This is a genomic window from Elioraea sp. (assembly GCF_022842375.1).
Classification (GTDB): domain Bacteria; phylum Pseudomonadota; class Alphaproteobacteria; order Acetobacterales; family Acetobacteraceae; genus Elioraea_A.
Genome location: NZ_JALHPR010000016.1, coordinates 55,159 through 102,651 on the forward strand (window position 1 = coordinate 55,159; position 47,493 = coordinate 102,651).

The window sequence follows — 47,493 nt, forward strand, 5'->3', positions numbered from 1 at the left end:
TCCGCATTGGCGGCGTAGGCGGTCATGCGCCGCCGCCCGCGCTGCCTTCAAGGCTGTAGCGGAAATCGCAATGCGGCGCCCCGCCCATGATCGTCTGCGTGCGGGTGAGCTTCAGCCGCGGATCGTAGCCTTCGCAGAACGTTCCGTCGCGGTTGCATGAGAGTGCCGCGCCGAGATGGCCGATACCCATCGCCTTGTACGTCTCGGCATACCGGCAGCGGGTGACGTTGAAGGCGAACTCCGTCTCGGTCTGCTTCAGCACCTCGATGCGCAGCGCATCATCCTTCGTCCAGGCCGGAAGCGTGTCGACGAAGCTCTGGATGGACGTCTGCCCGCCCGGCGCCTTCTCGGCCCAGGCGGCACCGGCGGCGCGCGCCATGCGGATGACCGCGCGGGCGAGGATCTCGGTTGCCTTCCGTTCGCCGAGTTCGGCCGACATCTCGGCGTGCAGCTCCTTGGCGAAGGCCGCCTCGATGGCGCGTTGCCGCAGGATGCCGATGTCGTCGGCCCCGGTTGTCACACTGCTGGTTGTCGTGTCGCTCATGGGGTGCCTGCTTCTGTTCCGTCGCTCGTCGGGGCAGAGTAGCGCGGAACGAAGGAGGTCGCGATGCACCGCTTCGGCGCATGGATGCTGCCGCTTGCCGTGATCGCGAGCCCTGCCGCGGCCGCCGTCGCGCAGGCCGCGTAGGCTTGCTGTTCCTCTCCCGCGGCGCGACAGTGCCCGAAACGCGGAGGAAATGACCGATGATCCGACGACGCACGCTGCTTGGCACCGCTGCCATGGGCCTCGCCTGCCCCGCCCTCGCGCAGGCCTATCCGACGCGGCCGGTGCGAATCATCGTTCCCTCCGCTCCCGGCGATGGCGGTGACAGCATCGCACGCCTCTACGCGCACTCCCTCGAGCGCAGGTTCGGCCAGGGCTTCGTGATCGAGAACCGCACGGGAGCAGGCGGGCGCATCGGCACCGAGGCTGCCGTGCGCGCGGCGGCCGACGGCTACACGCTGGTGATGGGCAATGCCGGCAGCCATGGCATCAACGCAGCGCTCTACCGCACCCTTCCCTACGACATCGCACGCGACTTCCAGCCGATCAGCCTGCTGGTCGAGGCGCCGAACGTTCTCGTCGTGAACAAGGCGAAGCTGCCGGTCGCTGACGTTGCCGCGCTGATCGCCAAGGCTAAGGCCGATCCCGGCGGGCTCAACTACGCCTCCGGTGGTCCTGGCACCTCGGCGCACCTGACGATGGAGCTGTTCAAGTCACTCGCGGGCGTCGACCTTCAGCACGTGCCTTTCCGCGGCGCGGGCCCCGGGCTCCAGGCGCTGGTGTCGGGAGAGCCGCCGGTGATGTTCGTGAACCTTCCCCCCGCCATGGCCTTCATCCGCCGCGGCGAGCTCCAGGCGCTTGCCGTCACCTCGGCCGCGCGCACGCCCGATCTGCCCGACGTTCCGACGGTGGCCGAGAGCGGACTTCCCGGCTTCGAGACGATCGCCTGGTTCGGGCTGCTGGCACCTGCGGGAGTACCGCGCGCGGTGGTCGATACGCTGCACGCCGCCTGCGTCGAGATCTCGGGGATCCCCGACGTGGTCGAGAAGGTGCGGCTGATCGGCGGCTTCCCGCGCGCCAGCACACCCGAACAGTTCCAGGAGCGCATCGTCGCCGACATCGCCAAGTGGCGGCGCCTCGTTGCGGAGAAGAACCTGGCGCAGGAGTAGGACGGTTGCGCATCGCCCGCATCGACTTCGCCGGCGTCAACGTCACGCCGAAGACGAACTGGTCGTTCCTCCGCGTCACCACCGAGGATGGGCTCAGCGGCATCGGCGAGGCGACGCTCGCCAACCACGAGGGCGCCCTTGCCGCAGAGGCCGAACGCCTGCCGCGCGCGCTCGTCGGCGCGGATGCGCGGGTGCGCAACACGCTCACCCGCGTGCTGCCCCACGCGCCCGCAGGCCTGGTGCGGCATGCGGTTCTATCCGCACTTGACCAGGCGCTGTGGGACATCGATGGCCAACGTGCGGGTGAGCCGATCCACCTCCGCCTCGGCGGCGCGGTGCGCGACAGCGTTGCCCTCTACGCCAACATCAACCGCGGCGTTGCCGAGCGGACGCCCACGGGCTTTGCCGTCGCCGCGCGCCGCGCGGTGGCTGATGGGTTCGCTGCCGTGAAGCTCGCGCCGTTCGATCCGTTGGTGTGGGAGGATGCGTCCTCCCCGCACTTCCGTGCGAGCTACGCACAGGGGCTCGACCGCGTGGCTGCCGTGCGCGAGGCGGTGGGCGCTGGCATCGGCGTGATGGTCGACTGCCACTGGCGCTTTTCCGCAGGCGGGGCTGCAGCGGCAATTGCCGATCTCGCGCGGTTCTCGCTGCATTGGGTGGAATGCCCCGTGGCCGAGGCGAACCTCGCCGCGATCCGACGCCTGCGCGGCATGGCGAATGATCGCGGCATGCGGCTCGCCGGCGCCGAAACCCTCGCGGGGCTTGCCGGCTTCGCGCCCGTGATCGCGGCGGAGGCGTATGACGTGCTGATGCCCGACATCAAGTATTGCGGCGGGCATGAGGAGATGCGGCGCATCGCAGCGCTGGCACAGGTCCACGGGATCGAGATCGCGCCGCACAACCCGACGGGGCCTGTCTGCCACGCCCATTCGGTGCATGCGGCGGCGGCGATCCCGAATGCTGCGATGCTCGAGGTCCAGTTCGGCGAAACCCCGCTGTTCAACGGCATCATGGATGGCGAGGTTCCGGCAGCAACAGGCGGGCGCGCCACGCTGCCCTGCTCCCCTGGCCTCGGCTGTTCGCTTCGCGCGGGCATCGAGGCAGAACGTCCGTGGGTTCCGATGGAACGCGCCTGGCTCGATCCCCGCCTTGGATAAGGGCCTCGGATAAGGCGACTTGGTTGATTGACGCCGCGCGTGCGCCGCAGCACGCTGCCCCTTCACGAGCGGGGAGAACGGGCGATGCGCATGATCGGTTTCGGGGCTGCGATGGTGGCCGGCATGCTGGCGGCCGCCCCCCTGCATGCGAAGAGTTTCACCTGGGCGTTCAACGCCGATATCCTCACGCTCGACCCGCACGCATCCAACAACACCTTCACCAACGCCTTCGCCAACAACATCTACGAAGGCCTGACGCGGCATAACGCAAAGATCGAGATCGAGCCCGCGCTGGCCGAGCGGTGGGAGATCGTCTCGCCGACGCTGTGGCGCTTCCACCTCCGCCGCGGCGTGGTGTTCCACGATGGAACCCCCTTCACGGCCGATGACGTGGTGTTCTCCTGGGCGCGGATGAACACGCAGGGCGCGCTCGTCCGCCGCACCATCGGGCCGGTGACGGAGGTGCGGAAGGTCGACAGCCACACCGTCGAGTTCGTCACATCGCAGCCGTACCCCGTGCTGCTCTCCTCGCTCACGCATTTCTTCGTCATGAGCAAGGACTGGGCGGAGAAGAACAACGCGACAACCTCTTCCAACCTCTCCGAACGCCAGGAAAGCCCTGCGAGCCGCAGCGCCAACGGCACAGGCCCGTTCCGCCTCAGGCTGCGCGAAGCCGACACGCGGACGGTGCTCGAAGCCAACGCACGCTGGTGGGACCGGCCGGCCCACAACCTGACGGAGGTGACCTACCAGCCGATCCGGAGTGCGGCGACGCGCACGGCGGCCCTTCTCTCGGGCGCGATCGATGCGACCGTGGAACTGCCGCTGCAGGACATGGCGCGGGTGGAGAGCGACCAGCGCCTTCAGATCGTGCAGGGGCCCGAGCTGCGCACCATCTATTTCGGCTTCGACCAGTATCGCGATGAGCTGCTCTACAGCGACATCAAGGGCCGGAACCCGTTCAAGGACATCCGCGTCCGCCAGGCGGTGTACCAGGCGATCGACATCGAGGCGATCCGCCGCCAGGTCATGCGCGGCCAGGCCTGGCCGGCTGGCATGATGGCGAGCCCGTTCCTGACCGGCGCGCCGCAGGACCTGAACCAGCGCCTCTTCCCGTTCGACCCGGAGGCGTCGCGGCGCCTGCTGGCCCAGGCGGGCTATCCGGATGGATTCACCGTCGGCCTCTCCTGCCCGAATGATCGCTACGTGTATGACGAGCGGATCTGCCTCGCCACCATCGCCATGCTCGGGCGGATCGGTATCCGCGTGCAGCCGCAGATCGAGCCGCTGAACGTCTGGTCGCGCCGCGTGAACCAGCATGACGTGTCGATGTTCATGCTCGGCCATGCCGGGCTGCCGCTCGCCGATGCGTGGTACGTGCTATCGGAGGTGATCCACACAAAGTCGGCCACCACCGGCGGCTTGAACAGCGGCCGCTACTCCAATCCGAAGATCGACGAGCTCACCCAGGCCGCAAGCCGCGAGACGGACGAAACCAAGCGCCGCGCGCTGATGCGCGAGGCATTCGAGGTCGAGCGCCGCGACATCGGGCACGTGCCGCTGCACCAGCAGCCGATCGTGTGGGCGTCCAAGCGCGGCATCGACCTGGCGCAGGGGCCTGACAACCGCCTGCGGCTGTGGCTCGTTCGGATGCCCTGACACCAGAGGACACCCATGACTGACATCCTGATCCGCGGCGGCACCGTCGTCGCGATGGACGAGGCACGCCGTGTGATCGAGGACGGTGCCGTCGCCATCACCGGTGACCGCATCACAGCCGTCGGCCCGCGCGCCGAGGTCGAGGCCGCGCATGGCGGGGCGACGACCGTGATCGAGGCGAAGGGCCGCGCCATCCTGCCTGGCCTGATCGACGGCCACGCCCATGCCGGCCATGCCCTCGTCAAGACGATGGGCGGCGGCGACAGCGCGGCGTGGTCAGAGGCGTGCCGCATCATCTACACCACCGCCTCCTCGCCCGGCTTCTGGCGCGCGGAAGCGCGGCTCGCGGCGCTCGAGCGGCTAAAGAACGGCGTGACCACCGGTGTCTCGCTGTTGGGCGGCGGCGACAGCGTGATGCGCGTCGATGACCCTGCCCATGGCGAGGCGCATGCGGCCGGCGTCGGCGAGGTGGGCATCCGCGCGATCGTCGCGGTCGGGCCGACCCGCCCGCCGCACCCTCGCCCCTACGCGTCATGGGACGGGCCGCGGCGGACCGACTATCCCGTGAGCTTCGAGCAGCAGGCCGAGGTGATCGGCACGCTGATCGAGCTGCTTCACGGCACGCAGGATGGGCGGATGGCGATCGCCACGCTCATGCCCGTCTATCGCGAGGCGACGCACGACGCGGCGCAGGTGGCGTTGATCGAACGACAGGGGCGCATCGTGCGCGATCTCGGTCGCAAGGCCGGCACGCTGTTCCACCAGGACGGTCACCAGAAGGGTTCCATCGCGATGGCGGAACGGATGTTCGGCCTCAACGGCACGGACGCGTTCTACAGCCACTGCACCGACCTGACCGAGGAGGATATCGAGAGTGCGGCGCGCACCGGCACGTCGATCGTGCACAACCCGACCGCCATCGCCCAGGTGCGCGGCCACTGTCCGGTGCCGCTGCTGATGGAACGTGGCGTGACGGTGATGATCGGCTCCGACGGCACCGCACCCGATCGCGGCACCGACATGTTCCGCCACATGGTGATGTGCGCGCGGCTGCACCAGCGCGCGGCGCGCGACGAGCGGCTGATGCCGCCCGGCAAGCTGCTCGAGATGATCACCACCGATGCCGCCAAGGGCCTCGGCATGGCCGATCGCGTCGGCTCGCTGGCACCGGGCATGAAGGCAGACGTGATCACGGTCGATCTCGCGACCCCGCATGCCTACCCGCCGAACATGCCGGTGAACCGGCTGGTGTTCTTCGCCGGTGGGTCGGATGTGCGCGACGTGGTGGTCGATGGCCGCATCCTGATGCGCGAGCGCGTGGTCGCCACCGTGGACGAGACCGAGGTGCTGGCCGAGGCCGCCGCGGAGACGGAGACGATGCTGGAACGATCGGGGTTGCGCGCCATGATCCACTGCGACCCGGGCTGGGGCCGCGTGCGGTTCTGATCGCCAGCATCTGATGTTGTTCGGGGCCGATCTCTGGATCCCGATCACGGTCGCCGCCGCGCTGTTCCAGACCTGGCGCACGGCGTTGCAGCAGAAGCTGCGCGGGGCGCTCTCAGTCAACGCTGCGGCGTTCGTGCGCTTCCTCTACGGCGCTCCCTTCGCGCTCCTGTTCCTGCTGCTGTGGAGCGGGGCGACGGGGCAGTCCATCCCCGCGCCGAACGCGTGGTTCATGCTGCTGTGTGCCACGGGCGGGCTCGCGCAGATCATCGGCACCTCGCTGCTGATCCGCGCCTTCGGCTATCGCAACTTCGCCGTCGGCACGGCCTATTCCAAGACCGAAGCCGTGCAGGGGGCTGTCGCTGCCTGGATCATCCTCGGCGAGGCGCTGTCGCCGCTCGCCTGGGGCGGGGTCGCGCTTGGTGCGGCCGGCGTGCTGACGCTGTCGCTGCCGAAGCAGGGGATGGCGATCGGCGATGTGCTGCGCTCGGCCGCGCAGCCCGCGGCGCTGTGCGGCCTCGGCGCCGGCGCGGGTTTCGCGATCGCATCGATCTTCTTCAAGATGGCGAACTTCGCGCTGCCTGGCGATGACCCGATCCTGCGCGCGCTTGCGACGCTCACGGTGACGAACGTGCTGCAGACGCTGATGCTCGGCGCCTGGGTGGCGCGGGCCGAGCCCGAACAGTTTCGCCTCTCCTTCGCCTCATGGCGAAGCGCGGGCTGGGTCGGGCTTCTTTCCGCTGCCGGATCGTCATGCTGGTTCTCCGCCTTCGCGATGGCGCCTGTGGCGATGGTGCGTGCGCTGGGGCAGGTGGAGATGGTGTTCACGCTCGCCTTCTCGCGCCTCTATTTGCGCGAGGCGGTCCGCCGCGCGGATGTGAGCGGCCTGGTCCTCGTGGTGTTCGGCGTGGTGCTGATCCTGCTCGGGCGGTGAGAAGGATCAGTCCAGCTTTATTCCCCGCGCGGTGATCACCCCGCCCCAGAGCGCCGTTTCGCGCGTGAGCCATTCCCGGAAGCTTGCCGGCCCGTCAGTGCGGATGTCGGCGCCGAGATTGGCAAGCCGCGTCGCGGTCGCCGGCTCGCGCATCGCCGTGGCGAAGGCGGTGTGGAGCTGGTTGATGATCGCCTCCGGCGTTCCGGCCGGTGCGAGAAGCCCCTGCCAGATGCCGCTCTCGGCAGCAGGCCAGCCAAGCTCGCCGAAGGTCGGCACGTCCGGCAGGTCCGCCAGCCGCCGCGGGCCGGTGACGGCGATGGCGCGCAGCCGCCCGTCCTTCACGAAGGGCAGCGTCGCGGTGGCACCATTGACGATCATCTGGCTCTCGTTCGCGACGGCTGCCTGGATGCCTTGCATGCCGCCGCGATAGAACACCTCCGTCACCTCCGTGTGCCAGTGCTGCACGACGACGATCGCGGTGAGGTGGTTCACGGCACCCACGCCCGAATGGGCAAAGTTGATCTTCCCCGGATTGGCCTTCGCGTAGGCAACCAGCTCGGCTGCGGTGTTCGCGGGCACGGAGGGGTGAACCGCCATGATGTAGGGCGCGTAGATCAGCATCGTCACCGGGGCGAGATCGGTCGCGGGATTGTAGGTCAGCTTCGAGAAGAGGGCGGGCGCGGTCGTCAGGATGCCCGGGTCGGTCAGCAGCACGGTGGCACCATCGGGGGCTGACTTCGCGACATGGTCGGCGCCCAGGTTCCCGGCCGCCCCGCCGCGATTGTCGACCACGACAGGCTGGCCGACCAGGCGCGCGAGGTCGTTCTGCACCAGCCGCGCGATCAGGTCGGAACTGCCGCCAGGCGGGAAGGGAACGACGATCCTGAGCGGGCGGGTCAGCGGCTGCGCTGTCGCCCCTCCGGCTGCAAGCAGGGCAGGGAGCGCGAGTGCGGCGCGACGCGAGAAAGCGTTCGTCATGGTGACCTCCCGTATTCGTTGCCGAGTGCGCGGATGATCCCCGCGATGTAGCCGGTGGCGTAGGCGCGCGAGCGGTGGCCCCAGACCGTGTCGCCCTCGACATGGGGAACATGGTCATCGATCACGAACCCGTCGAAGCCTGCGTCACGCAGCGTGCGCAGGACCGCGACGGGATCGACCGTGCCTTCGTCGATGAACGCCTCCGCGAAGCGCGGCAGCGCGCCGGAAACCGAGCGGAGATGGACGTAGTGGATACGCCCCATCCGCGCGAAGCGGGCGAGCGCCGCCATCATCGTGTCCGCCCCACGCTCTGCCATCGTGCCGGTGCAGAAGGCGAGCCCATGGTGGGGACTGTCGGCGAAGGCGAGTGCACGATCGAACGCGGTCGCGTCGCGGAAGATGCGTGCGACGCTATCGAGCATCGGCACCGGCGGATCGTCCGGGTGCAGCGAGAGCTTCACGCCCGCCTCCTCCGCAACCGGCAGCACCGCGGCCATGAAGCGTTCCCAGTTCGCCCACATCGCGCTATCGTCACGGATCGGCAATATTCCGGTCTCGATGCGCTGGCCGATCGCGTGGTCGTAGCCTGTGACCAGCGCGCCGCCGCGGCCATGGTCGGCCTTCGTGGTGCGCCACACGCCGTCGGGGATCCAGTTGTAGCCGAGCACGCCGATGCCGGCCTGGCCCATGGCACGGATCGTCGCCTTGAAATCCTCGATCTGCTCATCCGCCCCGGGAAGGCCGAGCATCGCCTTGGCGAGCAGGTTCGCCGGCACGCCTTCGATGCATTCGAGCGCCAGCCCGTGCGCGTCGACCGCCGCGCGAAGCTGGGCGAGATCGAGGGCGGACCAGCGCCGCGTCGGCGCCCGCGGGCCGGCGGACGCGGTGAACTGCCGGCCGAGGAAGGTGGTCCACCCCGGGCTGTCGAAATCGGGCTTGTTCACGGTGATGCCGGCGCAGCCGATCTGGCGTGCGAAGGCGAGATCACCCTGCGTCAATTCGCGGAACTGACCGGCGGCAACGCGCACGTTGTTTCCTCCGTTTATGAATTTATCTGATCAGGAAAATTTGATAGAATCAACCATGGACACGACCGAGGATGCCGTCACCGCCCAATTGCGACGCCTGATCGTGGACGGAACGCTCGCGCCCGGGCAGCGGCTCACCGTCGCTGCGCTGTCGGCCAGGCTCGGGGCAGGAGCAACGCCGGTGCGCGCGGCGCTGAAGCTGCTCGAGGGCGAAGGGCTGGTGGAGGCGGAGGCCAATCGCGGGGCCTGGGTGCGCGCGCTCACCCCCCAGGACATCCGCAACATCTACCGGCTGCGCGCGGCCGTGCTCGGCGTGCTCATGCCCGATGTCGTCCGCCACGTGACGGAAGCCGACCTCGATGCGCTCGATGCACTGGAGGCGCGGTTCGAGGCGCTTGCCGAGGCCGGCGACGGAGCCGGCGCGATGGCGGTGAATCAGGATTTCCATCGCACGCTGCTGGCCGCCGCGCGCAACCGCGATGCCGCGGCAGTCATGAACAGGAGCTGGGCTCTCGTCGAGGCGCTGCGCCTCAGGCTCGGCTTCGGCCCGGGGCGGCTGGCGCGGTCGGTCGAGAGCCATCGTGCGCTGCTTGGCGCGCTGCGCCGGCGCGATGCGACAGGGGCGACGGACCTGGCGATCGCCTCCTCCGACAACGCGATGGCCGACCTGCTGGCGCTGGCACTCGCCTCGCCCGGTTCGGCGAGGGCGCGGAAACCGGTCGGTTGACCCTCAGCGCGGCCAGCGACCGTCGAACAGCGCCGCGATGTCGGCAGCGTCCACCTCGGCCAGCATCGCCGGTGTCCATCGCGGATCACGCGTCTTGTCGACGACCTGCGCGCGCACCCCTTCGGCGAAATCCGGGTGGAAGGTGACGCTGCGCGTCAGCCGAAGCTCCGTCGTGAGGCAATCGGCAAGGCTCATCGCAGCACCGCGCCTGAGCGCCTCGAAGGTGACGGTGAGCGAGGTCGGCGACATCTGCGCCAGTGTCGCGAGGGTGGCCCGCGCCCACTCGCTTCGCTCTGCCTCCAGTGCGGCGATGATGCCGGCGACGCTGTCGGCGGCGAAGCAGCGGTCGATCGCCGGCCGATCCTCCGCCAGCAGGCTGTCGGGCGGCGGCACGGCATGGGCGTCGAGTGCAGACACCCCCTCGCGTGCGAGCGCATCCTTCAGCGCGACGAGGCCCGCCCGCGGCACGTAATGCGTCGCAAGCCCCGTGTGCAGCGCATCGCCGGGCGAAATCCGCGCGCCCGTGAGTGCGAGGTACATCCCGCTCGCTCCCGGCAGGCGCGGCAGGAAGAAGGTCGCGCCGATATCGGGGAACAGGCCGATCGCGGTCTCGGGCATCGCCATGGTGGCGTGTTCGGTCACCACCCGGTGGCTGCCATGCACCGACACGCCGAGGCCGCCGCCCATGGAGACACCGTCGATCAGTGCGACATAGGGCTTCGGATACTCGGCGATCATGCGGTTGACAGCGTATTCGGCGACGAAGAAGGCCTCGATCGTCTCGCGCGCGCCGGCCAGCGCCAATGTGCGGACGGCGCGGACGTCGCCCCCCGCGCAGAAGGCCCGTCCGCCGGCCCCCTCGATCGTGACGAGGCGAACGGCCGGATCGTCCCGCCAGGCGTTGAGCGCGACAGCGATCGCGTCGATCATGCCGCGGTCGAGCGCGTTGAGCGCACGCGGCCGATTGAGCACGAGGCTGCCCGTTCCGCGGGAAACCGAGGCCAGGACGGTCGGTTCTGCGTTGGCGTCTGTCATGGCGTTGGGCTCCCGTCCCCTGCTGCAGGCAGCGGTAGCAGCGCCGATGCTGCCGTGCAACATGGACACGGGGGCCAGGCCCAGGGTGGCGCGGACGCAACATCTAGCGGTAATCTGAGAACGTTAACGCTTGATGTAGTTTTCACGATTGAATCCGTCCCGACTCCGCCTATCCTCTGCAACCCGATTCCGACCGCCGAGGCACGCCACATGACGCTCATCCAGCCCGTCACGCCGCAGAACCTCTCGCAGCCCCTGCTGCCCTGGGGCGAGACGCCTGCGCGCACCTATGCGCCGGGGATGGGCCAGGCGGTGGCGGATCGTACGATCAATCGTCGAATCGTCCGTCGCTTCCCGGTCGGCCAGCGCGTCGCCTTCGTGGTGTCGCGCGATGACGGCTCCTCGCTCGAGAGCCAGCTCGCAGCCTGGGCGCGGCGCGAGGGCTGGGCCTATGAGGGGCAGTTCTTCGTCGAGCATGGCGACGATGTCAGCGTCTCGGGCTGGATCATGGCGGTCGGGCGCATCGAGACGGAGAGCTGGGCCGACGTTGCCGAGCGCGTCTCGCTCGGCAATGCACTGCTCGAGCCGCGCGCGGAATGGCGCGAGGCGGAGCGTGCGACGCTGCGCCACCACATCCGCCAGGCCTCGCTGTTGATGAGCGGGCGGCACCTCCAGCATGGCGACGCGACGCAGCCGCAGCGCAACATGGAGGTGTTCACCAACTGTTCCACCGCCGCGACCAGTTTCCTCTGCTACCTGCTGCTGCTGAACGGCTCCGGCGTCGGTCGTGCCTATGACGATGCGATGATGGCGGTGGACTGGTCGCACGACATGCCGCTGGTCGTTCCGGTCATCGACTGGTCGCACGCCGATGTGCAGCAGGGCACCATCACCGGCTTCCTGACGCGGCGTGACGCCGAGCATCTCTACGCGACGCATGGCCGCATCGTGGTGCACGAGGTTGCCGATTCGCGCGAGGGCTGGGCCAAGGCGGTCGAGGTGGTCGAGCGGATGGCATTCGAGCGCCGGCGCGAGGACGTGCTGCTGCTCGACTTCACCAAGGTGCGGCCGAAGGGCGCGCCGATCATGGGCATGCAAGGCCGCCCTGCCTCCGGCCCCGGTCCCTACATGCAGGCACTTGCCCGCGTGGCGATGGTGCGCGGTTCCGGCATGGAGCCGTGGCGCGCGGCACTGTTCGTCGATCACTACCTCGCCGAATGCGTTCTCGTCGGCGGCGCGCGCCGGTCGGCGCGGATGAGCACCAAGACATGGCGCGATCGTTCCGTTCTCGGCTTCATCTCGGTCAAGCGCGGCGGGTTCCTCTGGTCGTCGAACAACTCCATCACGGTCGATGCCGATTTCTGGGCGCATGTGCAGCGCGCCGAGGCCGATCCCGCGTGGGACGAGGCCGTGCGCGATGAATGGGCGCACGCGCATGCCGTGTTCGAGGCGGCGGTCAGCGCTGCCTATGACGATGGCACGGGTGAGCCTGGCTTCATCAACCAGGACAAGCTCGTCGCCAACAGCGAGGGGCTCGACGCCTATGCCTCCGGCACGTTGTTCATGGGCAGCGACAAGTACCAGGCCGATGGCGAGACGCATGCGCTGCTGGGCGACCTCGTCGCCCGCGCGCGTGCCAGCCGCTACACACAGATCACCAACCCCTGCGGCGAGATCAGCCTGTTCATGCTCGGCGGCTACTGCGTGATCGCCGACGTGGTGCCCTACCACGCCGCCGACGATGATGACGCGGAGGCGGCGTTCCGTGCGGCGGCCCGCGCGCTGATCCGCGTGAACCTGATGGATTGCCTCTACAAGCCGGAAACGCAGCGTACCAACCGCATCGGCGTCGGCATCACGGGGCTTCACGAATACGCGCTGAAGCGCTTCGGCTTCGCCTGGGCCGACCTGGTGGACGAGGCGAAGTCGCGCCCGTTCTGGATGATGCTCGCCCGCTTCAAGCGTGCGGTGGCCGATGAGGCGACGCGCTATTCCGCCTCGCTCGGCGTCGTCCGCCCCCACACCGACACGACGATGAAGCCGGCTGGCACCACATCGAAGCTGTTCGGGCTGACCGAGGGTGCCCACCTGCCCTCGATGCGCGAGTACCTGCGCTGGGTGCAGTTCCGCAACGACGACCCGATGGTGAAGGAGTATCGCGCCAAGGGCTATCCGGTGCGCAGCCTCACCACCTATCGCGGCACCACTGTCGTCGGCTTCCCGACCAAGCCCGAGATCGTGCGCACGGCCGATGAACTCGGCCTCGGCGACAAGCTCGTCACCGCGGGCGAGGCAACGCCGGAGGAGCAGTATCGCTACCTCCAGCTGCTGGAGAAGTACTGGATCCGCGGCGTCGACGAGGCGGGGGTGCCGCTCGCCACCGATACCGGAAACCAGGTGAGCTACACCCTGAAGTACGACCCCCGGACGGTCGGCTATGCAGGGTTCCGAGATGCCATCCTGAAACTCCAGCCGACCGTGCGCGCCTGCGCCGTGATGCCGCAGACCGATGCGACGGCGTACGAGTACCAGCCCGAGCAGTCGGTCACGAAGGCGGAGTACGAGATGATCGCGGCAGCGATCGCCGAGGCAGCGGCAGAGGATGTCGGGCGCGAGCATGTCGATTGCGCCGGTGGCGTATGCCCGATCGATTTCGGCACCAACGATGCCTCGGCCGCGAAGGAAAGCGCTCAGGCGGCCGCCTGATCTTTCGTTGGCAGATCTTTTGTTGGCTGATCTTCCGCTGGCTGATCTTCCGTTGGCTGGTCTCTTGGTAGGCGCGGCTGCGGCTGCCCGTCCTCCCGCGCCCCGAGCCTGCGCAGCAGGGCGGGAAGCTCCTCGACCGGCCGCGGCTTGCTGAACAGGTAGCCCTGCGCCTCGACGCAGCCTTCCGCTGCGAGCGCCGCGAGTTGTCCGTCCGTCTCCACGCCCTCTGCCGTCGTGCGCATGCCGAGCGCGCCGCCAAGGCCCACGATGGCCGATACGATCGAGCGTGCCTCGGCGCTCGAGGCAAGGTCGCGCACGAAGGTCTGGTCGATCTTGATCTTGTCGAACGGGAAGCTCCTGAGCGTCGAGAGCGAGGAGTAGCCCGTGCCGAAATCATCCATCGCGATGCGCAGCCCGAGGTCCCGCAGCCGGTGCAGCACTTCGCGCGTTGCCTCGCTGTCGTCGAGCAGGACGCTCTCCGTCACCTCGAGTTCGAGTCGCCCGGGCGGCAGGCCTGAGCGCGCGAGTGCCTCGGCGGTGGCTTCGACGAGGCCTGGGCGCCGGAACTGCAGCGGCGAGACGTTCACCGACACGTTCTGCCCACCCGGGAATGCCGCCGCGTCCATGCAGGCCTGGCCGAGCACCCAGGCACCGATCGGCGCGATCAGCTCGAGCTGTTCCGCCAGCGGGATGAAGTCGCCGGGCGAGACAAGGCCGCGGCGCGGATGCCGCCAGCGCAGCAACGCCTCGAACCCCGTGACGCGGCCCGTCGCGATCTCGACCAGCGGCTGATAGTGCAGAGCAAATTCGCCGTTGCCCAGCGCTTGGCGAAGGTCAGCCTCGAGCAAGCGCCGCTTCTGTTGCCGGGCATCCATGCCCGGTTCGAAGAAGCGCACCGCGCCGCGCCCCTCGCGGCGGCCAAGCTCGCGCGCGAGATCGGCCTGCGTCACGAGCGTATCGGCGCCCTCGCTCTCGGCGGCGCTGCCAGCCGCGCCATCGCCGGGGCCGATGGCGATGCCGATCGAGCCACCGATCGCGGCATCGCCGGTCGAGATCCGCCAGGGTGCCGCGAGGGCTGCCGAGAGGCGTGCGGCAAGCGCCGCGGCATCGTCAGCGCCAGCGATGCCGGACTGGATGACAGCAAATTCGTCAGCCCCGAGCCGCGCGACGGTGCAGCCTTCCGGAACTGTCGAAAGCAGGCGTGCGGCCGCCTCGCGCAGCACCTCGTCGCCGGCCGGGTGGCCGAAGCCCTCGTTCACCGCGCGGAAATCGTCGAGGTCGATCGAGAACACAGCGAAGGGGCGGCCAGCGGCGATCGCGGTATCGATGCGTTCGCGGAACTGCGCGCGGTTCGGCAGGCCGGTCAGCCCGTCATGCCGCGCCATGTGGGTGATCTGCGCTTCCGCCCGGCGCCGCTCGGTGATGTCCTCGTAGGTGACGACCCAGCCGCCATCGCGCATCGGCTCGTGCGAAATCGCGATGACGCGGCCGTCGGCTAGCTCCTGGAACGCGGTGGCGGCCTCGCGCCTGGCGATGAAGGCGAGCCTGCGTGCGACCAGCGCGTCGGCATCGGTGCGCGCGTGGTTCCCGGCGGCGATCGAGAAACCCATCATCTGGCGGAAGGTGATGCCGGGAACGACCTTCGCCGGATCGACGCGGTAGATCTCGCAGAAGCGGCGGTTGACGACGAGGAGAACGTTCTCCCTGTCGAACATGCAGAGACCCTGCGACATGTTGTTCAGCGCCGCGTCGAACCGGAGTGCGGTTTGAGACAGCGCGGCCTCGTTGCGTTTGAGCACCGTGATGTCGGTGAAGGTGGCGATGAAGCCACCCTCCTGCGTCGGGCTTCGGCTGATCCTGAGCCAGCGCCCGTCGCGGAGGCGCGTCTCCATCACCTCGTCGCTCGCGAGCACGCCGCCGCCGATCGCCGCGGCGAGCGCCGTGGCTGGCGTGCCGGCAGCGAGCAGCGCCACCGCCTCGGGGTAGAACGCCGCCATCGGCGTGTTCGCCGCGGTGATCCGCCCGGCGCCATCGACCAGCACGAACCCGTCTTGCGCGGTGCCGATCGTGCTGCCGACGCGCGACCTGGCCGAGCGCCGATCCGCCTCCTCGCGCTCGACCATGCGACGGATCGTGTCGCGCATCACCGTCATCGCGCCCAGCAGGGCACCGAGTTCGTCACCGTCGGCGCGCGGGATCGGCGTGTCGAGCCTGCCGCCGGCGATGCCGCGTGCGGCGGCGGACGCCGCGGCGACCGGCCCGATGATGCGGCGCGACAGAACGACCGCGACGACGAGGCCGAGCACGAGCGCAACGGCGGTGGCGACCGCCGTTGCCTTGCCGATGTCGGCCACCGCGTCGACGGCGCGGCGGCGATGCAGCACCCCATCCCCGGCGGTGAGGCTGACCAGGACGGCGAGCGCCTCCTCCGCTGCTGCTGCTGCTGCATCGAGGCTGCGCCAGCGCGCGAAGGCGTCCTCATCCTGCCGTGGTGGCGTGGCCGCGAGAGCGATCCAGGCTTCGACAGCATGTGCCGCAGCGGCTGCCGCGCGGGCGCCCTCTCCCTGGGATCCCTTCCCCTGCGCACGCTCGGCTGCCACCACGAGGCTGCCGCGCGTCGCATCGACCAGGCGGGCGAAGCGGTCGGCGGCATGGTCGAGCATGCCTGTCGTCGCGCGCTTGCGTGCCTCGAGCGCCTTCAGCGCGGTGAAACTCCCGGCCGCCGCGCGGGCGGAGCTGATCGACATCAGCGCGGTATCGTAGGTCGCGACCACGAGCCGGCCCGCGTGGTCGATGGCGGCAAGGGAGAAGGCGCCAAGCCCGGCGGTGAGCAGGCCGACGGCGAGGAAGGCCAGGATGATCCTGCCCCGGAGCGTCGCGAGCAGGCGAGGTGGCGTGCCGGTTCCGGCCGCTGCCGCGTCGGTCGCGACATCGGGCGAAGCGGCATCGGCCACGGAGGCGGCGGGCATCGCCGCGTCCGGCGCGCAGCACGCCGCCTCCCGCGCCACGGCCGGGCGTGCTCGGGATGAGTGGGCCATGGCTGGCACGATCCCATCCGGATACTAACGAGATACTAAGGTCCGGGCGCGGCTGGCATCCAAGGCCTGGTCGTGCGCCTCACCACGCCCGTCCCCCGACTTGCGGCACCCCGACTTACGGCACCCCGGCTTGCGGCGTGACCGTCACGCTGCCAGTCTCCATGCTGCATGGCAGCAGGAAGTGACACCCTTGTCCGGTTCCAGGGCGTCGAGAAGAGCTATGACGGGGTGCGCTTCGCCGTCAGGCATCTCGACCTCGACATCGCGCGCGGCGAGTTCCTGACGCTGCTGGGCCCCTCGGGCTCGGGCAAGACCACCACGCTCATGATGCTCGCCGGCTTCGAGCAGCCGACGGCCGGCGAGATCCTGCTCGAGGGCCGCCCGATCGCCCGCCTGCCGCCGCACAAGCGCGGCATCGGCGTGGTGTTCCAGTCCTATGCCCTCTTCCCACACATGACGGTCGGCGAGAATGTCGGCTTCCCGCTGTCCGTGCGCGGCATCGGAAGGGCGGAGCGTGACCGGCGCGTTGCCCGCGCGCTTGATATGGTCCGGCTGCCTGACTATGGCGCGCGGCGGCCGAGCCAGCTTTCGGGCGGGCAGCAGCAGCGCGTCGCGCTCGCCCGCGCGCTGGTGTTCGAACCACCGCTCGTGCTGCTCGACGAGCCGCTGGGTGCGCTCGACAAGCAGCTGCGCGAGGAGATGCAGCTCGAGATCCGCCACATCCATGAGCGGCTCGGCGTGACGATGGTCTATGTCACGCATGACCAATCCGAGGCGCTGACGATGTCGGACCGCATCGCCGTGTTCCGCGACGGCGCGATCCGCCAGCTTGACACGCCCCAAGCACTTTACGAACGCCCAGCCGATGCCTTCGTCGCGGGCTTCGTCGGTGAGAACAATCGCCTCGCCGGCCGTGTGGCCGAGCGTGACGGCGACATGGCCGCGATCGTGCTGGCCGATGGACGTCGCCTCTGGGCACGCCGGGCCGATGCCGGGGCGGAAGGCTCGCCCGCCATCCTCTCCGTCAGGCCCGAGCGCATCGCCGTTGCCGCCGCCGCGGCCGATGACCTGGGCGAGAACGCGCTGGCCGCCACGGTGGCCGAGGTGATCTATCTCGGCGACCATGTCCGCGTTCGGCTCTCACTCGCCGACGGCGCCGAGATCACCGCCAAGCGCCCGGCGTCGGCCGCGATGGCCGGCCTCGTCCCCGGTGCTGCCGTCGCCGTCGCGTGGCAGCCGGAACACGCCGTCGCCTTCGCGCCCTGAGCGGGCGTCCGTGATCCATGCGGCGTTCCGTTGCCACGCGCCGTTGAAACACGCCCCACCGCGGCGTTACCGTGCAGTGCCGGCTTCGAACCGATCGGGAGAGAAAAATGCGACGTTCCATCCTTGCCGCAGCGGCGGCAGGCCTGATGCTTGCGGCCGCCCCAGGGGCGACCCCGGCAGCTTCGCGTGACCTGACGATCGTGTCCTGGGGCGGCGCCTACCAGGACGCGCAGCGGCAGGTGTATTTCCGCCCGTTCTCGCAGGCCACCGGCGTGCGCTTCGTCGAGGACAACTGGGATGGCGGCATCGGCGTGCTGCGCACCCGGATGCAGTCGGGCAACAACACCTGGGACCTCGTTCAGGTCGAGAGCGAGGAACTGCTGCTCGGCTGCGAGGAGGGGCTGTTCGAGAAGCTCGACTATTCCCGCATCGGCGGGCGTGACCTCTACCTTCCCGAAGCGGCGCATGAGTGCGGCGTCGGCGCGATCCTCTACAACTTTGTCCTTGCCTGGGACCGGACGAAGTTCCAGGGCACGCCGACCTGGGCCGATTTCTGGAATGTCGAGCGTTTTCCCGGCAAGCGCGGGCTTCGCCGCGGCGTGAAGATGAACCTCGAATACGCGCTGCTGGCCGATGGCGTTCCCGCCAACCAGGTCTATGCCACCCTGCGCACCGATGCGGGGGTGGAGCGTGCCTTCCGCATGCTCGACCGGCTGAAGCCGCACATCGTGTGGTGGCAGTCTTCTGCCCAGGCGCCGCAGATCCTGGGTGCGGGCGAGGTGCTGATGACCTCGTCTCCGAACGGCCGCATCACCAACGCGAACCGGACCGAGCGTCGTGACTTCGGCATCCAGTGGGCCGGCAGCCTCTACACGATCGACAGCTGGGTGATCATGAAGGGCAGCCCGAACACGAACGACGCGTACCGCTTCCTGAACTTCGCCTCGAACCCGCGCGTGCAGGCGCAGCTCGTGCCGCTGATCCCCTACGGCGGTGCCTCTAAGGGAGCGAATGCGGGGCTTTCGCCCGAACTTCTCGCGGCGAGCCCAACCAACCCGGCGAATCTCTCCGTGTCGCTGATGATCGATGACCAGTTCTGGCTCGACAACCTCGACAAGCTGTCGCAGCGCTTCAATGCGTGGCTCGCCCGGTAGGTGTGACGGCGCGGGGGCCTGACCGGCCCCCGCGCATTCTCCGATGGCACACGTGGCCGCGATCGAGACGGGGAAGGCGGCGGCGGCGCTGATGCGGCGGGCGCGGAAGGCGGGCCACGGCCCGAAGATTTCCGCAGCCCTCCTTGTCGCGCCGCTGCTGCTGTTCGTGCTCATCGCCTTCGCTGCGCCGATCGGGTCCATGCTCATGCGCGGCGTGGCGGACCCCGAGGTCGCGCCCGTGCTGCCGCGCACACTTGCTGCATTGCAGGGCTGGAACGGTACGGCGCTGCCCGACGAGCCTGCCTTCGCGGCGCTGGTCGAGGACCTCCGCACCGCGCGCGCGGCCGGCACGCTGCCGTTGGCGGCAGGGCGGCTGAACCACGACACGGCAGGGCTTCGCACCACCCTGGTCGCCTCCGGCCGCAGGCTTGCCGCACCGTTCGAGGGCTCGGCGCGCGAGGCCGTGCTGCGCGCCGATGCCGCCTGGGGGAATGTCGAGACATGGGGGGCGATCGCGCGCGCGCGTGGTCCCTACACCGATTTCTTCCTCCTCGCCGCGCTCGACCTCAAGCGTGACGCTGCCGGTACGATCCTTCCCGTCGCCGAGGAACAGGCGGTGTTCCGCATCGTGTTCGTGCGCTCCTTCTGGATCGCGGGGATGGTGACGGTGATCACGCTGCTGGCCGGCTATCCGCTCGCGGCGCTGATCGCCACCGCGCGGCCCGCCGTCGCCGCTGTGCTGCTGTTCGCCGTACTGCTGCCGTTCTGGACGAGCCTTCTGGTGCGCACGGCTTCATGGATGGTGCTGCTCGCGCGCGAAGGGGTGGTGAACCACGCGCTCGTCGCGCTTGGCATCTTCGGTGCACCACAGCAACTGCTGTTCAATCGGTTCGCCGTCGTCATCGCCATGGTGCACATCCTGCTGCCCTTCATGGTGCTGCCGCTCTATGCGGTGATGCGCCAGATCCCGCCGCTGCATCTCCGCGCCGCGGCGAGTCTCGGCGCGCACCCGGCCGCTGCGTTCCGCCGCGTGTGGCTGCCGCAGACGCTGCCTGGCATCGGCGCGGGATGCCTCATGGTGTTCATCCAGGCGCTCGGCTTCTACATCACGCCCGCGCTGCTTGGTGGCGGGGCTGACCAGATGCTGCCCTACTTCATCGGCTTCTATGCGAACCAGACGGTGAACTGGGGGCTTGCCGCGGCATTGTCGCTGATCCTGCTGGCCGCGACCGTGCTCATCGTCGGCCTCTACGGCAGGCTCGTCGGCTTCTCCGCAGTGCGCACGTCATGAGCGCGATCAGGCTCGGCTGGTGGGTGGTGTCGCTCGCGGTCGTGGTGTTCCTCGTCGCGCCCCTCGGCGTGATCATCCCGCTCTCGTTCAGCGAGGGCAGCTTCCTGCATTTCCCGCTGCCCGGCGTCGGCCTGCGCTGGTACCGCGCCCTGTTCGCCTCCGAGTTCTGGCTCGCCGCACTCTGGAACAGCCTCGGCATCGGGCTCGCGGCGACCGCGCTCGCCACCGCGTTGGGCACACTCGCGGCCATCGGGCTCTGGCGCGCGGCGATCCCCGGCAGTGCGGCGATCATGGCCATCCTGCTCTCGCCCATGGTGGTTCCCTCGATCATCACGGCCGTCGCGCTCACCTTCGCCTATGCCCCGCTCGGGCTTGCCAGCACGCATGCGGGCCTCGTCATCGCGCATGCGCTGCTGGCCTCGCCCTTCGTCGTCGTCACCGTGGGGGCCACGCTGTCGCAGTTCGACCGCACGCTGCTTCGCGCCGCCGCTGCGTGCGGGGCGGGTCCGGTCGCGGCGTTCCTGCGCGTGATGCTGCCGATCATCCTGCCTGGCGTCGTCGCGGGTGCCGTGTTCGCCTTTGCCACCTCGCTTGACGAAAGCGTCGTCGTGCTGTTCCTCGCAGGTCCGTCCCAGCGTACCCTGCCGCGGCAGATGTTCGCGGGGTTGAAGGACACGATCGAACTGACCATCCTCGCCGCCGCGACCATGCTGACGCTGCTCTCCCTCGTGCTGATGGTGCTGGTGCGCGTGCTGTCGGCCCGCACCGCCCGCGCCCGTGCACCCGTGCCGGAGGCGGCATGAGCGCGCGCAGCCTGCCCTTCTCCGGCCGCCTTGATGCCGCCGCCGCGACCAGGCTCTGGGACGCGACGATGCGCAGTGCCGCCGGCCCGGTCTCGCTCGACCTCTCCGCCGTCACCTACTGCGACGGCGCAGGCGCCGCCCTCGTTCTCGCGGCCGAACGGCGCGCGGCGGCCGCCGGTGGCGGTGCGGTGATCGGCGCGTCGGGCGATGTCGCCGCCGTCATCGCGCTTGCGCGGAAGGGGGCGAAGGCTGCCTCCAACCCGCCGCCGGTGCCGCCCACCGATTCGGTCCCCGTGGCGGTCGGCCGCGGGGCCTTCGCCACCATCCACGGCATGGGAGACAGCATCGCCTTCCTGGGCGAGGCCATCTCGGCAGTGACGACATCGGTGCTGCGGCCGTGGACGCTGCGCTGGCCCGACATGATGCGCCACGCCGAGGAGGCGGGAACGCGCGCGCTGCCGCTCATCGCCATGCTCGGCTTCCTGTTCGGGCTGATCCTCGCGTTCCAGTCGGCGATCCCGATGCGCCAGTACGGGGCGGAGATCTTCGTCGCCAACCTCGTCGCCGTCTCGGTGTTCCGCGAGCTGGGGCCGCTGCTGTCCGCCGTCATCCTCGCCGGGCGGTCGGGCAGCGCGTTCGCCGCCGAGATCGGCACGATGAAGGTGAACGAGGAGATCGACGCGCTGACCACGATGGGGCTCGACCCGTTCCGCTTCCTCGTCGTGCCGCGCATGCTCGCTGCCATCGTCATCATGCCGGTGCTGATCGCGGTGATGAACATCTCGGCCGTGGCCGGCATGTCGACGGTGATGACGTCGCTCGGCTTTTCGCTGATCGCCATCTCCAACCAGGTGGTCGCCTGGACAACGGCGGGCGACGTCATCGGCGGCCTCGCCAAGGGCCTCGTGTTCGGCGCGGTCGTTGCCGGCATCGGCTGCGCGCGCGGCATGCGCACGGGTGCGGGCCCGCGCGCGGTTGGCGACAGCGCGACGTCCGCCGTCGTCGGCGGCATTGTCTCGATCGTCGTGCTCGACGGTATCTTCGCGATCCTGTTCTTCCTCATGGGCTGGTGATGGTTCCCGAAATCCCCCCCGCACGCGGCGACCGCATCGGCCCTGGCCCCGATGCACCCCCGATCGTCCAGGGACGGGGGCTGACGATGCGGTTCGGCACCAACACGGTGTTCCGCGACGTGACATTCGACGTGCGCCAGGGCGAGGTCTTCGTCATTCTCGGTGGTTCCGGCTGTGGCAAGTCGACGCTGCTGAAGCTGCTGGTCGGCCTCCGGCGACCGACGGAGGGCGCGATCACAGTGCTCGGCGAGGACCTGATCGGTGCCCGCGGCGCGGCGCGGCGGCGGCTGCTGCAGCGCTTCGGCGTGATGTTCCAGCTGGGCGCCCTGTTCGGCTCGATGACGCTGCTCGAGAACGTCAGGCTCCCGCTCGAGAGCTTCACCGACCTGCCGCGCGAGGCGGTGCTCGAGATCGCCCGCGCCAAGCTCGGCATGGTCGGGCTCGGCGATGCCACCCACAAGCTGCCGTCGGAGATCTCGGGCGGCATGGTCAAGCGCGCGGCGATCGCCCGCGCCATGGCGCTCGACCCGCCGCTGCTGTTCCTCGACGAACCTTCCGCCGGCCTCGACCCGATCACCTCGGCAGGGCTCGACCAGCTGATCCTGACGCTCGCGCGTGACCTCGGCGTGACCTTCGTGATCGTCACCCACGAGCTCGACTCGATCCTGACGGTTGCGGACCGGATCATCATGCTCGACAAGGCGGCACGTGGCATGATCGCCGAGGGCGACCCGAGGGTGCTGAGGGCAACCAGCACGGAGCCCACGGTGCGGGCGTTCTTCAACCGCATCGCTGAGGCAGCCTGAGAGGGCGGGGAGGAAGGGCGTGGAGTCCAAGGCGATCTATTTCCGCGTCGGGCTGGTCATCCTGTCCGGCCTTGCCATGATCGCAGCACTCATCGTCTGGGTGGGCGCCGAGGCCTTCCGCAGTGCCGGCCGCCCGTTCGAAACCTATTTCGCCGAGAGCGTGCAGGGGCTGGAGCAGGGCGCGCAGGTCCGCTTCCGCGGCGTGCCGATCGGCCGTGTCACGCAGATCTCGATGGCGGCGGCAGAGTATGGCAACGACGCCGCGCAGATGAATGTGCTGACCAACCCTGCCTTCCGCTTCGTCGTCGTCAGGTTCGAGGTGTTCACCGACCGAATCGCGGCGCGCGAGATGGACGAGCTGAACCAGATGGTGCGTGGCGGCCTGCGCATCCGTATGTCGAGCCAGGGCATCACCGGTGTCCTCTACCTCGAGGCCGATTTCGTGGACCCCGCCCGCTTCGTGCCGCTGGCCGTGCCGTGGCAACCGCGTTACACGGTCATCCCCTCGGTGCCGAGCACGCTTTCGCAGTTCCAGACGGCGGCGGAGCGCATCATGACGCGGCTCGAGGGCGCGAACCTGCCCGGGCTCGTCGAGAACGCCAACACGCTGATCGAGGCGCTGGCGGGCAGCATGACGAGTGGCGATGCCTACCGCCTGCTGGTCGAGGCCGGCGACCTGCTGGCCCAGCTTCGCACCACCACGGCCACCGTCTCGCCCGAGCTCACCGCCACCGTGGCGGATGCGCGCGGCGCGGTGCAGGCGCTGCGCGAGATCCTCGAGAGCCGCGAGATGCGCACGATCACGAGCGGGGCCGCGGCGGCGAGCGCGCGCCTGCCGCAGACGGCAGCCTCGATCGACCAGGCGGCGCGCCGGCTCGATGCCTCGATGGCCGATGCCAATCGCGACCTCGGCCCGCTGCTGCGCGACCTCCGCATCACGGCCGACAATCTCAAGGCGATCACGGAACAGATGCGACAATTCCCAAGCCAGGTGCTGTTCGGCGCACCGCCGCCGCGCGAGCCCGTTCCCGCCGCGCAGGGAGGCGGACGATGACAATGACACCACGGCGCACGCTTCTGCTCGCGGCACCCGCTCTGCTCGCGGCTTGCGCGAACCCGCTGACGCAGCCTTTCCCCGACAAGAGGCTCTACGTGCTCGATGCGCGCCGGCCGCAGCGGCTGCCGGCGAACCCGCGCGGCAGGGTGCTCGTGCTGCGCTCCGTTACCCCTGCCTCTGGGGCGGAGCTGCGCGGCATCGTCACCCGCCTGCCGGGTGGGCAGCAGCGCGCGGATTTCTGGAACGAGTTCTTCGCCGCCCCTGCCTCCCTCGTGCAGGACCAGCTCCGCCAGTGGCTCGCCGACAGCGGGCTGTTCGCGGCCGTGGTCGACCAGGGCACGCGCACGCGGCCCGACCTCGCGCTCGAAACGGTGCTCGGCGGCCTGTTCGGCGACGCAACGGAAACGCCGGCGGTCGCGCGCGCGCAGATCCAGTCGCTCGTGCTGGGGCTCGACCGGACACCGCCACGGGTGATCGCGCAGGGGGACCATGACCGGCGCGTGGCCATCGCCTCGCTCGCACCGGAGGCGATCGTCGCCGGCCTCAACGTCGCGCTCGCCGCCGTGTTCGCCGACATCGAGGCCTCGTTCCGCGGCAGGGTCTAGGTGGGGCAGGGCGTGGGCGCCACCTTCATGCGGCTGACGCTGCTCGGCACCGGCTGTCCGCAGGTCGATCCCCTGCGCATGGGCCCGGCGAACCTGGTCCAGGCCGCCGGCCGAGCGCTGCTGTTCGACTGCGGCTCCGGCGTGACGCAGCGCCTCGTGCAGGCCGGCACGCGGGGGGCGGAGGTCGATGCGCTGTTCCTCACGCACCTGCACAGCGACCATGTGGTGGATTTCCACCAGCTGATCGTCTCCTCCTGGCACCAGGGGCGGGAGAAGCCGTGGAAGATATTCGGCCCGCCCGGCACGATCGGCTTCGTCGAACGCTCGGCTGCCCTCTGGAAGCCCGAGCTCGATTTCCGCATCGCGCATGAGAAGCGGCCGAACGAGGCAGGGCTTGACGTGCAGGTGACGGAGTATGCCGATGGCCAGGCCTTCCGCGGTGGTGGTGTCACCGTTACCGCCGTGAAGGTGAACCATGATCCCTTTCCGGAGACGTATGGTTTCGTTATCGAACAGGATCAGCTCCGCGTCGTGCTGTCCTCCGACACTACGGTGTGGCCACCGCTGATCGCAGCCGCGCGGGGGGCTGACCTTCTGCTGCACGAGGTGTTCATCCGCCGCGAGATGCGCCCCGACGCCGCTCACCGCCCGCAGGAGACGATCGACGCCGTCGCCGCCTACCACACGCTCTCGACCGAGGTGGGGCGGGTTGCCGCGGAAGCCGACGTGGCGATGCTCGTGCTGAACCATTTCGTGCCGACGCGCTTCGACGCGCCCGCCCTGGTGGCGGAGGTGCGCGCGCACTGGCCAGGGCCGCTGGTGCTGGGCGAGGACCTGATGAGCTTCGACATCGCTGCCCGCACGCTCACCCACGCCGGTGCGACGATCGCGTTTGCCCGATAGGGGCTACACGAAGACCACGTTGAGATCGTCGAGCGTGAGCGCTGCGGAGTAGGTGATGGCGTCGAACACGATGCCCTCGCGGTTGGTCGTGCCCACCAGCAGCGCGGCGGTGCCCGCCACATCGACGACGCGCGCCGCCGTGCCTGCGGCGAGCCGCACGCTGTCCTGCGCTGGATCATAGCCGAGGATGGCGTCAACGCCCTGGCCGGCGCCGAACAGGAACACGTCCTCGCCCGGTCCTGCCTGGTGTGTCTCGCCCGCCCAGGCAGCGCGACGGACGGTTGCCACGGTCATGTCAGTCGTATTCTGGGTGTTGGTGTCGCGCGTCCAGGCGATCGAGTCGCCCGCCGAATCCGTGCCCTGGAAGGCGAGCGTCGCGGCAGCATCGAGCGGAACCCAGATGAACGCTGCGCTGTCGCCGGCCACCGTGGCACTGCCCGGCAGCAGCGCACCACCAGCGAAACGAATTTGGACCGTCACGGCCGCATCGTTGGCGTTGTCGATGCGGTAGAGATGCCCGTCGCGCACGCCGTCGCCGTCGAGGTCGGCCCATGCGATCGACACCTGGCGGGTCTGCCCATCCGCCGGCAGCGCTGCCGTCGTTGCTGCAATGAACTGGACCGTTCCCGGATCGTCGCCGACCGCATCGGTCACCCAGTCTGGCGCGATGCGCCGTGTGATGGTGAGTGTCGCGATCACGCCGGCGGCACTCGCGCCGTTGTGGATGGTGGGTGGCGGCGGCGGTTCGCCAGGCAAGGCTTGCGGTTCAGGGGGAGCGTCGACCGGCACGAATGGCGCGAAGGGGATGTTCGCGAGGTCCTGCTCGCGCGGCGAGACGAGGTCGGTGACGCGGCCCGGCGTGCCGCCCGCTGCATCCTCGCCGGCAGCAGGCTCGCCCGGGGCTGCCTCGGAGTTTCGCGCGCCTGCGGGCGCCGGCGGTGGTGCCGGTGGCGGGTCTTGCGCCGCCGCTGGTGCCCAGTTCGGCTGTGCGGCGGCAGGAACGAAATTGTCGGTCTCGCCCGCCTCCCACACGGCGGCGAGCCAGCCGTGGTCCGGTGTTGCCTGAGGCGCGTTCATGGCGGCCTCCGGCTCGGCCGCGTGTGCTGGTTCTCCCGCCGTCGCGATCGCGGCGGCAAGGGCGATGAGGGGAGCGGTGCGCAGCCTCCGGCTCGCGCCGCCCCGGCCCGCCTTCTGCGGGTGGGATGCGTTCTGCATGCCCCGATCATCAGGGCCGAGATGTCACCAAACCGTTAAGGGACGCTCTCTCCCAACCGGTCGCGCACGATCGCCATCGCCTCAGCGAAGGCGGCGTCTGCGTCGAGCATGGTGGTATCGATCGTCACGGCATCCTCGGCCGGGCGAAGCGGGGCAACGGGGCGATTGGCGTCCTGCGCATCACGATCACGGATCTCGGCAAGAACCTGGTCCGGGTCAGCCTGGATGCCGCGCGCGCGAAGTTCGAGGAAGCGCCGCCGCGCCCGCTCCTCGGCCGAGGCGGTGACGAACAGCTTCACCTGGGCCTCGGGGAAGATCACCGTGCCGATGTCGCGCCCGTCGAGCACCGCACCGCGCTCCGCCCCGAAGCGGCGCTGGAAGGCGATGAGCGCCGCGCGCACCGCCGGGATGGCAGCGACGGCGGAGGCGGCGAAATCCGCCTGCGGGCCGCGGAGGTCGGTGCGCGCGAGATCGTCGGCGCCCAGCGCCTCGGCTTCGGCGGCTGCGACGACGGCATCGCGAGGGTCGGCGTCATGGTCAAGCACGCGGCGGCCGACGGCGCGGTAGAGCAGCCCGGTGTCGAGATAGGGAAGCCCGAGTGCTGCGGCGAGCCGTTTCGCGAGCGTTCCTTTCCCCGCCGCGGCAGGGCCATCGATTGCGACGACGTATCCGCTCATCCCTCGGTGATCGCGGCGCCGAGGCCGCGCATCAGGTCGGCGAAGCCGGGGAAGGAGGTGTCGATGAAGCCGCCATCATCGATCGCCACGGGCTCCGCCGTCACCTGGCCCAGCACGAGGAAGCTCATGGCGATGCGATGGTCCATGTGCGTCTCGACCGTGGCCCCGCCGCGCGGCGGGGCGCCGGTGCCGTGTACCAGCAGGTCATCGCCCTCGATCGACACGCGCGCGCCGCAGGCCGCAAGCCCGGTGGCGATGGCGGCGAGCCGGTCACTCTCCTTCACCCGCAGCTCGGCAAGGCCGCGCATGCGGGTGGTGCCCGAGGCACAGGCGGCAGCGACGGCGAGGATGGGGAACTCGTCGATCATCGAGGCGGCGCGCGAGGCCGGCACGTCGACGCCGGTGAGCGGCGAGGAGGAGACGGTGAGGTCGGCCACGATTTCGCCCGCCTCGTCACGCTCGTCATGGATCTCGATATCCGCCCCCATCTCGGCGAGCGTCGCGTAGAGCCCGGCGCGGAGCGGGTTCATGCCCACGCCCTCGAGCGTGATCGACGATCCCGGAACGATCAGCGCCGCGACGGCGGGGAAGGCAGCGGAGGATGGATCAGCCGGCACGGCGATGGGGCGACCGGTGAGCTCCGGCTGGCCGGTGAGCAGGATCTCGCGCCCCCCCTCCTTCATGGCGTTGACCATGACCGTCGCACCGAAGCCGCGGAGCATGAGCTCGGTATGGTCGCGCGTCGGCGTGTTCTCGACCACGCGGCTGATGCCGGGTGCGGAGAGGCCGGCGAGCAGCACGGCGGATTTCACCTGCGCCGAGGCGACCGGCACGGTGTAGTCGGCCGGCAGCGGGCTCGCCGCCCCCCTGATCGCGAGCGGAAGCCTTCCCCCCTCGCGTGCCCAGAAGCTGGCGCCGAGGGCCGAGAGCGGGTCGATCACCCGCTTCATCGGGCGGCGGCGAAGCGAGGCATCGCCCGTCATCACCGCGAAGATCGGGTGGCCGGCGAGGATGCCGGCGAGCAGCCGTGCCGCCGTGCCGCTGTTGCCCATGTCGAGAACGTCGGCGGGTTCTGCCAGCGCGCCGATGCCGCGGCCCGCCACCGTGTAGGTGCCGTCCTCGTGGCGCGTGACGGTGGCGCCCAGGGCGCGCATGGCGGCGGCGGTGCGCAGCACATCCTCGCCCTCGAGCAGGCCGGTGATGGTCGTTTCGCCGACAGCGAGCGCGCCGAGCATGACGGCGCGATGGCTGATCGACTTGTCGCCCGGCACGCGGATGCTGCCCGAAAGCGGGCCGTCCGCGCCTGTGGCTGTCATCCTGAGGGTGCTTGCGTGGCTCATGGCGCGCATATCGCACAGGCCGCGGCGGCTGGGCAGGGGGGCTGATGCACGCTCTGCCGCGGATGCGGGATTTGACAGGCCCATGCGGCTGTGGCATCGCGCCGCCCCTGTCGAGTGCTGCCCGCAGGAGTGTCGCGATGGCGAAGCCGGAGCTGGGTCTGAAGCGTGTCTGCGTCGCGTGCAGCGCGAAGTTCTATGACCTGACGAAAACCCCTGCCGTATGCCCCAAGTGCGGCACGGAGCAGCCGGCAGAACAGCCGCGCCCCCGCCGCCCGGCCCCGGCGGCCGACACGCGCGCGAAGCGGCCTGCTGCCGTCGTGGTGCCGGAGGATGTCGAGGTCGAGGTCGAGGCGGACGAGACCGAGGACGATGCGGTTCTCGAGGACGCCGACGAGCTCGAGGGCGATGCCGACGAGCTCGCCGCCGACATCGAGGTTGAGCCCACCGACGGCGACGAGGAGCGGTAAGCCGGCTCAGCCTCCTGGTGGCGCGGCGAGCAGGAGCTTGTTCGCCGCGTTGAGGGTTGCATAGAGCGCGGCCCAGTCGCGCGCAGCGCGGTCGCGCCCGGCCCCGGGCTGCCCGGCAGAGGCGCCCACCGCGTCGAGCACAGCGCCGATGCTCCGCCGCCCGTCGATGCGCGCGAGCAGGGCAGGGCCGAGCGGGGGAAGTACCAGCTGCGTGCGCACCCCATCGAGGTCGAGTCCGATGCGCTGGCCAGGCCCGAGCGAGGCGGCCAGCGCCTTTCCGTCGAGATCGCGCAGCGTCGGGATCAGCCTCTCGTCGCTCGGGTCGGGCGCTGTCCATCCATCGGCCCGGCGCACGGCGTAGGCGATGTGCACCACCATCGTGCCGGAGAGGGCTTCGGCCAGCGCCGCGCGCTCCGCCCAGGGCAGGGCAGCGGCGCGGGCGCGCAGCTTCGGGTCTGACGCATAGGTCGCCGGGTCGTAGCGCAGCGGCTCGACCAGCGTGGTCGCGTGAAGCCCGGCACCGGCCAGCAGCGCGATCAGCTGCGTGACCGTGTAGGGCCTGTCGCGCGGGTGCAGCAGCAGGTCGACCAGCCCCGAATCGCCGCCGTCGAGATGGTCGCGGAACGCGCCGCGGCCGAGCGGGTGGCCAGGGTGCAGCCCGCGCACCAGCCGCCGCGCCGCCTCGATTCGCGCGGGAAGCGGCTCCGACGCCGGGGCAAGCGTGGCGAGTGCCTCCTGCAGCATGTAGACGCCGGCGCGGCCGTGCGGCGCATAGACCATCAGCCCCATCCCCCCGCCAGGGGCGAGCACGGCGGCAATGGCCGCGAGGCCGGCGGCGGGGTCCGGCAGGTGGTGCAGCACGCCGCAGCAATCGATGTAGTCGAAGGGGCCGGGGGCAATCCGCGAGGCGTCGAGCAGGGAACCCTGGACAAAAGTCACGCGATGGCCGAGGCCGCGGGCGGCGATGCGCTTGCGGGCGATCGCCGCGGCTGCGGCGGAACGATCGAGATAGGTGATGTGGCCTGGCCTGCCGGCTTGCTCCATCTGCTGGGCGAGCATGACGAGCCCGTCGCCGGTGCCGCCGCCGGCCACGAGAACGGCGAGCGGGCGGGCAGGATCGCTGCGGGCGGCGAACACCCAGTGGTCGATCTCGGCGAGGAAGGAGGGGCTGCCGAGGATGAGGCGTTTCGCCTCGTCCCTGGCGTCGCGGGCCGGGTAGGGATAGGCCTCGTACTGGGCGGCCACGGCGTCGTCTGCTGGATCTGTCATCGGTTGGTTTGGCATCGAGGGGCCTTCGGAGAGCATGGACGCGGCGCGCGGCTGGTTCGGCATCGGCATGGAGGGCGTCAGCAAGGCGGGCAACGCGGGGGCGGTGTTTCGCACCGCGCACGCCTTCGGTGCTGCCTTCCTTTTCACGGTCGGCGAGAGCCCTGGCCTTGCCGCCACGCGCATCGCCGATACCTCGGATGCGACGCGGCACCTGCCCTTCTACCGGTGGCCCTCGCCCGATGCCATGGGCCTGCCGGCGCGCACCAGGCTCGTCGGCGTCGAGGTGGTCGATGGCGCGATCCCGCTGCCCTCGTTCCGCCACCCGTTGCAGGCGGCCTACGTGTTCGGGCCGGAACGCGCGAGCCTTTCGCCCGCCATGCTGGCCGCCTGCGACTTCGTGGTGCGCATTCCGACGCGGTTCGCGATCAACCTCGCCGTCGCTGCTGCGATCGTGATGTATGACCGGCAGGTGACGCATGGCCGCTACGCCGACCGGCCGGTGATGCCCGGCGGGCCGGCCGAACCGCCGCCGAAGCATGCCCATGGCAAGCCGATCTTCCGTCGCGGCCTGCCGCCCCTGTTCCGCGATGGCGAGTCGTGACGTGATCCAGGCCCGATACGCTTGAGAAGGGGGCCAGCGCGTTCTATGCAGGGCGGCATGATCGCGACACGACCACTTCTCGCCGCCCTGCTCCTTGCGCTGGCCCTGCCAGCCATGGCGCAACAGGCGCCACAGCGCCCCGCGCAGCCAGCCCAGCCCCAATCTGGCCAACCGCAGCGCCCCGCCCAACCCCAGGCCCAGCCCCAGGCCGGCGGCCCGACCTCGATCGGCCGCTTCGACGACTGGGAGGCGGCCACGCTGTCCGAGCGCGGGCAGAAGGTCTGCTACGCCTTCACCCGCGCGGCTGCCTCGGCGCCAGCGGTGCAGGGCCGTGGCGAGGTCGTGCTGGTGCTGACCCATCGCGGCCGGTCGCGCGACGAGGTGGCCATCCGCGCCGGCTACACATTCCCCGCCAATGCCGAGCCTTCGGGAACGGTCGAGGCCTCGGGCGGCAATGTCGCGCTCGCCTTCTTCTCGGCGGGCGAGGCTGCCTTCGCGCGCGATCGTGCAGCCGCGGTCAACGCGTTCGAGCGCGGCCGCGCGCTCAGGCTCACGAGCCCCGGGCCGCGCGGCGGCAATGTCGTCGACATGTTCAGCCTGCGCGGCTTCTCCGCCGCACGCCGGGCGATCAACGAGGCGTGCAAGTGAGTGATGCCGCACTGACGGCTGACGAGGCAACGCGGATCGGCGCCAAGGCGGCGCTGTTCTCACCCCCCGATGCCGTCCTCGCCGATGGCCGCCGCGACCTCGTCGGGCTGACGCGCGAGGAGATCGCCGCCGCGATCGAGGGCCTGGGCGAGGATGCGAAGGCCGCGCGAATGCGCGCCAAGCAGATCTGGCACTGGATCTACCACCAGGGTGTCACCGACTTCGCGCGGATGAGCACGATCGCCCGCCCGATGCAGGCGAGGCTCGCCGAGCGTTTCGTGATCGGCCGCGCCGACGTGGCGGCAGACCAGCAATCGGCTGACGGCACGCGCAAGTGGCTGTTCCGCTTCCGTGACGGACAGGAGGCCGAGACCGTCTACATCCCCGACCCCGGCGAGCCGCGCGGGTCGGTCTGCATCTCGAGCCAGGTGGGGTGCACGCTCTCCTGCCGCTTCTGCCACACCGGCACGCAGAAGCTGGTGCGCAACCTCGGTGCGGCCGAGATCGTCGGCCAGTTCATGGCCGCGCGCGATGCCTATGGCGAGTGGCCGAGCCCGAAGGGAGAGGCGCGGCTGCTGTCCAACATCGTGCTGATGGGCATGGGAGAGCCGCTCTACAACTACGACAACGTCGCGAAGGCGATGACCATCGCGATGGACAACGAGGGGCTGTCGCTGTCGCGCCGGCGCATCACGCTGTCGACCTCCGGCGTCGTTCCGATGATGGATCGGTGCGGGACCGAGCTCGGCGTGAACCTTGCCGTGTCGCTGCACGCCGTGACCGACGAGCTGCGCAACGAGATCGTGCCGCTGAACCGCAAGTATCCCCTGGCCGAGCTGATGGCCGCGTGCCGGCGCTATCCGGGTGCATCGAACGCGCGCCGCATCACCTTCGAGTACGTGATGCTGAAGGGCGTGAACGACAGCGTGGCCGAGGCGCGCGAGCTCGTGCGGCTGATCAGCGGCATGCCGGCGAAGGTGAACCTGATCCCGTTCAACCCCTGGCCAGGCTCGTCCTACGAAACCTCGACGCAGGCCTCGATCCGCGCCTTCGCCGCGATCGTGATGGACGCCGGCTACGCCGCGCCGGTGCGCAACCCGCGCGGGCGGGACATCCTCGCTGCCTGCGGCCAGCTGAAAACGGCGAGCGAACGGGCGCGGAAGGCAACGCGGCCAGCGGCCTGACGCGCGACCGGCGACGTCAACGGGGACCGCACCGCGGTCCCCGTCACGTCGCCGACATCCTGGCTGCTACGCTCAGACCTTCGGGCCGACATAGCCCTCGCTGCCGGACGACACCTGCGTGCCGCCGCCCACGATCACGCGGCCCGAGGGCGCGGGCAGGAACACGGCAGGACCCTCGGCACCGGCCGTGGTGAAGGCCGGGTTGGTCATGACGGTGATGCCGCCCTCGACCGGCGCCTCCGAGGAGGCGAAGGCAGGCGAGCCCAGCATCAGCGCGAGCGCCGCTGCGAGGATGGCCGGTGCAGCCCGGTAGGCAGAGGCTGCGATGGTGTCGACGGTGTTCATGGTCATGGTCTCCTTTCTCCGCAGGCGCCGGGATGACGCCCGCCACGGAAAGGAGTTATCGGCGCCTCCGTTTGCACGCGTGTTTCGCGGCGCGGCAAAAAGGGTTTCGTCCGTGTCGCGCTGCGACGGCCGTACGCGCCGCAACTGAAACAAACGAAAAGGGGACCGCGCTGGCGGTCCCCTTCGTCATCCGGAGCCTGGCCTGGACCGTGATCCGTTCTGACGGATCACGGTCCAGCCGTTCCTTGCGAGCAATTTCATCCGCTTACGGATCGCTCCGCGATTCAACGTAAGCGGATATTGCTCTCGGGTCAGCCGCGCGGGCCGATATAGGCCTCCGCGCTGCTGCCAAGGCGCTGGCTGGCGGTCGTCAGGGTCATCTGCGGCGTCGCGGGCCGGAACATTGCCGAACCCTCGCTGCCGGCAGTCGTGAAGGCAGGAGCGGTCACCGTCGCCGCGCCGCCATGGACGGGCGCCTCTGCGGAGGCGAAGGCGGGGGTGCCGAAGGCGATCAGGGCGGCGGCGAGAAGGGCGGTCTTCATGGTCGTTATCTCCTGGTTGCGTCGTTATCGCTGGGTGCTGGCCGGACCGTTCCGTCAGCGTGGCGCGTCCTCGGTCCGATCCGGTGGTCCGCAGCGCGTCACTGAACAGGGTTCGCCGCAGAACGGCGGCAGGATGCGTCCCTCGCCGTCATGCAAGGGTTGCGGTGAACGCGCGTAACCTCGCGGTTCTGCGAGCGAACCCGAGGGGCTGGCGCGCTGGCGGCTGGCGGGCGAGGATCGCGCGTGCCCTCCCAGACGCCGCTGCCCGTCCTGATCCTTGCCGCCTTTCTCTCCGGCGCGGGGATGCGGATCGCCGACCCGCTGCTCGCCGCCGTTGCCACCGACTTCGGGGCGACCATCTCGGCTGCCGCCGCCACTGTCGCTGGCTTCACCTTCGCCTATGGCATTGCCCAGCTCGTCCTCGGCCCGCTCGGCGACCGGTTCGGCAAGCTCACGCTCATTGCTGTCTGCATGGCCTGCTATGGCGCCGCGACCGTTGCCTCGGCGGCGGCGCCGAGCCTCGAGGCGCTGATCGCGCTGCGCGCGCTGGCCGGTGCCTTCGCCGGTGGGCTGATCCCTGTCGCCATCGCGCTGATCGGCGACACGACCCCCTATGCCGACCGCCAGGCGACGCTCGGCCGTTTCATGACCGGGATGGTCTTCGCCAACCTCATGGCAGCCCCGCTCGCCGGAGTGGCGGGCGACATCGTCGGCTGGCGGCCGGTGTTCGCCGTCCTCGGGGTGATGGCGCTGGCGGCAGCGATCCCGCTGTGGCGGGCAGCGCGCGCGATGGGCCAGCCGCCCCCGCGGGCGACAACCAGCGCGCTCGCCCGCTACCTCGCCCTGCTCGGCCGGCCCGCGGCGCGGCGGCTTCTGCTCCTCGCCGGCGTCGAGGGTGGCGTGGCCTTCGGCGCACCACCCTTCCTCGGTGCCTTCCTCGTGGAGGAATACGGGCTTTCCTACGCCATCACCGGCCTGGTGCTCGGCGCTGCGGGGCTGGGCGCGCTGGTCTACACCCGCATCGCCGGAAGGCTGGTCGCGCGGTTCGGGGAACGTGGCCTGCTCGCGTGGGGCGGCGTCGGGCTCGTTCTCTGGCTGGGCGCGATCGCCGCCGCCCCGCCGGCGTCGTGGCTCGGCCCGGTGAGCTTCCTCGGCGGGTTCTCGCTGGTCTGCTTCCACGGTGTCCTGCAGGCGCGCGGGTCCGAGATCGCGCCGGAGAGCAGGGCGACGGGCATGGCCGCCTTCGCCTTCTCGCTGTTCGTCGGCCAGGCGATCGGGGCGGCCATTGCCGGGCTCACGCTGCCCTCGCTCGGGTTCAGGGGGTTGTTCGCTGCCGCGGCGGTGGTGATGACGGCGCTGGCGCTCGCCGCGCGATTCTCGCCAGCGAAGTAACTCAGCAGCGCTGGCGGGGCGTCGGCTCGGTCATGAAGGCGACGAGGCATGGCCCGAACCGGTCGGCGAATTGCCACTGGTTGCCAGCGCCATGGCCGGTGAAGCCCTCCGGCCTGTCGACCACCAGCACCGCGCCGACGCGGGGGCCGATCTCCTCCGTCATGATGCGGGCGCGGCCCTCGAAATCGGCGACGAACGGGTCGAGTGCGAATTGCACGAAGGCCGTGCGGGCGCGCGGGCTTGCCGCCTCGCGGGCGATGCGGCGGAACTGATCGGTCTGGCCGGAGAGGTTCATGCTTGCACCCGATCCGTGCGCAGCCGCGGCGATCGCGATCGCGCCATCGACCAGGCCGGGCGTGGCCAGCATCTGCAGGCTGTTCCAGCCGCCGCGCGACTGGCCGGCCATGATGACGGTGCCGTAGCCCCTGGCGCGAAGCTGGGCGAGCCCGTCCCGCAGCCAGCCCGCGGCACGTTCTGCATCATCCGTGCTCGGGTGGCGGTCGAAGCGGAACACGTCGAACCCTGCATTGTTGAAGTGCCGCACCCAGCTGTGCGGCTGGACGCCGCGATTGTCCTGGTCGGATGCGCCGCGGCCGTGGCCGAACACGATCGCACCCTTCGCTGCCGTGGCTCCCGTGCCCGGGCCGCGCCAGAGGAAGCGCGCATCGGGAACGATCTCCCACCGCATCGTGCTGCCGATGCCGATGCTCGCCGGTGGTGTCTGGCTGGGCGCCCATTCCCGCCCCGGCGCGACGACCGAGAGTTCGACGGCGTACAGCGCGCAGCCTGCCCCGCGGGCGCGCTGATTGCAGTTGGCCAATGCCTGCGTCTTGGCTGCCTCGACATCACGGATGCCCCAGGCGCCGCCTTGCGCCCCGTTCGGCCCGAAGGCGATGGCCCGGCCGACATTATAGCCGGTCCAGCGTGCGTAGAACGCGGCGTTCTCGGGTGTGATCCCGGCGAGTGATGGCGGGGCGAGGAGGGGGAGTGGCGGCGGTGCATGCACCTGCACCTGCACCTGCGGCGCGGCTGCCAGCGCAGGAGGCCTCGCCTGCCGTTGCTGCTGTTGGGCCTGCGCCACGGCCGCGCTGGGCACGAGGAGGACGAGGAGGAGTGCTGCAATGCGCTGCATGGTTGGTCCAGGATAGCGTGACGCCGGCGTCGGAGGCTCGCATGCGCCGATGCTGCGTCGCAACGGTAACCGCAACCGATGAGCGATCATGGCCGATCCCAGCCCACCACGAGATTGCAGTTTCGCGGATGCCGACTGGCACGCCCTCAGCCGCTGCTGGTTTCCCATCGCCTATGCGCAGGAGGTCGGTGAGAAACCGCTCGGTGCCCGCCTGCTCGACATGGCGCTGGTGATCTGGCGCACGTCCTCGGGCGTTTCGGTCGCGCGCGACCTCTGCCCGCATCGTGGCACCCCGCTCTCGATGGGCTGGGTGGAGGATGGGGCGATCGTCTGCCCGTATCACGGCTTCCGCTACGGGCCCGACGGTGCCTGCCGCCTCGTGCCTGCGCATCCCGACAGGCCGATCCCGCCGCGGCTTCGCCTTGCCTCCTTCCTCGCGGTCGAGCGGTACGGCCTCGTCTGGACCAGGCTTGCCGGGGAGATGCCGGCGGAGGAGGGGCTTCCCGTGTTCCCCGCCTGGGACGATCCGGCGTGGCAGCGCATCACGCCGCCCTTCGTCGACATCGCCGGCTCGCCTGGCCGGCAGATGGAAGGGTTCCTCGATGTCGCGCATTTCGCCTGGGTGCATACGGAGACCTTCGCCGATCCCGACAACCAGGTGGTGCCGCCGTACAAGGTGAGCCCGACCGGGCGGGGGGTCGAGGCGCAGTACTGGTCAACGGTGCCGAACTGGCCGAAGGGGCTCGAGCGGCCGACGCCGGAGGGGTTCCTCTGGCTCAGGCATTTCGAGGTGTTCCCGCCGTTCTCGGCGCTGCTGACGATCCATTTCCCTGGGGACGACCGGCTCTGTATCCTCAACGCCGCCTCGCCGGTGGCGGCGCGGCGGACGCGGCTTTTCGTGCCCATTGCCAAGAATTTCGGCACCGACCAGCCGGTCGAGCCGGTGCATGCGTTCAATGCGCGCATCTTCGCCGAGGACCAGGCGATCGTGGAGAACCAGAAGCCCGAGGACCTGCCGCTCGACCTCGCGATGGAGGCGCATATCACCGCTGATCGCATGTCGGTGCCGTATCGGCAGCTGCTCGCGCGGATGGGGCTGGGGCGGGGGTTCACGGCCTGAGCCGCGGGGGGCTGCCCCCTCACGACCTCCCGGCCGCCCCCTCACGATCTCCCGGCCGCCCCCTCACCCTGACCCTCTCCCCCGAGGGGTGTCGGGAGGCGTCCCCTCTCCCGCGTGCGGGAGAGGGACAGGGTGAGGGCCACCCGGCACGGTCTTGCCGCACCGCACGGCCCGTGCTTGATGGCGCCTCCTCCTGACCCACCAAGCGGACCGCACCAAGATGTCGAAGAAGAACGTGAAGAAGGTCGTCCTCGCCTACTCCGGCGGGCTCGACACCTCCGTGATCCTGAAGTGGCTGCAGGAGACCTACCGCTGCGAGGTCGTCACCTTCACCGCCGACCTTGGCCAGGGCGAGGAGCTGGAGCCCGCGCGGAAGAAGGCCGAGATGTTCGGCGTGAAGCAGATCTTCGTCGACGATCTCCGCGAGGAGTTCGTGCGCGACTTCGTGTTCCCGATGTTCCGCGCCAACGCGGCGTATGAGGGCGTGTACCTGCTCGGCACCTCCATCGCGCGGCCCTTGATCGCCAAGCGGCAGATCGAGATCGCCGAGGAGGTTGGCGCCGACGCGGTGGCCCATGGCGCGACCGGCAAGGGCAACGACCAGGTGCGGTTCGAGCTCAGCTACTACGCGCTGAAGCCCGACGTGACCGTGATCGCCCCCTGGCGCGAGTGGGACCTCACCTCGCGCACCGCGCTGCTCGACTTCGCCGAGAAGCACCAGATCCCCATCGCCAAGGACAAGCGCGGCGAGGCGCCGTTCTCGGTCGATGCCAACCTCCTGCACTCGTCGTCGGAGGGGAAAATCCTCGAGGAGCCTGGCCAGGAGGCGGACGAGATCGTCTACCAGCGCACCATCTCGCCGATGGCAGCCCCCGACCGGGTTACGGAGATCAGCATCGACTTCAAGGACGGCGATGCGGTGGCGATCAACGGCGAGGCGCTGTCGCCGGCCACGCTGCTGACGAAGCTGAACGCGCTGGGGAAGGAGAACGGCATCGGCCGTCTCGACCTCGTCGAGAACCGCTTCGTCGGCATGAAGAGCCGCGGCGTCTACGAGACTCCGGGCGGCACCATCCTGCACGTCGCGCACCGGGCGATGGAGAGCATCACGCTCGACCGTGGCGTGGCGCACCTGAAGGACGAGCTGATGCCCCGCTACGCGGAGCTCATCTACAACGGCTTCTGGTTCGCCCCCGAGCGGCGGATGCTCCAGGCCGCGATCGATGCCTCCCAGGCGCATGTCACGGGCCGGGTGCGACTCAAGCTCTACAAGGGCAACGTGATCGTCACCGGCCGCGAGAGCCCGCACAGCCTCTACTCGATGAAGTACGTGACGTTCGAGGACGACCAGGGCGCCTATGACCAGGTCGACGCCAAGGGCTTCATCAAGCTGAACGCCCTGCGCCTCAGGCTCGGTGCGATGGCGGGGCGGAAGGGTGGGGCACTGTAGGGCCCCTGATCCACGTCAAGGCGCCGGCTGTCACACGCCCGTAGCCTCCCGGTCAGAATGGGAGGAACGGCATGAAGCTGCATCCACGCTGCTACGAGGTGCTGTTCGATCGCGTCTCGGCCACCGCGCGCCATGTCATCACGGTCGACCACGCGCACGGGCATGACGGCACCATCACGCCGCACGGCCCGGGTGCCTCCGACCACGCGCTCGCGCTGATCCGCGCGATGATCGCCGCGGCCAAGTGCGACGGGCGCATCACCGATGACGAGCGCGAGCGGCTGCTCGATCGCATCGGCTGTGCCGAGTTCGACCCGGATGTGCAGGATTGGCTGCAGCGCGAGTTCCGCAGCCCGCTCGACCTCGAGGCGGTGGCGGCCGGCGCGCATGGCAGCCACCGGCGCGCGGTCGAGCTCTACATCGCCTCGGTGACGGCGATCGACCTCGACAGGCCCGAGGAGTTCGCTTGGCTCGGCAAGCTCGCGGCCACGATGGGGCTCGAAGCCCCACTCGTCGCCGCGATCCACAGCAAGCTGGGCGTTCCCGCGCCGGTCGGCTGACGGGGCTCCCCCTCACCCTGTCCCTCTCCCGCATGCGGGAGAGGGGACGCATTGGCGATACCGCGTCAGGCGTCAGGCGTTAGCGGTCAGTGGTTGGACGCACGCTGTGGGTGGCGGCTGCTGCCCTGGCGGTCGGAACGCCCGCCTCGCTGCGTCTCGCCCCGATGCGGCTGGCCGCGATGCGCCGGCTTCGGCGCGCCATGGCCGCCCGGGCGACCGTGCGGACGCGCATGGCCCTCCGGCCGTGCCCCATTCCCCTGGCGCTGCCCCTGCTTCGGCGGCGGCAGGAATGACGGCGTGCCGGGCGGGCGACGGTCGACCGAGGCGATCTTCAGCCGGATCAGCTTCTCGATATCGCGCAGGTAGCTCGCCTCATCGGGTGCGACCAGGCTGATCGCGATGCCGGCAGCACCCGCACGCGCCGTGCGGCCGATGCGGTGGACATACTGCTCGGGCACGTTCGGCATGTCGTAGTTCACCACATGCGTCACGCCATCGACGTCGATGCCGCGGGCAGCGATGTCGGTCGCCACCAGCACCTTGCAGGCGCCGGTCTTGAACTGCGCGAGGGCACGCTCGCGCTGGCCCTGGCTCTTGTTGCCGTGGATCGCGTTGGCGGGAATGCCGGCCGCCTCGAGCTGCGTCACGATCCGGTCGGCGCCGTGCTTGGTGCGGCTGAACACCAGCGCGCGGGCCATGTCCGGGGACTGCAACGTCTCGGTCAGCAGCGACCGCTTGCCGTTGTGGTCGGTCAGGATCACGCGCTGCTCGACACGCTCGGCCGTCGTCGCGACCGGGTTCACGGCAACCTGGATCGGGTCACGCAGCAGGTCCGCGGCGAGCGAGGAGATCGCCTGCGGCATGGTGGCGGAGAAGAACATCGTGTGCCGTGCCTTCGGCAGGTTCGGCACGATGCGGCGGATCGGCACGATGAAGCCGAGGTCGAGCATCTGGTCGGCCTCGTCGAGGACGAAGCACTCGACCTGGTCGAGCAGGACGCCGTTGGTCGACATGTGGTCGAGCAGGCGGCCGGGGCAGGCGACGAGGATGTCGACGCCCTTGGCCAGCGTGCGCGCCTGGGGGTTGTGCGGCACGCCGCCGAACACGAGCCCGACGGACATGCCCATGTGGCGGCCATAGGCGCGGAAGCTGTCGGCGATCTGCCGGGCGAGCTCACGCGTCGGGCTCAGCACCAGGGCGCGGCAGGCGCGCTTGGGCGTCGGCCGGCGATGGGTGGCGAGATGCTGCAGGATCGGCAGCGCGAAGGCGGCCGTCTTGCCGGTTCCCGTCTGGGCGATGCCGAGCACGTCGCGGCCCGAGAGCGCGGCGGGAATGGCCTGGGCCTGGATGGGGGTTGGTGTGGTGTAGCCCTCGTCCGTCAACGCGCGCAGAAGCGGCGTGGCGAGGCCGAGATCAGCAAAGGTGGTCATGGTTCGATCGTCACTTTCGGATCAGGCGCGCGCGTCAACGCGCAGCACCTGGTGGCTGCGGGGTGAAACGCCCCGCGTGATCCGGGAGTTCCGTGGGAGTGCCTCAAGCGCCTGGCAGGATGGCTGCCCCGGGAGGGGCGCCGTTCACGCGGCCGTGGCGCGGTGCCGGCAACGCGCCGGACGGGGGAGAGATGCCTGCGATGCTGCGTTGCGTCAAGGAAAAGAGCGCGGACGCGCCTCAGCCCTGCTTGCCAAGCGAGGCTTCGATCCGCCTGAGCGCGTCTGCCAGCTTCTTTTGGCCGATGCCGATTGCCGCCAAGGCGAACAGGGTCAGCGCCGTGACGATGCCTGACCCGGCATAGAGGAGCCGACCCGCGTTCCAGCCATCGCCCCTGAGGGGAGTGGCCTTCGTCACGAGGTCGAGGCAGGCGATGACGGCGAGCACCGCGACGACCTGGAGGATGCGCCAGCCGATCATCACGTACGCCTCCGTGCCGTGGCGGCCGCCACGGTATTCTCGAGCAGGGTGGCGATGGTCATCGGCCCGACCCCGCCTGGCACGGGGGTGATCCAGCCGGCATGCGGCGCTGCCTCCGCGTAGGCGACGTCACCCACCAGCGTGCGATCGGCGGTACGGTTGATGCCGACATCGATCACGGCAGCGCCAGGCGCCACCCAGTCACCCCGCACCATCCCGGGCCTGCCCACGGCAGCGACGAGGATGTCGGCGCGGCGGCATTCGGCGGCGAGGTCGCGCGTGCGGCTGTGCGCGAGGGTGACGGTGGCGTCGGCGAGTGTCAGCAGCGCCGCCATCGGGCGCCCGACGATGGTCGAGCGGCCAAGCACCACCGCGCGCGCCCCGGCCAGCGGCACGCCAGCGGCGGCGAGCAGCGTCATCACCCCCTTCGGGGTGCAGGGGACGAGGGTAGGGCGCCCGATCGCAAGATGGCCTGCGTTCAGCGGGTGGAACCCGTCGACATCCTTCGCAGGGTCGATCGCCGCGGTCACCGCCTCGGCCCGGATGTGGGCTGGCAGCGGAAGCTGCACGAGGATGCCGTCCACCTCAGGGTCGGCGTTCAGCGCGGCGATCCTGGCCAGCAGCGTCGCCTCTGACGTGTCGGCCGCCAGGCGCTCGGTGCCGTCGGCGAAGCCGACCTCGGCGGCCGCCTTGCGCTTGTTCCGCACATAGACCGAGGAGGCGGGATCGTCGCCGACCAGGATGACGACGAGCCGCGGCCGGAAGGGCAGGAGCGCGACCTCGGCGGCGAGCCTGGCCCGGAGAGCGGCAGCGATCGCCTTGCCGTCGATGACCTGCGCGGTCACTGCGGTGCCGTCACAGCACCAGCGGCGCGATCGTGGTCGAGAGGAAGATCCGCGCCGCCTGGAGCAGCAGGATCAGCACGAGGGGGGAAAGGTCGATGCCGCCGAGGTTGGGCAGGAACTGGCGGATCGGGCGCAGTGCCGGCTCCGTCAGCCGCTCGAAGAAGTCGCCCACCGCCCAGACCAGGCGGTTGCGCGTATCGAGGATGCCGAACGACACCAGGATGGACAGGATGGCGGAGATGATCAGCGCCCAGATGTAGAGGTTGAGCGCGGTATCGATCAGCCAGATCACGGCATACATGCGGGGTTCCCGGCGGTTGCGTCGGAGGGCGGACCCTACAGGTGGCCGGCCCCGCGATCAACGCGAGTGCGGGCCCCGGGGTGAGGCCGCGGGCGTGTTGACTTCGGCGTGGGCCGCGCTGATAAAACGCGCCTCCCGGACACGGCGGTGCCGTGCCCGGGTGGTGGAACGGGGCTGTAGCTCAGTTGGGAGAGCGCGTCGTTCGCAATGACGAGGTCAGGGGTTCGATTCCCCTCAGCTCCACCATCCACCGCCGCCCGGCCTGCCCTATCCAGCCTCACTGCCCTATCCAGCCTCACGCATCGACGATCACCTCGAACCCGCCGAAGATCATCCGCGTGCCGTCGAACGGCATGCGGTCCATCGTACCGGCCACGCGCTGATCAGCCATGACCTTCTGCATGCCGGCATCCCGCGTCGCCTTGTCGGGCCAGGTGATCCAGGAGAACACCACCGTCTCGTCCGGCTTGCGCAGCACCGCGGTGTGCAGGGAGTTGACCTTCCCCTCCGGCACATCGTCGCCCCAGGCCTCCACGAGGGAGAGGGCGCCGTGTTCCTTGAACACCGCCGCCGCATCCCCGGCGAAGCGGCGGTAGACTTCCTTGCTGGCGGTCGGCACCGCCAGGACGAATCCGTCGACATACATCCGCTTGTCCTCCTTCACCCGCGCCGCGCTGCCACGATGGCGGCGACGTCGATCTTCCGCATGGCCATCATGGCCGTGAACGCACGCCTGGCCTCCGCGCCGCCGGCGGCGATCGCCTCCGTCAGCACGCGCGGCGTGATCTGCCAGTTCACGCCCCAGCGGTCCTTGCACCAGCCGCAGGCGCTTTCCTGGCCGCCGTTGCCGACGATGGCGTTCCAGTAGCGGTCGGTCTCCTCCTGGTCGTCGGTCGCGATCTGGAACGAGAAGGCCTCGGTGTGTGGGAAGGCCGGGCCGCCGTTGAGGCCGAGGCAGGGGATGCTGGCGACCGTGAACGCCACCGTCAGCACGTCGCCCGCCTTGCCCGATGGGTAATCGGCCGGCGCGCGGTGGACGGCAGAGACGCCGCTGTCGGGGAAGGTGGCCGCGTAGAACCTCGCGGCCGCCTCGGCCTCCTTGTCGAACCAGACGCAGATCGTGTTCCTGGCCGTCATGACTGCGACCCCGTCTGGAGGATCCCCCACCTGATCCCGAACGGGTCCTCGAGGAGCCCCCAGTCATCGCCCCAGAACTGGCGTTCGTAGGGGGCGAGCACGGCGCAGCCCGCTGCCACCGCGCGGTCCCACCAGAAGCGGCCATCATCGACCACGAGCTGCAGGTGGCCGAAGCCGTAGGCGGGCGGCGCACCGCTGCCGCCATGGTCGGTCATCATAAGGGCGCCGCCATTGATGGCGATCTGCGCATGCATCAGGCCCGGCGCACCGTCGGGCATCGGCATGCGGCCCAATTCCTCAGCGGCGAACGCGCGGACGTAGAGGTCGCAGGCCTCGGCGGCACGGCCCGCCATGGCGAGATAGGGGATGACGCCATTCATCGTCGCTGCATCGGGGTGAACTGGGGCATCGGTCATCGTTTTCCTCCGGCGTTGTGGATTGCAGGACTCTCTGGTCCTTTGCCATGAACTTTGATATCAAAGTACCATGACGCCGCTCGACGCAACCCTGCCTGTCGCGACCGTGCATCACATCCGCGACACATGCCTCTGCCTCGCCACGCAGCGGGCCGCCCGCGCGTTGGCCCGCCGCTTCGATGCGGCACTCCGCCCGTTCGGCCTGACCAACGGGCAGTTCTCGCTGCTGGTTGCCCTCAACCGACCCGAGCCGCCGCCGATCGGGCGCCTCGCGCCGTTCCTGGCGATGGATCCCTCGACGCTGACGGCAGCGGTAAAGCCGCTCGCCCGCCGCGGCCTGCTGCGCCTCGTCCCTGACGTGGAGGATCGCCGCTCGCGCCGCGTCCAGATCACGCGGGAGGGGGTGGCGCTGCTCGGCCAGGCGATAGGCGCGTGGCGGGCGACGCATGCCGAGCTCGATGCCGGGCTTGGCGAGGGGGCGGCGGACGCGCTGCGGCAGGGGCTCGCCCGGCTCGCCTGAGGCGTGCGCCGTGGCTCAGCGTCAGTCCCAGTCGGCCGTCGTGCCGAACAGCTTCTCGCAGCGCGCCTGGAAGATGTCGATCGCGGTATGCGCCTTCTGCAGCAGGATCGGGTTCGCATAGACGAGGAAACGCAGGATCGTCTCCTCCTGCGTCAGCGTCTCCGGCGCCTCGGTCAGCTGCAGCGCGCGCCTGACCGAGGCGTATTGCGCGATCGCCTCGTCGCGGCCGACCTGCTCCATCACGGACGTGGTGTTTTCGATGAAGTCGAGCACGCCGGCATCCTCATTCCTGCTGGGCGCAGACTCGCGCATGCAGGTTAAGGAAGCGTCAACACGCGCTGCCCCCTCGCGCGGAGATGCTGACGAAGCGGTGAGCAGGCCGCCGCAACGCATTGATTCGGAGGTCGTTTCGATCTCGGTCGATACGGAACCGGTGATAGTGGTTTGTTCACCTTCCCGAGCGCCGGATCAGGTCTAGACCTCCTCCCGCGTCGCCGCGATCCGCCCCTCGCGAACGGCGGTGACGAAGGCCCGCCAGTCCTTCCGGTTCTGGTCGGCGTACTCCACGGCGAACTCGCAGATCGCGTCGTCCATCGTCCCGCCGGAGCCCATGTAGCCGGCGATCCGCGCGGCATCGCCCGACCGCGCGTGCGCCCGCGCCAACGCCCAGGCGCACAGCCGCCCGTAGCTGCGAAGCCGAGGCGCGTCCCAGTCGTCGAGGATCGCCGAGAGCTTCATGTCGCGCAGCTGGCGGATGTAGTAGTCGCGCCCGTCGATGCCCTTGGTCCAGCCGAGGAACAGGTCGGAGGCGGACTGCATCAGCCGTTGGCCGACCACGACGCGCTCGCCGTTGTTCCCGTGCGCCGGCCGCGCCGCGTAGGGCTCGAGCACCGATGGCCGCGCCTCCTTCACCTGCAGGAACAGGGGATCGTCGTCGGCCGCCATGAAGAGGCCGATCGAGCACCGCGTGCCGACCGAGCCGACGCCGACGACCTTGATCGCCAGGTCGCGGAAGTGGAACCGGTCGAACAGCGTGCGCACATGCTCGGGCAGCGAGTCCCGGTAGTGGGAGAGGGCCTCGGCAAAAGCCGTCTCCTGGCCCGGTGCATCCTCGGCTGGGGGGTGGAAGATCAGCGGCGGATCGTCCTTGATCCGCGGCAGCGCGCCCGCGTCCTCGACGAGCCTCGGGAACAGGAACTCAGACGAGCTCTTCTCCTTGGCCTGCTCGATGCGACGGTTGATCAGCCGGCGGACGTCCTCCTCCGCCTCGCCCGTCATCTCGGCGCTGGCGGCGACGAACTTGTCGAAGTCGATCCGGTCGTACCAGACGTCGAGCGCGCGCATCGCGGCATAGTCGGCCATCCGCTTGCGGTACTCGCGTGCCGCGTCGGTCGCGGCGCGTGCGCAGTCGCTGTCGAGCAGGCGGAGATGCTGGCCGGCGATGACGATGCTCGCGGCAAGCCGCTTCACGTCCCACTCCCACGGCGCGGGCAGCGTCTCGTCGAAATCGTTGATGTCGAAGATCAGGTTGCGCTCCGCCGTGGCGAAGCCGCCGAAATTCATCAGGTGCGCGTCGCCGCAGGCCTGCACGATCAGCCCCGAGCGCGGTGTCGTCGCGAGGTCGGCGGCCATGATCGCGGCGGACCCGCGGTAGAAGGCGAAGGGCGACTGCATCATCCGCCCGAAGCGGATGGGCACGAGCGCGGGAATGCGCCCCTCGTTTGTGCTGACGAGAAGATCGACGGGATCGCGGCGGCCTTCCGGCAGCTTCCACCCGGCATGCGAGGTGCGCGGCACCGCGTCGCGCAGCGCCTTGCCTGCCGCGCGCCGTTCATCGGCGGAGAGGTAGTGCGAGATCGCATCGGCCGGCGTGCCGCGCCGTGCCGCCGTCGCCTTCGGCCTGCGCTGGCCGTGGCGCGGGCGTTCCTCCTCGTCCGGCTGCGTCTCAACGCCGCGTGCCTTCGCCTTGCTCGCCTTCATCAGGTCCCCCCACCGCGGACTGTTGCCCGCGTCACAGAGTGCCGCAGCGTACCGTGGCCGACATTGATCAGAATCAAGCAAAGCCGTGAGCGTGGGACGGGCACATCGTGCGCGAGGTGGCGCTCGCGTCATCGCACGGAAGTCGCCACCTCACGGAAGATGCGGGCCGGGACGCTGCCGCCGGTGACGCCGCGCATCGGGCTCGCATCATCGTTGCCGAGCCAGACGCCGATCACCACCGCGCCGCTGGGCGAGGGAACCCAGCCGATGAACCACGCATCGCGGAACTCGCTCGTCGTTCCCGTCTTTCCCGCAACCGCCCGCCCAGGCAGCGCAGCGGCGCGGCCCGTACCGCGCGCGACCGCCTCGCCCAGCATCGTCGCCATCGCCGCCGCATGCTCGGGCGCGATCGCGCGCACCGCCTCCCCCTCGCGGCGCCAGATCGTTTCGCCTTCGGCACGCGCTGCCGTCACGCCATGCGGCACGACGAGCGCGCCGCCGTTGGCGAACACGGCATAGGCCGTGGCAAGTTCGAGCAGCCCCGCCGATCCGCTGCCGAGTGCCGCGGTTGCATCGCGCGGGATCGTGCCAGTCAGCCCAGCACGCCGCGCTGCCGCCGTGACACGCGGCAGGCCAGCCTGGAGCGTGAGGCGGACCGCGACGGTGTTCAGTGATTGCGCCAGCGCCTCGGTCAGCGTCACCGGCCCGCGGAAGCGTCCGTCGATGTTGTCTGGCCGCCAGCCGGCAACGGTGATGGGTGCATCCTCGATCACCGTCTCGGGTGTGAGGCCCGCCTCGAGGGCTGCAAGCCAGACGAAGGGCTTGAATGCGCTGCCCGGCTGACGTTCGGCCGCCGTCGCGCGGTTGAAGCCGGATGCCCGCGCATCGCGCCCGCCGACCATCGCGAGCACGGCACCTGTCGAGGCGCGCACCGCGACGATCGCACCTTGGCCGATCGCGAGCCGCGTGCCATCGGCCGCGAGCGCCGCGGCGAGCGCGCGCTCGGCCGCGTCCTGCAGCGCCGGGTCGAGCGTGGCCTGCAGCGTGACTGCACCGCCCGTCGCGGGC

General features: G+C 70.0%; 48 protein-coding genes and 1 tRNA gene (1 of these 49 only partly in view). 26 read left to right on the forward strand and 23 right to left on the reverse strand.

Annotation, left to right across the window (positions count from 1 at the left end; translation table 11 throughout):
- Positions 1–26, reverse strand: the 5' portion of a protein-coding gene (locus Q0C38_RS14330) for a class I SAM-dependent methyltransferase (RefSeq protein ID WP_291297785.1). 766 nt of this gene lie to the left of the window's left edge; the window shows 26 of its 792 coding nt (coding positions 1–26); its start codon is at positions 24–26; its stop codon lies off the left edge, out of view.
- A complete protein-coding gene (locus Q0C38_RS14335; protein WP_291297786.1) occupies positions 23–544 on the reverse strand; it encodes an L-2-amino-thiazoline-4-carboxylic acid hydrolase in 522 nt (173 codons plus the stop codon). Before Q0C38_RS14335 ends, Q0C38_RS14330 begins: the two co-directional genes overlap by 4 nt.
- Before the next feature lie 200 nt (positions 545–744).
- Here Q0C38_RS14335 and Q0C38_RS14340 point away from each other — a divergent pair, with 200 nt between their 5' ends.
- The 5 genes from Q0C38_RS14340 (at position 745) to Q0C38_RS14360 (ending at position 6,906) form a co-directional block, all read left to right on the forward strand.
- Complete coding sequence (locus Q0C38_RS14340; protein WP_291297787.1) at positions 745–1,713, forward strand: tripartite tricarboxylate transporter substrate binding protein; 969 nt, start codon at positions 745–747, stop codon at positions 1,711–1,713.
- Positions 1,714–1,718: 5 nt separating this feature from the next.
- Positions 1,719–2,870, forward strand: coding sequence for a mandelate racemase/muconate lactonizing enzyme family protein (locus Q0C38_RS14345; protein WP_291297788.1), 1,152 nt, complete (start codon positions 1,719–1,721; stop codon positions 2,868–2,870).
- 84 nt (positions 2,871–2,954) lie between these two features.
- Complete coding sequence (locus Q0C38_RS14350; RefSeq protein WP_291297789.1) at positions 2,955–4,529, forward strand: ABC transporter substrate-binding protein; 1,575 nt, start codon at positions 2,955–2,957, stop codon at positions 4,527–4,529.
- 15 nt (positions 4,530–4,544) lie between these two features.
- Positions 4,545–5,975: an amidohydrolase family protein gene (locus tag Q0C38_RS14355; RefSeq protein ID WP_291297790.1), complete on the forward strand. Its 1,431-nt coding sequence runs from the start codon at positions 4,545–4,547 to the stop codon at positions 5,973–5,975.
- A 13-nt stretch (positions 5,976–5,988) separates the two neighbouring features.
- Positions 5,989–6,906, forward strand: a complete 918-nt coding sequence (locus Q0C38_RS14360; RefSeq protein ID WP_291297791.1) for an EamA family transporter — start codon at positions 5,989–5,991, stop codon at positions 6,904–6,906.
- Positions 6,907–6,912: 6 nt separating this feature from the next.
- Here the strand turns inward: Q0C38_RS14360 and Q0C38_RS14365 are convergent, their stop codons facing one another.
- Together Q0C38_RS14365 and Q0C38_RS14370 are read right to left on the reverse strand one after the other, a co-directional pair.
- Positions 6,913–7,884 (reverse strand): tripartite tricarboxylate transporter substrate binding protein, encoded by a 972-nt coding sequence (locus Q0C38_RS14365; protein WP_291297792.1) that lies wholly within the window; start codon positions 7,882–7,884, stop codon positions 6,913–6,915.
- The gene (locus Q0C38_RS14370) at positions 7,881–8,912 is read right to left on the reverse strand and encodes a mannonate dehydratase (protein ID WP_291297793.1); all 1,032 of its coding nucleotides are present in this window, start codon (positions 8,910–8,912) and stop codon (positions 7,881–7,883) included. Before Q0C38_RS14370 ends, Q0C38_RS14365 begins: the two co-directional genes overlap by 4 nt.
- A gap of 55 nt (positions 8,913–8,967) precedes the next feature.
- Between Q0C38_RS14370 and Q0C38_RS14375 the strand changes: the two genes are divergently transcribed.
- A complete protein-coding gene (locus Q0C38_RS14375; protein ID WP_291297794.1) occupies positions 8,968–9,639 on the forward strand; it encodes a GntR family transcriptional regulator in 672 nt (223 codons plus the stop codon).
- A 3-nt stretch (positions 9,640–9,642) separates the two neighbouring features.
- Here the strand turns inward: Q0C38_RS14375 and Q0C38_RS14380 are convergent, their stop codons facing one another.
- Positions 9,643–10,674, reverse strand: a complete 1,032-nt coding sequence (locus Q0C38_RS14380; RefSeq protein WP_291297795.1) for an enoyl-CoA hydratase/isomerase family protein — start codon at positions 10,672–10,674, stop codon at positions 9,643–9,645.
- A gap of 210 nt (positions 10,675–10,884) precedes the next feature.
- Between Q0C38_RS14380 and Q0C38_RS14385 the strand changes: the two genes are divergently transcribed.
- On the forward strand, positions 10,885–13,380 hold the full coding sequence (locus tag Q0C38_RS14385; protein WP_291297796.1) for a ribonucleoside-diphosphate reductase: 2,496 nt from the start codon (positions 10,885–10,887) through the stop codon (positions 13,378–13,380).
- Here Q0C38_RS14385 and Q0C38_RS14390 read toward each other — a convergent pair.
- On the reverse strand, positions 13,365–16,349 hold the full coding sequence (locus Q0C38_RS14390) for a bifunctional diguanylate cyclase/phosphodiesterase (protein ID WP_291297797.1): 2,985 nt from the start codon (positions 16,347–16,349) through the stop codon (positions 13,365–13,367). The genes Q0C38_RS14385 and Q0C38_RS14390 overlap by 16 nt on opposite strands.
- 237 nt (positions 16,350–16,586) lie before the next feature.
- Here Q0C38_RS14390 and Q0C38_RS14395 point away from each other — a divergent pair, with 237 nt between their 5' ends.
- The 9 genes from Q0C38_RS14395 to Q0C38_RS14435 all read left to right on the forward strand — a co-directional run bounded on the left by Q0C38_RS14395 (position 16,587) and on the right by Q0C38_RS14435 (position 25,376).
- The gene (locus Q0C38_RS14395; RefSeq protein ID WP_291297798.1) at positions 16,587–17,684 is read left to right on the forward strand and encodes an ABC transporter ATP-binding protein; all 1,098 of its coding nucleotides are present in this window, start codon (positions 16,587–16,589) and stop codon (positions 17,682–17,684) included.
- Between the two features lie 107 nt (positions 17,685–17,791).
- Positions 17,792–18,838, forward strand: coding sequence for an ABC transporter substrate-binding protein (locus Q0C38_RS14400; RefSeq protein WP_291297799.1), 1,047 nt, complete (start codon positions 17,792–17,794; stop codon positions 18,836–18,838).
- A gap of 43 nt (positions 18,839–18,881) precedes the next feature.
- Complete coding sequence (locus tag Q0C38_RS14405; protein WP_291297800.1) at positions 18,882–20,129, forward strand: ABC transporter permease; 1,248 nt, start codon at positions 18,882–18,884, stop codon at positions 20,127–20,129.
- Complete coding sequence (locus Q0C38_RS14410) at positions 20,126–20,932, forward strand: ABC transporter permease (protein WP_291297801.1); 807 nt, start codon at positions 20,126–20,128, stop codon at positions 20,930–20,932. The genes Q0C38_RS14405 and Q0C38_RS14410 overlap by 4 nt, the downstream gene beginning before the upstream one ends.
- Positions 20,929–22,005 (forward strand): ABC transporter permease, encoded by a 1,077-nt coding sequence (locus Q0C38_RS14415; RefSeq protein WP_291297802.1) that lies wholly within the window; start codon positions 20,929–20,931, stop codon positions 22,003–22,005. The genes Q0C38_RS14410 and Q0C38_RS14415 overlap by 4 nt, the downstream gene beginning before the upstream one ends.
- Positions 22,005–22,811 (forward strand): ABC transporter ATP-binding protein, encoded by an 807-nt coding sequence (locus Q0C38_RS14420; protein ID WP_291297803.1) that lies wholly within the window; start codon positions 22,005–22,007, stop codon positions 22,809–22,811. The genes Q0C38_RS14415 and Q0C38_RS14420 overlap by 1 nt, the downstream gene beginning before the upstream one ends.
- Before the next feature lie 19 nt (positions 22,812–22,830).
- Entirely contained in the window at positions 22,831–23,865 is a 1,035-nt protein-coding gene (locus Q0C38_RS14425) for an MlaD family protein (protein WP_291297804.1), read from the forward strand.
- Positions 23,862–24,473 carry an ABC-type transport auxiliary lipoprotein family protein gene (locus tag Q0C38_RS14430; RefSeq protein ID WP_291297805.1) on the forward strand — a complete coding sequence of 204 codons (612 nt, stop codon included), beginning with the start codon at positions 23,862–23,864 and terminating at the stop codon, positions 24,471–24,473. Before Q0C38_RS14425 ends, Q0C38_RS14430 begins: the two co-directional genes overlap by 4 nt.
- Positions 24,474–24,485: 12 nt before the next feature.
- Positions 24,486–25,376, forward strand: a complete 891-nt coding sequence (locus Q0C38_RS14435; RefSeq protein ID WP_291297806.1) for an MBL fold metallo-hydrolase — start codon at positions 24,486–24,488, stop codon at positions 25,374–25,376.
- A gap of 3 nt (positions 25,377–25,379) precedes the next feature.
- On the opposite strand, the gene Q0C38_RS14440 is transcribed toward Q0C38_RS14435, so the two are convergent.
- Genes Q0C38_RS14440 through aroA form a run of 3 tightly spaced genes read right to left on the reverse strand, consistent with a single transcriptional unit; the run spans position 25,380 to position 28,608 of the window.
- Positions 25,380–26,591: a hypothetical protein gene (locus Q0C38_RS14440; RefSeq protein WP_291297807.1), complete on the reverse strand. Its 1,212-nt coding sequence runs from the start codon at positions 26,589–26,591 to the stop codon at positions 25,380–25,382.
- Between the two features lie 35 nt (positions 26,592–26,626).
- A complete protein-coding gene (cmk, locus tag Q0C38_RS14445; protein ID WP_291297808.1) occupies positions 26,627–27,268 on the reverse strand; it encodes a (d)CMP kinase in 642 nt (213 codons plus the stop codon).
- Entirely contained in the window at positions 27,265–28,608 is a 1,344-nt protein-coding gene (aroA, locus tag Q0C38_RS14450; RefSeq protein ID WP_408870033.1) for a 3-phosphoshikimate 1-carboxyvinyltransferase, read from the reverse strand. Before aroA ends, cmk begins: the two co-directional genes overlap by 4 nt.
- Before the next feature lie 137 nt (positions 28,609–28,745).
- Here aroA and Q0C38_RS14455 point away from each other — a divergent pair, with 137 nt between their 5' ends.
- A complete protein-coding gene (locus tag Q0C38_RS14455; protein WP_291297810.1) occupies positions 28,746–29,075 on the forward strand; it encodes a TIGR02300 family protein in 330 nt (109 codons plus the stop codon).
- Positions 29,076–29,081: 6 nt separating this feature from the next.
- Here the strand turns inward: Q0C38_RS14455 and Q0C38_RS14460 are convergent, their stop codons facing one another.
- Positions 29,082–30,344 (reverse strand): bifunctional 2-polyprenyl-6-hydroxyphenol methylase/3-demethylubiquinol 3-O-methyltransferase UbiG, encoded by a 1,263-nt coding sequence (locus Q0C38_RS14460; protein WP_291297811.1) that lies wholly within the window; start codon positions 30,342–30,344, stop codon positions 29,082–29,084.
- A 34-nt stretch (positions 30,345–30,378) separates the two neighbouring features.
- Here Q0C38_RS14460 and Q0C38_RS14465 point away from each other — a divergent pair, with 34 nt between their 5' ends.
- Genes Q0C38_RS14465 through rlmN form a run of 3 tightly spaced genes read left to right on the forward strand, consistent with a single transcriptional unit; the run spans position 30,379 to position 32,777 of the window.
- Complete coding sequence (locus Q0C38_RS14465) at positions 30,379–30,945, forward strand: RNA methyltransferase (RefSeq protein WP_291297812.1); 567 nt, start codon at positions 30,379–30,381, stop codon at positions 30,943–30,945.
- Between the two features lie 57 nt (positions 30,946–31,002).
- Positions 31,003–31,593, forward strand: coding sequence for a hypothetical protein (locus Q0C38_RS14470; protein WP_291297813.1), 591 nt, complete (start codon positions 31,003–31,005; stop codon positions 31,591–31,593).
- The gene (gene rlmN, locus Q0C38_RS14475) at positions 31,590–32,777 is read left to right on the forward strand and encodes a 23S rRNA (adenine(2503)-C(2))-methyltransferase RlmN (RefSeq protein ID WP_291297814.1); all 1,188 of its coding nucleotides are present in this window, start codon (positions 31,590–31,592) and stop codon (positions 32,775–32,777) included. Before Q0C38_RS14470 ends, rlmN begins: the two co-directional genes overlap by 4 nt.
- Before the next feature lie 72 nt (positions 32,778–32,849).
- Here rlmN and Q0C38_RS14480 read toward each other — a convergent pair whose 3' ends face one another.
- Together Q0C38_RS14480 and Q0C38_RS14485 are read right to left on the reverse strand one after the other, a co-directional pair.
- Complete coding sequence (locus Q0C38_RS14480) at positions 32,850–33,122, reverse strand: hypothetical protein (protein ID WP_291297815.1); 273 nt, start codon at positions 33,120–33,122, stop codon at positions 32,850–32,852.
- Between the two features lie 311 nt (positions 33,123–33,433).
- The gene (locus Q0C38_RS14485) at positions 33,434–33,664 is read right to left on the reverse strand and encodes a hypothetical protein (protein WP_291297816.1); all 231 of its coding nucleotides are present in this window, start codon (positions 33,662–33,664) and stop codon (positions 33,434–33,436) included.
- Between the two features lie 243 nt (positions 33,665–33,907).
- Between Q0C38_RS14485 and Q0C38_RS14490 the strand changes: the two genes are divergently transcribed.
- Complete coding sequence (locus tag Q0C38_RS14490; protein ID WP_291297817.1) at positions 33,908–35,056, forward strand: MFS transporter; 1,149 nt, start codon at positions 33,908–33,910, stop codon at positions 35,054–35,056.
- A gap of 1 nt (position 35,057) precedes the next feature.
- On the opposite strand, the gene Q0C38_RS14495 is transcribed toward Q0C38_RS14490, so the two are convergent.
- On the reverse strand, positions 35,058–36,188 hold the full coding sequence (locus tag Q0C38_RS14495) for a hypothetical protein (protein ID WP_291297818.1): 1,131 nt from the start codon (positions 36,186–36,188) through the stop codon (positions 35,058–35,060).
- An 88-nt stretch (positions 36,189–36,276) separates the two neighbouring features.
- On the opposite strand from Q0C38_RS14495, the gene Q0C38_RS14500 reads away from it, so the two are divergent.
- From Q0C38_RS14500 to Q0C38_RS14510, 3 genes are all read left to right on the forward strand, one after another.
- On the forward strand, positions 36,277–37,308 hold the full coding sequence (locus Q0C38_RS14500; protein WP_291297819.1) for a Rieske 2Fe-2S domain-containing protein: 1,032 nt from the start codon (positions 36,277–36,279) through the stop codon (positions 37,306–37,308).
- A 220-nt stretch (positions 37,309–37,528) separates the two neighbouring features.
- A complete protein-coding gene (locus Q0C38_RS14505) occupies positions 37,529–38,758 on the forward strand; it encodes an argininosuccinate synthase (protein ID WP_291297820.1) in 1,230 nt (409 codons plus the stop codon).
- Between the two features lie 71 nt (positions 38,759–38,829).
- Positions 38,830–39,318: a tellurite resistance TerB family protein gene (locus Q0C38_RS14510; protein ID WP_291297821.1), complete on the forward strand. Its 489-nt coding sequence runs from the start codon at positions 38,830–38,832 to the stop codon at positions 39,316–39,318.
- Between the two features lie 86 nt (positions 39,319–39,404).
- On the opposite strand, the gene Q0C38_RS14515 is transcribed toward Q0C38_RS14510, so the two are convergent.
- From Q0C38_RS14515 to Q0C38_RS14530, 4 genes are all read right to left on the reverse strand, one after another.
- Complete coding sequence (locus tag Q0C38_RS14515; RefSeq protein WP_291297822.1) at positions 39,405–40,748, reverse strand: DEAD/DEAH box helicase; 1,344 nt, start codon at positions 40,746–40,748, stop codon at positions 39,405–39,407.
- A 238-nt stretch (positions 40,749–40,986) separates the two neighbouring features.
- Positions 40,987–41,226 carry a hypothetical protein gene (locus Q0C38_RS14520; protein WP_291297823.1) on the reverse strand — a complete coding sequence of 80 codons (240 nt, stop codon included), beginning with the start codon at positions 41,224–41,226 and terminating at the stop codon, positions 40,987–40,989.
- Positions 41,226–42,071, reverse strand: a complete 846-nt coding sequence (folD, locus tag Q0C38_RS14525) for a bifunctional methylenetetrahydrofolate dehydrogenase/methenyltetrahydrofolate cyclohydrolase FolD (protein WP_291297824.1) — start codon at positions 42,069–42,071, stop codon at positions 41,226–41,228. Before folD ends, Q0C38_RS14520 begins: the two co-directional genes overlap by 1 nt.
- 10 nt (positions 42,072–42,081) lie before the next feature.
- Entirely contained in the window at positions 42,082–42,372 is a 291-nt protein-coding gene (locus tag Q0C38_RS14530; RefSeq protein ID WP_291297825.1) for a YggT family protein, read from the reverse strand.
- 170 nt (positions 42,373–42,542) lie between these two features.
- Here Q0C38_RS14530 and Q0C38_RS14535 point away from each other — a divergent pair.
- A tRNA-Ala gene (locus tag Q0C38_RS14535) sits at positions 42,543–42,618 on the forward strand.
- A 49-nt stretch (positions 42,619–42,667) separates the two neighbouring features.
- Here Q0C38_RS14535 and Q0C38_RS14540 read toward each other — a convergent pair.
- The 3 genes from Q0C38_RS14540 to Q0C38_RS14550 are packed head-to-tail and all read right to left on the reverse strand — an operon-like array spanning position 42,668 to position 43,925.
- Entirely contained in the window at positions 42,668–43,018 is a 351-nt protein-coding gene (locus tag Q0C38_RS14540) for a DUF1428 domain-containing protein (protein ID WP_291297826.1), read from the reverse strand.
- Positions 43,019–43,032: 14 nt separating this feature from the next.
- Positions 43,033–43,509 (reverse strand): VOC family protein, encoded by a 477-nt coding sequence (locus Q0C38_RS14545; protein ID WP_291297827.1) that lies wholly within the window; start codon positions 43,507–43,509, stop codon positions 43,033–43,035.
- A complete protein-coding gene (locus Q0C38_RS14550; RefSeq protein WP_291297828.1) occupies positions 43,506–43,925 on the reverse strand; it encodes a glyoxalase/bleomycin resistance/extradiol dioxygenase family protein in 420 nt (139 codons plus the stop codon). The genes Q0C38_RS14545 and Q0C38_RS14550 overlap by 4 nt, the downstream gene beginning before the upstream one ends.
- A 70-nt stretch (positions 43,926–43,995) precedes the next feature.
- Between Q0C38_RS14550 and Q0C38_RS14555 the strand changes: the two genes are divergently transcribed.
- Positions 43,996–44,445 carry a MarR family winged helix-turn-helix transcriptional regulator gene (locus tag Q0C38_RS14555; protein ID WP_291297829.1) on the forward strand — a complete coding sequence of 150 codons (450 nt, stop codon included), beginning with the start codon at positions 43,996–43,998 and terminating at the stop codon, positions 44,443–44,445.
- A 21-nt stretch (positions 44,446–44,466) separates the two neighbouring features.
- Here Q0C38_RS14555 and Q0C38_RS14560 read toward each other — a convergent pair whose 3' ends face one another.
- From Q0C38_RS14560 to Q0C38_RS14570, 3 genes are all read right to left on the reverse strand, one after another.
- Positions 44,467–44,718 carry a hypothetical protein gene (locus Q0C38_RS14560; RefSeq protein ID WP_291297830.1) on the reverse strand — a complete coding sequence of 84 codons (252 nt, stop codon included), beginning with the start codon at positions 44,716–44,718 and terminating at the stop codon, positions 44,467–44,469.
- A gap of 201 nt (positions 44,719–44,919) precedes the next feature.
- Positions 44,920–46,425, reverse strand: a complete 1,506-nt coding sequence (locus Q0C38_RS14565; RefSeq protein WP_291297831.1) for a DUF2252 domain-containing protein — start codon at positions 46,423–46,425, stop codon at positions 44,920–44,922.
- Between the two features lie 128 nt (positions 46,426–46,553).
- On the reverse strand, positions 46,554–47,493 hold a 940-nt coding region (locus tag Q0C38_RS14570), incomplete at its 5' end, for a transglycosylase domain-containing protein (protein ID WP_291297832.1).

Bases quoted from the DNA above. Each gene is read 5' to 3' on its own strand.
- Q0C38_RS14520 (WP_291297823.1), bottom strand. From the start codon at position 41,226: ATGATCGGCTGGCGCATCCTCCAGGTCGTCGCGGTGCTCGCCGTCATC.
- Q0C38_RS14355 (WP_291297790.1), top strand. From the start codon at position 4,545: ATGACTGACATCCTGATCCGCGGCGGCACCGTCGTCGCGATGGACGAG.
- Q0C38_RS14335 (WP_291297786.1), bottom strand. From the start codon at position 544: ATGAGCGACACGACAACCAGCAGTGTGACAACCGGGGCCGACGACATC.
- Q0C38_RS14410 (WP_291297801.1), top strand. From the start codon at position 20,126: ATGAGCGCGATCAGGCTCGGCTGGTGGGTGGTGTCGCTCGCGGTCGTG.
- Q0C38_RS14530 (WP_291297825.1), bottom strand. From the start codon at position 42,372: ATGTATGCCGTGATCTGGCTGATCGATACCGCGCTCAACCTCTACATC.
- Q0C38_RS14540 (WP_291297826.1), bottom strand. From the start codon at position 43,018: ATGTATGTCGACGGATTCGTCCTGGCGGTGCCGACCGCCAGCAAGGAA.
- Q0C38_RS14455 (WP_291297810.1), top strand. From the start codon at position 28,746: ATGGCGAAGCCGGAGCTGGGTCTGAAGCGTGTCTGCGTCGCGTGCAGC.
- Q0C38_RS14480 (WP_291297815.1), bottom strand. From the start codon at position 33,122: ATGAACACCGTCGACACCATCGCAGCCTCTGCCTACCGGGCTGCACCG.
- Q0C38_RS14500 (WP_291297819.1), top strand. From the start codon at position 36,277: ATGGCCGATCCCAGCCCACCACGAGATTGCAGTTTCGCGGATGCCGAC.
- cmk (WP_291297808.1), bottom strand. From the start codon at position 27,268: ATGAGCGGATACGTCGTCGCAATCGATGGCCCTGCCGCGGCGGGGAAA.
- Q0C38_RS14430 (WP_291297805.1), top strand. From the start codon at position 23,862: ATGACAATGACACCACGGCGCACGCTTCTGCTCGCGGCACCCGCTCTG.
- Q0C38_RS14385 (WP_291297796.1), top strand. From the start codon at position 10,885: ATGACGCTCATCCAGCCCGTCACGCCGCAGAACCTCTCGCAGCCCCTG.
- Q0C38_RS14470 (WP_291297813.1), top strand. From the start codon at position 31,003: ATGATCGCGACACGACCACTTCTCGCCGCCCTGCTCCTTGCGCTGGCC.
- Q0C38_RS14395 (WP_291297798.1), top strand. From the start codon at position 16,587: ATGGCAGCAGGAAGTGACACCCTTGTCCGGTTCCAGGGCGTCGAGAAG.
- Q0C38_RS14545 (WP_291297827.1), bottom strand. From the start codon at position 43,509: ATGACGGCCAGGAACACGATCTGCGTCTGGTTCGACAAGGAGGCCGAG.
- Q0C38_RS14485 (WP_291297816.1), bottom strand. From the start codon at position 33,664: ATGAAGACCGCCCTTCTCGCCGCCGCCCTGATCGCCTTCGGCACCCCC.
- Q0C38_RS14375 (WP_291297794.1), top strand. From the start codon at position 8,968: ATGGACACGACCGAGGATGCCGTCACCGCCCAATTGCGACGCCTGATC.
- Q0C38_RS14550 (WP_291297828.1), bottom strand. From the start codon at position 43,925: ATGACCGATGCCCCAGTTCACCCCGATGCAGCGACGATGAATGGCGTC.
- Q0C38_RS14555 (WP_291297829.1), top strand. From the start codon at position 43,996: ATGACGCCGCTCGACGCAACCCTGCCTGTCGCGACCGTGCATCACATC.
- Q0C38_RS14420 (WP_291297803.1), top strand. From the start codon at position 22,005: ATGGTTCCCGAAATCCCCCCCGCACGCGGCGACCGCATCGGCCCTGGC.
- Q0C38_RS14365 (WP_291297792.1), bottom strand. From the start codon at position 7,884: ATGACGAACGCTTTCTCGCGTCGCGCCGCACTCGCGCTCCCTGCCCTG.
- Q0C38_RS14505 (WP_291297820.1), top strand. From the start codon at position 37,529: ATGTCGAAGAAGAACGTGAAGAAGGTCGTCCTCGCCTACTCCGGCGGG.
- Q0C38_RS14495 (WP_291297818.1), bottom strand. From the start codon at position 36,188: ATGCAGCGCATTGCAGCACTCCTCCTCGTCCTCCTCGTGCCCAGCGCG.
- Q0C38_RS14460 (WP_291297811.1), bottom strand. From the start codon at position 30,344: ATGACAGATCCAGCAGACGACGCCGTGGCCGCCCAGTACGAGGCCTAT.
- Q0C38_RS14390 (WP_291297797.1), bottom strand. From the start codon at position 16,349: ATGCCCGCCGCCTCCGTGGCCGATGCCGCTTCGCCCGATGTCGCGACC.
- aroA (WP_408870033.1), bottom strand. From the start codon at position 28,608: ATGAGCCACGCAAGCACCCTCAGGATGACAGCCACAGGCGCGGACGGC.
- Q0C38_RS14510 (WP_291297821.1), top strand. From the start codon at position 38,830: ATGAAGCTGCATCCACGCTGCTACGAGGTGCTGTTCGATCGCGTCTCG.
- Q0C38_RS14515 (WP_291297822.1), bottom strand. From the start codon at position 40,748: ATGACCACCTTTGCTGATCTCGGCCTCGCCACGCCGCTTCTGCGCGCG.
- Q0C38_RS14380 (WP_291297795.1), bottom strand. From the start codon at position 10,674: ATGACAGACGCCAACGCAGAACCGACCGTCCTGGCCTCGGTTTCCCGC.
- Q0C38_RS14415 (WP_291297802.1), top strand. From the start codon at position 20,929: ATGAGCGCGCGCAGCCTGCCCTTCTCCGGCCGCCTTGATGCCGCCGCC.
- Q0C38_RS14350 (WP_291297789.1), top strand. From the start codon at position 2,955: ATGCGCATGATCGGTTTCGGGGCTGCGATGGTGGCCGGCATGCTGGCG.
- Q0C38_RS14360 (WP_291297791.1), top strand. From the start codon at position 5,989: ATGTTGTTCGGGGCCGATCTCTGGATCCCGATCACGGTCGCCGCCGCG.
- Q0C38_RS14340 (WP_291297787.1), top strand. From the start codon at position 745: ATGATCCGACGACGCACGCTGCTTGGCACCGCTGCCATGGGCCTCGCC.
- Q0C38_RS14400 (WP_291297799.1), top strand. From the start codon at position 17,792: ATGCGACGTTCCATCCTTGCCGCAGCGGCGGCAGGCCTGATGCTTGCG.
- Q0C38_RS14465 (WP_291297812.1), top strand. From the start codon at position 30,379: ATGGACGCGGCGCGCGGCTGGTTCGGCATCGGCATGGAGGGCGTCAGC.
- Q0C38_RS14405 (WP_291297800.1), top strand. From the start codon at position 18,882: ATGGCACACGTGGCCGCGATCGAGACGGGGAAGGCGGCGGCGGCGCTG.
- Q0C38_RS14440 (WP_291297807.1), bottom strand. From the start codon at position 26,591: ATGCAGAACGCATCCCACCCGCAGAAGGCGGGCCGGGGCGGCGCGAGC.
- Q0C38_RS14565 (WP_291297831.1), bottom strand. From the start codon at position 46,425: ATGAAGGCGAGCAAGGCGAAGGCACGCGGCGTTGAGACGCAGCCGGAC.